This is a genomic window from Mesorhizobium sp. M8A.F.Ca.ET.165.01.1.1, from assembly GCF_004792065.1.
Lineage (GTDB): Bacteria > Pseudomonadota > Alphaproteobacteria > Rhizobiales > Rhizobiaceae > Mesorhizobium.
Genome location: NZ_SRTH01000002.1, coordinates 57672 through 114486 on the forward strand (window position 1 = coordinate 57672; position 56815 = coordinate 114486).

The 56815-nt window shown below is 63.2% G+C and carries 52 protein-coding genes and 1 pseudogene (2 of these 53 only partly in view); 33 read left to right on the forward strand and 20 right to left on the reverse strand.

Annotation, left to right across the window (positions count from 1 at the left end; all coding sequences use genetic code 11):
* The 4 genes from EN808_RS04795 to EN808_RS04810 form a co-directional block, all read left to right on the forward strand.
* Positions 1-868, forward strand: partial view of a branched-chain amino acid aminotransferase gene (locus EN808_RS04795; RefSeq protein WP_135915285.1) — the 3' portion only. It extends 11 nt beyond the left edge of the window; 868 of the gene's 879 nt are visible here — the last part of the coding sequence; the start codon falls outside the window, past its left edge; its stop codon occupies positions 866-868.
* Positions 869-1045: 177 nt separating this feature from the next.
* Positions 1046-1642, forward strand: coding sequence for a superoxide dismutase (locus EN808_RS04800; protein ID WP_056563640.1), 597 nt, complete (start codon positions 1046-1048; stop codon positions 1640-1642).
* 160 nt (positions 1643-1802) lie between these two features.
* Entirely contained in the window at positions 1803-2240 is a 438-nt protein-coding gene (locus EN808_RS04805; RefSeq protein ID WP_135915286.1) for a cytochrome c, read from the forward strand.
* A 9-nt stretch (positions 2241-2249) separates the two neighbouring features.
* Positions 2250-3200 (forward strand): cytochrome c, encoded by a 951-nt coding sequence (locus EN808_RS04810; protein WP_135915603.1) that lies wholly within the window; start codon positions 2250-2252, stop codon positions 3198-3200.
* Here the strand turns inward: EN808_RS04810 and EN808_RS04815 are convergent.
* The 3 genes from EN808_RS04815 to EN808_RS04825 form a co-directional block, all read right to left on the reverse strand.
* Positions 3197-3598: an SET domain-containing protein-lysine N-methyltransferase gene (locus tag EN808_RS04815; protein ID WP_127277815.1), complete on the reverse strand. Its 402-nt coding sequence runs from the start codon at positions 3596-3598 to the stop codon at positions 3197-3199. The genes EN808_RS04810 and EN808_RS04815 overlap by 4 nt on opposite strands.
* Positions 3599-3749: 151 nt before the next feature.
* Complete coding sequence (locus EN808_RS04820; RefSeq protein ID WP_135915287.1) at positions 3750-4376, reverse strand: LysE family translocator; 627 nt, start codon at positions 4374-4376, stop codon at positions 3750-3752.
* A 19-nt stretch (positions 4377-4395) separates the two neighbouring features.
* Positions 4396-6495 carry a S9 family peptidase gene (locus EN808_RS04825; protein ID WP_135915288.1) on the reverse strand — a complete coding sequence of 700 codons (2100 nt, stop codon included), beginning with the start codon at positions 6493-6495 and terminating at the stop codon, positions 4396-4398.
* A 114-nt stretch (positions 6496-6609) separates the two neighbouring features.
* Here EN808_RS04825 and EN808_RS04830 point away from each other — a divergent pair, with 114 nt between their 5' ends.
* Together EN808_RS04830 and EN808_RS04835 are read left to right on the forward strand one after the other, a co-directional pair.
* Positions 6610-6978 carry an SH3 domain-containing protein gene (locus EN808_RS04830; protein ID WP_135915289.1) on the forward strand — a complete coding sequence of 123 codons (369 nt, stop codon included), beginning with the start codon at positions 6610-6612 and terminating at the stop codon, positions 6976-6978.
* A 410-nt stretch (positions 6979-7388) separates the two neighbouring features.
* On the forward strand, positions 7389-7814 hold the full coding sequence (locus EN808_RS04835; RefSeq protein ID WP_027143963.1) for a MucR family transcriptional regulator: 426 nt from the start codon (positions 7389-7391) through the stop codon (positions 7812-7814).
* A 98-nt stretch (positions 7815-7912) separates the two neighbouring features.
* Here EN808_RS04835 and EN808_RS04840 read toward each other — a convergent pair whose 3' ends face one another.
* Together EN808_RS04840 and EN808_RS04845 are read right to left on the reverse strand one after the other, a co-directional pair.
* Positions 7913-8341, reverse strand: a complete 429-nt coding sequence (locus EN808_RS04840; protein ID WP_127277819.1) for a SufE family protein — start codon at positions 8339-8341, stop codon at positions 7913-7915.
* A 100-nt stretch (positions 8342-8441) separates the two neighbouring features.
* Entirely contained in the window at positions 8442-8792 is a 351-nt protein-coding gene (locus tag EN808_RS04845; RefSeq protein ID WP_127277820.1) for a DUF5330 domain-containing protein, read from the reverse strand.
* Positions 8793-9326: 534 nt separating this feature from the next.
* Here EN808_RS04845 and EN808_RS04850 point away from each other — a divergent pair.
* The 3 genes from EN808_RS04850 to EN808_RS04860 all read left to right on the forward strand — a co-directional run bounded on the left by EN808_RS04850 (position 9327) and on the right by EN808_RS04860 (position 12289).
* Positions 9327-11078: a HAMP domain-containing sensor histidine kinase gene (locus tag EN808_RS04850; RefSeq protein WP_135915290.1), complete on the forward strand. Its 1752-nt coding sequence runs from the start codon at positions 9327-9329 to the stop codon at positions 11076-11078.
* A complete protein-coding gene (locus EN808_RS04855; protein ID WP_135915291.1) occupies positions 11053-11871 on the forward strand; it encodes a peptidoglycan-binding protein in 819 nt (272 codons plus the stop codon). The genes EN808_RS04850 and EN808_RS04855 overlap by 26 nt, the downstream gene beginning before the upstream one ends.
* 70 nt (positions 11872-11941) lie before the next feature.
* The gene (locus EN808_RS04860) at positions 11942-12289 is read left to right on the forward strand and encodes a DUF1491 family protein (RefSeq protein ID WP_127871331.1); all 348 of its coding nucleotides are present in this window, start codon (positions 11942-11944) and stop codon (positions 12287-12289) included.
* On the opposite strand, the gene EN808_RS04865 is transcribed toward EN808_RS04860, so the two are convergent.
* The 6 genes from EN808_RS04865 to EN808_RS04895 all read right to left on the reverse strand — a co-directional run bounded on the left by EN808_RS04865 (position 12267) and on the right by EN808_RS04895 (position 19931).
* Positions 12267-13286, reverse strand: a complete 1020-nt coding sequence (locus EN808_RS04865) for a hypothetical protein (protein WP_189524059.1) — start codon at positions 13284-13286, stop codon at positions 12267-12269. The two genes, EN808_RS04860 and EN808_RS04865, sit on opposite strands and share 23 nt — an antisense overlap.
* A gap of 454 nt (positions 13287-13740) precedes the next feature.
* Positions 13741-14310 (reverse strand): DUF1254 domain-containing protein, encoded by a 570-nt coding sequence (locus EN808_RS04875; protein WP_127277827.1) that lies wholly within the window; start codon positions 14308-14310, stop codon positions 13741-13743.
* Positions 14303-14887 carry a DUF1214 domain-containing protein gene (locus tag EN808_RS04880; RefSeq protein WP_127871333.1) on the reverse strand — a complete coding sequence of 195 codons (585 nt, stop codon included), beginning with the start codon at positions 14885-14887 and terminating at the stop codon, positions 14303-14305. Before EN808_RS04880 ends, EN808_RS04875 begins: the two co-directional genes overlap by 8 nt.
* A gap of 108 nt (positions 14888-14995) precedes the next feature.
* A complete protein-coding gene (locus tag EN808_RS04885) occupies positions 14996-17149 on the reverse strand; it encodes a penicillin-binding protein 1A (RefSeq protein ID WP_135915294.1) in 2154 nt (717 codons plus the stop codon).
* A gap of 224 nt (positions 17150-17373) precedes the next feature.
* Positions 17374-18306: a dimethylarginine dimethylaminohydrolase family protein gene (locus EN808_RS04890; RefSeq protein WP_135915295.1), complete on the reverse strand. Its 933-nt coding sequence runs from the start codon at positions 18304-18306 to the stop codon at positions 17374-17376.
* A 23-nt stretch (positions 18307-18329) separates the two neighbouring features.
* Positions 18330-19931 carry an amidohydrolase gene (locus EN808_RS04895; RefSeq protein WP_189524060.1) on the reverse strand — a complete coding sequence of 534 codons (1602 nt, stop codon included), beginning with the start codon at positions 19929-19931 and terminating at the stop codon, positions 18330-18332.
* A 76-nt stretch (positions 19932-20007) separates the two neighbouring features.
* Here EN808_RS04895 and EN808_RS04900 point away from each other — a divergent pair, with 76 nt between their 5' ends.
* The 5 genes from EN808_RS04900 to EN808_RS04920 all read left to right on the forward strand — a co-directional run bounded on the left by EN808_RS04900 (position 20008) and on the right by EN808_RS04920 (position 25014).
* Complete coding sequence (locus EN808_RS04900; RefSeq protein ID WP_127280983.1) at positions 20008-20895, forward strand: LysR substrate-binding domain-containing protein; 888 nt, start codon at positions 20008-20010, stop codon at positions 20893-20895.
* Between the two features lie 166 nt (positions 20896-21061).
* Entirely contained in the window at positions 21062-22156 is a 1095-nt protein-coding gene (locus tag EN808_RS04905) for an ABC transporter ATP-binding protein (protein ID WP_135863684.1), read from the forward strand.
* A gap of 69 nt (positions 22157-22225) precedes the next feature.
* On the forward strand, positions 22226-23338 hold the full coding sequence (locus EN808_RS04910; RefSeq protein ID WP_127280994.1) for an ABC transporter substrate-binding protein: 1113 nt from the start codon (positions 22226-22228) through the stop codon (positions 23336-23338).
* Positions 23339-23360: 22 nt separating this feature from the next.
* Entirely contained in the window at positions 23361-24194 is an 834-nt protein-coding gene (locus tag EN808_RS04915; protein ID WP_127871339.1) for an ABC transporter permease, read from the forward strand.
* Between the two features lie 4 nt (positions 24195-24198).
* Positions 24199-25014 carry an ABC transporter permease gene (locus EN808_RS04920; protein WP_127871340.1) on the forward strand — a complete coding sequence of 272 codons (816 nt, stop codon included), beginning with the start codon at positions 24199-24201 and terminating at the stop codon, positions 25012-25014.
* Here the strand turns inward: EN808_RS04920 and EN808_RS04925 are convergent.
* Complete coding sequence (locus EN808_RS04925; RefSeq protein WP_127871506.1) at positions 25011-25799, reverse strand: fumarylacetoacetate hydrolase family protein; 789 nt, start codon at positions 25797-25799, stop codon at positions 25011-25013. The genes EN808_RS04920 and EN808_RS04925 overlap by 4 nt on opposite strands.
* A gap of 259 nt (positions 25800-26058) precedes the next feature.
* Here EN808_RS04925 and EN808_RS04930 point away from each other — a divergent pair, with 259 nt between their 5' ends.
* From EN808_RS04930 to EN808_RS04995, 14 genes are all read left to right on the forward strand, one after another.
* Positions 26059-26466 carry a DUF3168 domain-containing protein gene (locus EN808_RS04930; RefSeq protein WP_127871341.1) on the forward strand — a complete coding sequence of 136 codons (408 nt, stop codon included), beginning with the start codon at positions 26059-26061 and terminating at the stop codon, positions 26464-26466.
* A gap of 170 nt (positions 26467-26636) precedes the next feature.
* Positions 26637-26936 carry a hypothetical protein gene (locus EN808_RS04935; protein WP_127871342.1) on the forward strand — a complete coding sequence of 100 codons (300 nt, stop codon included), beginning with the start codon at positions 26637-26639 and terminating at the stop codon, positions 26934-26936.
* Between the two features lie 90 nt (positions 26937-27026).
* Positions 27027-27692, forward strand: coding sequence for a response regulator transcription factor (locus tag EN808_RS04940; protein ID WP_015318627.1), 666 nt, complete (start codon positions 27027-27029; stop codon positions 27690-27692).
* A 28-nt stretch (positions 27693-27720) separates the two neighbouring features.
* Positions 27721-29109, forward strand: a complete 1389-nt coding sequence (locus tag EN808_RS04945; RefSeq protein WP_245511631.1) for an ATP-binding protein — start codon at positions 27721-27723, stop codon at positions 29107-29109.
* 182 nt (positions 29110-29291) lie between these two features.
* Positions 29292-29732, forward strand: a complete 441-nt coding sequence (locus EN808_RS04950) for a hypothetical protein (RefSeq protein ID WP_135863691.1) — start codon at positions 29292-29294, stop codon at positions 29730-29732.
* Between the two features lie 124 nt (positions 29733-29856).
* The gene (gene ccmI / locus EN808_RS04955; protein ID WP_135863693.1) at positions 29857-30993 is read left to right on the forward strand and encodes a c-type cytochrome biogenesis protein CcmI; all 1137 of its coding nucleotides are present in this window, start codon (positions 29857-29859) and stop codon (positions 30991-30993) included.
* Between the two features lie 8 nt (positions 30994-31001).
* Positions 31002-31445 (forward strand): cytochrome c maturation protein CcmE, encoded by a 444-nt coding sequence (gene ccmE / locus EN808_RS04960; protein ID WP_127871346.1) that lies wholly within the window; start codon positions 31002-31004, stop codon positions 31443-31445.
* 23 nt (positions 31446-31468) lie between these two features.
* Positions 31469-33454, forward strand: a complete 1986-nt coding sequence (locus tag EN808_RS04965; protein ID WP_135915297.1) for a heme lyase CcmF/NrfE family subunit — start codon at positions 31469-31471, stop codon at positions 33452-33454.
* Positions 33451-33918, forward strand: coding sequence for a cytochrome c-type biogenesis protein (locus EN808_RS04970; RefSeq protein WP_127871348.1), 468 nt, complete (start codon positions 33451-33453; stop codon positions 33916-33918). The genes EN808_RS04965 and EN808_RS04970 overlap by 4 nt, the downstream gene beginning before the upstream one ends.
* A gap of 122 nt (positions 33919-34040) precedes the next feature.
* A complete protein-coding gene (locus tag EN808_RS04975; RefSeq protein ID WP_135915298.1) occupies positions 34041-35591 on the forward strand; it encodes a Do family serine endopeptidase in 1551 nt (516 codons plus the stop codon).
* A 359-nt stretch (positions 35592-35950) separates the two neighbouring features.
* Positions 35951-36625 (forward strand): response regulator transcription factor, encoded by a 675-nt coding sequence (locus tag EN808_RS04980; RefSeq protein WP_023771592.1) that lies wholly within the window; start codon positions 35951-35953, stop codon positions 36623-36625.
* An 8-nt stretch (positions 36626-36633) separates the two neighbouring features.
* The gene (locus EN808_RS04985; RefSeq protein ID WP_135915299.1) at positions 36634-38112 is read left to right on the forward strand and encodes a HAMP domain-containing sensor histidine kinase; all 1479 of its coding nucleotides are present in this window, start codon (positions 36634-36636) and stop codon (positions 38110-38112) included.
* The gene (locus tag EN808_RS04990) at positions 38112-41072 is read left to right on the forward strand and encodes a bifunctional [glutamine synthetase] adenylyltransferase/[glutamine synthetase]-adenylyl-L-tyrosine phosphorylase (RefSeq protein ID WP_135915300.1); all 2961 of its coding nucleotides are present in this window, start codon (positions 38112-38114) and stop codon (positions 41070-41072) included. The genes EN808_RS04985 and EN808_RS04990 overlap by 1 nt, the downstream gene beginning before the upstream one ends.
* Positions 41073-41122: 50 nt before the next feature.
* The gene (locus EN808_RS04995; protein ID WP_127871352.1) at positions 41123-41602 is read left to right on the forward strand and encodes a hypothetical protein; all 480 of its coding nucleotides are present in this window, start codon (positions 41123-41125) and stop codon (positions 41600-41602) included.
* Positions 41603-41647: 45 nt separating this feature from the next.
* On the opposite strand, the gene EN808_RS05000 is transcribed toward EN808_RS04995, so the two are convergent.
* Positions 41648-43969, reverse strand: a complete 2322-nt coding sequence (locus tag EN808_RS05000) for a PAS domain-containing sensor histidine kinase (protein WP_135915301.1) — start codon at positions 43967-43969, stop codon at positions 41648-41650.
* Between the two features lie 281 nt (positions 43970-44250).
* Here EN808_RS05000 and EN808_RS05005 point away from each other — a divergent pair.
* Both EN808_RS05005 and EN808_RS05010 read left to right on the forward strand, forming a co-directional pair.
* Positions 44251-44546 (forward strand): annotated as a pseudogene (locus tag EN808_RS05005) (type II toxin-antitoxin system RelE/ParE family toxin).
* A gap of 1 nt (position 44547) precedes the next feature.
* Positions 44548-44847 (forward strand): addiction module antidote protein, encoded by a 300-nt coding sequence (locus EN808_RS05010; protein ID WP_135915302.1) that lies wholly within the window; start codon positions 44548-44550, stop codon positions 44845-44847.
* 48 nt (positions 44848-44895) lie between these two features.
* Here EN808_RS05010 and pepN read toward each other — a convergent pair whose 3' ends face one another.
* On the reverse strand, positions 44896-47541 hold the full coding sequence (gene pepN / locus EN808_RS05015) for an aminopeptidase N (protein ID WP_135915303.1): 2646 nt from the start codon (positions 47539-47541) through the stop codon (positions 44896-44898).
* Positions 47542-47813: 272 nt separating this feature from the next.
* On the opposite strand from pepN, the gene EN808_RS05020 reads away from it, so the two are divergent.
* Entirely contained in the window at positions 47814-48779 is a 966-nt protein-coding gene (locus EN808_RS05020; RefSeq protein ID WP_127871356.1) for a DMT family transporter, read from the forward strand.
* Here EN808_RS05020 and EN808_RS05025 read toward each other — a convergent pair whose 3' ends face one another.
* From EN808_RS05025 to EN808_RS05035, 3 genes are read right to left on the reverse strand one after another with little or no spacing between them, the layout of a single operon-like run.
* Complete coding sequence (locus EN808_RS05025) at positions 48780-49592, reverse strand: helix-turn-helix transcriptional regulator (protein WP_135915304.1); 813 nt, start codon at positions 49590-49592, stop codon at positions 48780-48782.
* 54 nt (positions 49593-49646) lie between these two features.
* Positions 49647-50516: a uracil-DNA glycosylase gene (locus EN808_RS05030; protein WP_127871358.1), complete on the reverse strand. Its 870-nt coding sequence runs from the start codon at positions 50514-50516 to the stop codon at positions 49647-49649.
* 50 nt (positions 50517-50566) lie between these two features.
* Complete coding sequence (locus EN808_RS05035; RefSeq protein WP_127871359.1) at positions 50567-51211, reverse strand: hypothetical protein; 645 nt, start codon at positions 51209-51211, stop codon at positions 50567-50569.
* Positions 51212-51430: 219 nt separating this feature from the next.
* Between EN808_RS05035 and EN808_RS05040 the strand changes: the two genes are divergently transcribed.
* Entirely contained in the window at positions 51431-53110 is a 1680-nt protein-coding gene (locus tag EN808_RS05040; protein ID WP_127871360.1) for an electron transfer flavoprotein-ubiquinone oxidoreductase, read from the forward strand.
* Positions 53111-53252: 142 nt separating this feature from the next.
* Positions 53253-53849 carry a DUF922 domain-containing protein gene (locus EN808_RS05045; RefSeq protein WP_127278150.1) on the forward strand — a complete coding sequence of 199 codons (597 nt, stop codon included), beginning with the start codon at positions 53253-53255 and terminating at the stop codon, positions 53847-53849.
* Between the two features lie 53 nt (positions 53850-53902).
* On the opposite strand, the gene EN808_RS05050 is transcribed toward EN808_RS05045, so the two are convergent.
* The 3 genes from EN808_RS05050 to EN808_RS05060 all read right to left on the reverse strand — a co-directional run.
* Entirely contained in the window at positions 53903-54913 is a 1011-nt protein-coding gene (locus EN808_RS05050; RefSeq protein WP_245511634.1) for an endonuclease/exonuclease/phosphatase family protein, read from the reverse strand.
* Between the two features lie 135 nt (positions 54914-55048).
* A complete protein-coding gene (locus EN808_RS05055) occupies positions 55049-56509 on the reverse strand; it encodes an AMP nucleosidase (protein ID WP_245520716.1) in 1461 nt (486 codons plus the stop codon).
* A gap of 116 nt (positions 56510-56625) precedes the next feature.
* A protein-coding gene (locus tag EN808_RS05060; RefSeq protein ID WP_127871363.1) for a hypothetical protein crosses the window boundary here: on the reverse strand, positions 56626-56815 show its 3' portion. 5 nt of this gene lie beyond the right edge of the window; 190 of the gene's 195 nt are visible here — the last part of the coding sequence; its start codon lies off the right edge, out of view; its stop codon occupies positions 56626-56628.

Below are 56815 nucleotides of genomic sequence, written 5' to 3' on the forward strand. Positions count from 1 at the left end.
GGCGGCGGCGCAATCCGCGACATGGACTTTCGTCGATGGCGATTGGTACGAAGGCAATGTCGCCATTCTGGGGCCGCGCAGCCACGCCATGTGGCTCGGCACCAGCGTCTTCGACGGCGCGCGCTGGTTCGAGGGCGTGGCGCCCGATCTCGACCTTCATGCCGCACGCGTCAATGCCTCGGCGACCGCTCTTGGTCTTGCGCCGAACATGACGCCCGAGCAGATCGTCGCGCTGACCTGGAACGGATTGAAGAAGTTCGACGGCAAGACGGCGGTCTATATCAGGCCGATGTACTGGGCCGAGCATGGCGGCTACATGGGCGTGCCTGCCGATCCCGCCTCGACCCGTTTCTGCCTGTGCCTCTATGAATCGCCGATGATCTCGCCGACCGGCTTTTCCGTGACCGTGTCGCCGTTCCGGCGCCCGACCATCGAAACCATGCCGACCAACGCCAAGGCCGGCTGTCTCTATCCCAACAACGGCCGCGCCATCCTCGAGGCCAAGGCGCGGGGCTTCGACAATGCGCTTGTGCTCGACATGCTGGGCAATGTCGCGGAGACCGGAAGCTCGAACATCTTCCTCGTCAAGGACGGCCACGTGCTGACGCCGGCGCCCAACGGAACTTTTCTGTCCGGCATCACCCGCTCGCGCACCATGACGCTGCTCGGCGATTATGGGTTCAGGACGACCGAAAGGACGCTGTCGGTGCGGGATTTCCTCGAAGCCGACGAAATCTTCTCGACCGGCAACCACTCCAAGGTGGTGCCGGTAACCCGCATCGAGAGCCGCGACCTGCAGCCCGGCCCGGTAGCCAAGAAGGCACGCGAACTCTATTGGGATTGGGCGCATTCGACCTCGGCTGGCTGAGATGCCGGTTTGAGCTTTTTGCCGCTGCGCGGTTGGCCGCGGGAAAAGCGTGTGACAGTTCCCGGGAACCCGCTTAGAAAGGGAACCGGCGCTTCACTTCCGGAGTTGTTCCAGCTCAATCCCGACCTATCTTACTCCGGTATCCACACCGGATTTTTCCACGAGGGAGTACTACCCATGGCTTTCGAATTGCCCGCTCTGCCCTACGACTATGAGGCCTTGCAGCCCTATATGTCGAAAGAGACGCTGGAGTATCACCACGACAAGCATCACAAGGCCTATGTCGACAACGGCAACAAGCTCGCCGCCGAAGCCGGCCTTGGCGATCTTTCCGTAGAAGAGGTGGTCAAGCAGTCGTTCGGCAAGAATGCCGGTCTCTTCAACAATGCCGCCCAGCACTACAACCACATTCATTTCTGGAAGTGGATGAAGAAGGGCGGCGGCGGCAACAAGCTGCCGGGTGCCCTGCAGAAGGCTTTCGACAGCGACCTCGGCGGCTATGACAAGTTCAAGGCCGATTTCATCGCCGCCGGCACGACGCAGTTCGGTTCGGGCTGGGCCTGGGTTTCGGTCAAGGACGGCAAGCTGGCGATCTCGAAGACGCCGAACGGCGAAAATCCGCTGGTTCACGGCGCATCGCCGATCCTCGGCGTCGACGTCTGGGAGCACTCCTACTACATCGACTATCGCAACGCCCGGCCGAAATATCTCGAGGCCTTCGTCGACAGCCTGATCAACTGGGATCACGTTCTCGAACTCTACGAAAAAGCCTGACAGGCCTCCAGAAAAGCCCCGCAAATCGGGGCTTTTCTTTTTGTACCGAGGCGCCGCACAAGCAAAGGTCATACAAAATTCATTCCGGGAGAAGGGAATATTCCTCCCGCCACGTCCGTTAACGTCCTGTCCTGAATGCCTTCATCACGGAGCCAAATGAATGAGAAAGCTTGTCATCGCCATCTCCATGCTCGCAGTCGCCGCGTCGGCGGCCTTTGCCGATCCGATCCTCGACCGGCAGGCTCTGATGAAGGAACGCGGAAAGATCGTCGGCGGCCTGGCGAAAGTGGTCAAGGGCGAGGAACCTTTTGATGCCGCCGCGGTGCTGACGCAGCTGCAGGCAGTGCAGGCAAATGCCGAGAAATTCGACGTAGTGGCCTTGTTCCCGAAGGGCAGCGATGCCGGCGACACCACGGCGGCACCAAAGATTTGGGAAGACATGGCCGGCTTCAAGGCGGCCGAGGACAAGTATCTCTCCGACGTCAAGGCCGCGGTCGCGGCAGCTCCTGGCGATGTCGATGCGCTCAAAGCGCAAGTCGGCGTTCTTGGGTCGAATTGCGGCGCCTGCCATCAGAGCTACAGGGTCAAGAAGGGCTGATTGCCTGATATGGCATGGCTGAAGAAGCTCGTCGGCGCGGCCCTCGTTCTGGGCGTCGCTGGCGCGGCAGCCGGTTGGCTGCTGTCGGCGCCGGTCAAGCTTGATGCGGCGGCGCTGGCGCAACTCGGCCCCGGCGATGCTGTTCGGGGCAAGCGGATTTTTTATGCAGGCGGCTGCACCTCCTGCCATGCGAAACCTGGGTCGCAGGGCGATGCACGGCTTCAGCTCGTGGGCGGCCTTGAACTCAAGACGCCGTTCGGCACCTTCGTTCCGCCCAATATTTCGCAAGACCCCAAGGACGGCATCGGCGCATGGTCGGCCGAGGATCTCGCCAACGCCATGTTGAAAGGCGTATCGCCCTCGGGTCATCATTTGTATCCGGCGTTTCCCTACGCGTCCTACGCGCGCATGAAACCTTCCGACATTGCCGATCTTTATGCCTTCCTGAAGACGCTTCCCGCCGTCGCCGGCAAGACGCCGGGCAATTCGCTGGCGTTCCCGTTCAACATCCGGCGCGGCATTGGCCTATGGAAGCGCCTCTATCTCAGCGACCAGCCTGTCATTCCGCTGCCTGGCGGCACCCCGGAACCCGTGATGGCAGGCCGCTATCTGGTCGAAGGGCCAGGTCATTGCGGCGAATGCCATACGCCCCGCGACTTGGCTGGCGGCACCAGGAAAAGTGAATGGCTGGCCGGTGCCGTGGCAGCCGAGGGCTCGGGCGTCGTGCCGAACATCACTTCGGGTGGGAGTGGCATGACCAACTGGTCGGAAGCCGACATTGCCAACTACCTCGAAACCGGGTTCACGCCGGATTTCGATTCCGCTGGCGGCGCGATGGTCGATGTGCAGCGCAACATGGCCGAGCTGACGGCGGACGACCGTGCGGCGATTGCCGCCTATCTCAAGGCGATACCGCCGCATCCCAACGGCTATCCGCCGCGCAAGAAAAGCACGAACTAGTCTTCGGACTGCAGGTGTCGATCGCCGAGAAAATCGAAGCCCGTTTCGAAGAAATGGTTGTAGTTGCAGGTCATCTCCTCGCCGGGCGCGATGTCGCGCAAGGCGTAGGTTTCCTCGGGCGACGAGACATCGCAATTCGGCTCGTCGTCATGGTTCATGTAGCGGGCGTCGTCGGCTTCAAAGACGATATAGGCCGGATCGCGCCGGTCGGGGTAGGAATAGCGGTCGAGATAGTTCTTCACCGGCCCGGTCTCGCCCTCATAGGTCTCGACGTCGATGATCCGGTCGAACCGGGGGTCGAGCTTCCAGACCAGCGTGCCCTTGGCAATGTGGTGCTTGGCAAACACACCGATGCCCTGGATCGGCGATTTGTCGAGATAGACGTCGACGAGCAGCATGATGGACCCTTGTGCGAGTGTGGGCTTCGTGGCCCGGAAAAGTCGTGCTTTGGGTAACGCGCGAGCGTCGCAATTGCGAGCGGAAATGAGCCGCGCGGAATTCAAAAGTCATGATCATCATGCCTGCCGGCAGACGCGTGGCTGCCTGACCTCAGCGCTGTTGCAAGGCCAGGCGGACACCGAGCGCGCAATAGATGCCGCCGACAACCTTGCCCTGCCATTTCAGCACTGTCGGATTTCGGCGCAGGAAACTGCCGAGCCGCCCCGCGCTCACCGCGAACACAACCGTGCTGAATAGACCCAGCACGACGAAGATGATCCCCAATACGGCCAACTGAACCATCGCCGATCCGTTTTCGGGCCGCACGAACTGAGGCAGGAAAGCGAGGAAGAAAAGCGCGGTCTTGGGGTTGAGCACCTCGGCCAGGACAGCCTGTCGAAACGCCTTGCCGGCGGAGATTGCAAGCGCGCCGGCGGTCGGATCGGTCGGCGCTTTCTCGATGATGGCGCGAATGCCGAGGTAAACGAGGTAGGCCGCGCCGATATACTTCACGAGGCTGAACAGCGTCGCCGATGTGGCGATGATCGCCGAGATGCCGATCATCGCCATGACGGTATGAAACACATCGCCGGCCGCGATCCCGGCGCCGGTGGCGATCCCGACCCTCGTTCCCGAACTCGTCGCGCGGGCGATCGTCAACAATGTGGCCGGACCCGGAATGAAGACGAAGCCGAACACAACTGCGATATAGGCTATCAATGTGGACAGATCGATCACCGCGGCGTTCCTCCGTAAGCTATGCCTTGTCCGTCACCTTCAGCGTGAAGGCATAGATATAGGCGATCTCCTCCAGGCGCGAAAACCGGCCGGAGGCACCGGCATGGCCGGAATCCATGTTGATTTTGAACAGCACCGGATTATCGCCGCTCTTGCGGTCACGCAGCCGCGCCACCCACTTGGCCGGCTCCCAATAGGTGACGCGCGGATCGGTAAGACCGGCGAGCGCCAGGATCGGCGGGTAGCCGAGCGCGGCGACATTGTCGTAGGGCGAATAGGCGGCGATCGTCCGGTAGTCGTCGGCCGATGCAATCGGATTGCCCCATTCCGGCCATTCCGGCGGGGTCAGCGGCAGCGTCGCGTCGAGCATGGTGGTAAGCACGTCGACGAACGGAACCTCGGCCACGATGCCGCCGAAGCAATCCGGCGCCATGTTGGCGATGGCGCCCATCAGCATGCCGCCGGCCGAGCCGCCCTGCGCGACGATGCGGTCATGCGCGGTATAGCGCTCGGCAACGAGGTGACGGGCGCAGGCGATGAAATCGGTGAAGGTGTTCATCTTCTGTGCCCGCTTGCCGTCATCGTACCAGCCATAACCCTTGTCCTTGCCGCCGCGGACATGGGCAATGGCAAAGACTAGGCCGCGGTCGACGAGTGAGAACCAGTTGGTATTGAAGGCGGCCGGCACGGCAATGCCATAGGAGCCATAACCGTAGAGCAGGCAGGGCGCGGAGCCGTCCAGCGGCGTGTCGCGGTGGTGCAGAAGCGAGATCGGCACCAGTTCGCCATCGGCCGCGGGCGCCATCAGCCGCCTCGTGACGTATTGATGCGGGTCGTGGCCGGACGGCACTTCCTGGGTCTTGAGCAGCACACGCTCACGGGTGCGCATGTTATAGTCGAACATCTGCGACGGCGTCGTCATCGACGAGTAGGAAAAGCGCATCATCTCGGTGTCGTATTCCAGGGACCCCGAAAGGCCGAGCGAGAAGGCTTCCTCATCGAAGAAGATCAGATGCTCTTCGCCGCTGGCGCGGTCACGCACGACGATACGCGGCAGGCCTTCCTTGCGCTCGAGCCGGACCATGTGGTCCTTGAAGCCGATCACCGACAGGATCAGCCGGCCTGGTTCATGCGGCACCAGTTCCTGCCAGTTGGCGCGGACAGGATCGCTCGCCGGCGCGGTCATGACCTTGAAGTCCTTGGCACCGTCCGCATTGGTCAGGATGAAGAATATGTCGCCGCCTTCCTCCAGCTCATACTGAAGGCCGGTCTCGCGCGCCGACACCAGCTTCGGCTCGGCAAACGGATCGCTGGCGCTCAACAGGCGATATTCCGAAGTCTCGTGATCGTTGATGCCGATCATGATCCATTGATTGTTGCGGGTCCCGTCGACGTTCATGAAGAAGCCGGGGTTGGTTTCCTCATAGATCAGGCGGTCGTTTTCAGGATTTTGGCCCAGGGCGTGGAACAGCACTTTCGACGGCCTGTGGTTTGGATCGAGACGCGTATAGAAGAACCCGTCATTGCCCGCGTCCCAGACGCCCGAACCACCGGTGGCGGGAATCTGGTCCGCCAATTCCGTGCCATCGGCAAGGTCGCGCACACGCAGCGTGTAGAATTCGGACCCCTTGTCGTCGAAGGCCCACAGGAGCTTGCGATGATCGGCCGAATGATCGACGCCGCCAAGCCGGAAATAGGCCTTGCCCTCGGCCTCGGCGTCGCCGTCGAGCAGGATCTGCTCGGGTCCGCCGTCGCGCGGCATGCGGAAATAGCGCGGCTGCTCGCCGCCAAGCTTGAAGGAAGACCCATAGGCGTAAGGCCCGTCCTGCATGGGAACGGAAGAATCGTCTTCCTTGATGCGGCCTTTCATTTCCTTGAAAAGCTGTTTTTGCAGATCCGACGTGTCGGCCATCAGCGCCGACTGGTAGGCATTCTCGGCTTCGAGTTCGGCGCGGATCCCAGGATCGAGCAAGGAAGGGTCCCTGAACATCTCCTGCCAGTTATCCGCCCGCAGCCAGGCATAGTCATCGGTTCGCGTGATGCCGTGATGCGTATCCGAGACCGGCCTTTTTTCGGGCGCAGGCGGGTTGACGGTCGGAAATCGGGAAGTCCTGGTCATTGCGTCTCGCTCTGGAAATATCTTGAACGATGTATGAACGCGCAGATCAGCGCGGGTTCAAGAGCTGTTGCGTAGAGGTGGTGTCGGGCCCTGAGATGGTCGGGAGGAGAGAAGATGACTATTCGGTCTCGTATTGCCGCGGTCTTCGCCGTCTCTTCGTTGACTCTGATCTTTGCCGGCCAGTCTCATGCGACCGTATTCGCAGCTTGGCAAGTGGCCAATGTGTCGTTCGGCGATACGCTCAATGTGCGCAAATATCCGTCGGGCATCTCCCAGAAGCAGGCCGCATACCCGAACGGGACCGTCCTGCAGATGACCGGACGATGCACTGGCGGCATGGATCTGCTCGATATTGCCGGCCAGGCGGCATGGAAACAGCAGCAGACGGTTCGCTATCGCTGGTGCGAAGTCTGGCATGACCCCGCCAAGAACGGCGTCTTCGTCACCGGCTGGGCCTATGGCGGATACATCGTGCCGTTTTGATCCGGGAGTGGCCTGCTTGACCGGGGAATGGTTTGGCAACCTGTGGTTTTGTGGACAGGTGTGAACAACCAAGCTTGCCGGTGTGCTCGTCAAGCAAACCGGAGCATTGAAGCTTGTTTTGTGAGTTATCGCGAATGTAACGATTAGCTGACCCAACGTCAGCCTTTGTCCGTTTGGCGACCGAAATATCGAAAAATTACATGGTGCACGAAAGATTGAAGCTGATCCCGGAATAGTTGATCAACATTCCTAAATATAATGCAAAGAGCGAATTGACTTACTTGACGTGTGGTCGCATTGATGTCCCCGTGACACGAATCGCGGATGCTCTATCTGCAAAAAATTCGTGCAATGCCCTGCTTGTAAAAAAGGGCGCAGACCGACGTAACTCTTGTTGGGGCCTGAAGACCATGGATATTGTCGAAACACCTTCCAGAAACAATGATGCGCTGATCGAGCTCACCGCCGATGTGGTGGCTGCCTATGTCAGCAACAATCCCGTGCCGGTCGGCGAACTGCCGAACCTGATATCCGATGTCCACGCCGCTCTTGGGCGTGTGGGCGGTACCGTCGAACAGCCGCCTGCGGACAAGCAGAAGCCGGCTGTCAACCCGAAGCGCTCGGTTCACGACGACTACATTGTCTGTCTTGAAGACGGCAAGAAGTTCAAGTCGCTCAAGCGTCACCTGATGACCCACTACGATCTGACGCCCGATCAGTATCGCGAAAAGTGGAACCTGGACCCAAGCTATCCGATGGTTGCCCCGAACTACGCGGCGGCCCGCTCGCAGCTTGCCAAGAAGATGGGCCTCGGCCGCAAGCGCAAGGCGCGGTAGCCGATACTGCCGGATTGGACCTGAAATCGGACGGCGCCTTCGGGCGCCGTTTGATTTTGAGGGCCAGAGCAATTCCAGGAAAGGTGTGAAGAAGCCTGTCAGGCAGTCTGCGCGAGCGCCATCTCGGCGTCGCGCTTGATGCGCTTGACCATCGAGCGAAGGCCGTTGGCGCGCTGGGGGGACAGGTGCTCGTCGAGGCCGAGTGCCTTCAGCGTTGCTTCAGCGTCGGTTTTCTGGATTTCGCTGGCTGTCTTTCCGGAAAACAGCGCCAACATGATCGCGACCAGTCCGCGCACGATATGGGCGTCCGAATCGCCCGTGAAGGTGATGACGGGATCGGCACCCGAACCCCGTTCGGTGGTCAGCCAGACCTGGCTGACGCAACCCGGCACCTTGTTGGCGGCGTTGCGCTCCGCATCGGGGAAGGGAGGCAGCGCTTCGCCGAGCTCGATGACGTAACGATAGCGGTCCTCCCATTCCTCGAGGAACGAGAAGTCGTCGCGGATCGTCTGGATCGTGGTCGTCATGACCCGGATATAGTCACGCGGCGGCGCCGCGTCACGGAAAAAACAAGGACACCGCGGGCGTCGAGAGGGCAAACGATCCGCGGTGCGCCGTCGAGACGGCTTAATTCTTTATCGGCAGGTTGACCGTCTGGGGCAGGACGATTTCGTCCGGCACGCTGCCCGTCATTGTCGAGGTGTCGGGGCCGGCGGACTTGTCGTCCAGCATGGCGGCCGCGATCTTGGCGGTCTCCTTGGCGCGTGCGGTGATGGTGTGCATCGCCGACTTGCCGGTTTCGCAGACATCGGGCTTGCGTTCGCAGATTCCGGCGATGTCGCCGACGGCGTCGCGCGCCGCGAACAGGGCCTGGATCGGCCCGACGCTTTCCTGGCCCGTTTCATCGGACCCGACGCCCAGCGGCAGCGCCAGCAGCACAAGTGAAAACCAGAAAGCCATTCTTATCAGGAAGAACATGCCTTGCCTCTCGTCGTGACCGGATCATGCATCATATGGCATGACCTCTTTTATGGGCAGGATATTGGCACACAGGGACGAAAGACGGCTTGCACGATCGCCGAGAATTTTCCTCAAATTTTAGGCAAATTCGAAACGAAGCGTTTTTGCTGTCGATTTGTTTCATATCGGGACGATTCTCGTTACCATCCGATAACCATCTATCTATTTGTTTATATGACATTTTTCGAAAATCAAGGCGATCCCGTTCCTGCCGCTCGGCCGGTGATGGCGGGTGTTCGCGAATAACCCTCCGTTTACTATGGCTGCATTTGCCCGGGTTTTCGGCGGCCGTCATCCCGATATTTCCCGCAGGGCCGGCCTTGGTCGGCCCTGCCTTATCCATTCCTTAAACGCTGGATGCGAGTTTCAAAGCCAATCAAGACAATCTGCAAAAGCAGAGCTGTTCCCGACGAGTGCGAGTGCGTTGAGTTGATGCCGATCGAGGCCAGATACGCTGAATTGCCTGGCGCAATGGCGGCCGGTTGTGAACGCATGGTTCATCCCAGCGTTCTCGGGCGCAGCGACCGCGAGCGCCAGCGCCGTTTCATAGGCGTGATGCTGGCCGCGCCGTTCTTTGCAGCGGGTGCCGCGGTCACGCTGGTTACATCGGGCATGGGGGCCGCCGTGACCATGGCCGCCATTTTCGCCGCCTTCGGTCTGTGCTGGTTCGTCGCCCTGCTGGTGGCCGCGACCGGCAAGATGGCCGCCGCGGGACCGATCGCGCTGGCGATGGCGGCGATTGCCCTTGGCGGTCTCATCGGTGCCGCAGGCGGATTGAGTTCACCTGTCGCCATGCTTGCCCTGGCGCTGCCATTCGAAGCCTGGTGGATCGGCGCGTCGCGGCGTGCGGCATTGTGGGGGGGCGCCTCGGCCGCCATCGCCATCGCCTTTCAGTCTCTGTCGGCCGCCTTCCTTCCCTTCGCGGACGCGCACATCGCCGCCTGGCACTGGCTGATGCCATTGGCCTGGGCGCTGACCCTTATCCCGCGCATATCGGCTTTTCGCGGTACCGCCGGCGCGGCCGATACGGTCGATGCAGGGGACCGATTGGAAGACATCATCGACGCGGTGGTCTTGCGGATCGCCCGCCACGGCGAAGTCGTGGATGCGTCCGCCAAGGCGCGTACGCTTCTGAAATTGCCGCCTGAGCTGTTGTCCGGAACGGGCCTCTTCGACCGCGTCCACCTGTCTGACCGTGTCGCCTATCTCAGCGCCCTGGCCGACATGCGTGACGGCGCACTGTCGCGCCGCCTCGAATTGCGCATCAGGCTGCCCCAGAGCGGCAACGGCACCCAGAACGGAAATGGTTTTGTCGCCGACAACTATCAGCCATTCGCGCTGGAACTGGTGCGCGGCGAGGAACAAAGCGACGTCTTCACGCTTGTGCTGCGCGAGAATGACGAGACAGCGCGGCTGCGCGAAGAACTGGCGCAAGCCAATGAGACGGCGGCGGCCGCCGAAGTGGCCAAGGGCAGGTTCCTGGCAGTGGTGAGCCATGAACTGCGCACGCCGTTGAACGCCATCATCGGCTTCTCCGATATGCTGCTGCACGAGATGTTCGGCGCCTTCAAGGACCCGCGCCAGAAGGAGTATGTCGGCCTCGTGCGGGATTCGGGCCAGCATTTGCTGGCAGTCGTGACATCCATACTCGACGTATCGAGGATCGAATCGGGCGTCTACGCCACCGAACCGGAGCCGTTCCGGTTCGTGGAAGCCGTGGACATGTGCCAGTCTATGATGCGGCTGCAGGCACAGGCCAAGAATATCGACCTGCGGACGCAGATCGCCCCTGACGCAGGCGATATCAACGCCGATCGCCGCGCCGTACAGCAGATGCTCATCAACCTCGTTTCCAACGCGATCAAGTTCACGCCCGACGGCGGCGACGTCGTCGTCGGCGCCAAGCGGATCGGCTCACGTCTGCATTTCTGGGTCAGGGACACCGGCATCGGCATCGCCGAGGAGGATTTCGCCAATCTCGGCAAGCCCTTCATGCAGATCCAGAACGATTATACCCGCCGTTTCGAGGGGACGGGTCTTGGCCTTTCCCTGGTGAAGGGGCTGGTCGCCTTGCATGAAGGGACCATGTCGATCGAAAGCATGCCGGGCGAGGGCACCACGGTGACCATCAGCCTGCCGGTCAGCGGGCCGAAGGGACGCCCCGCCAACCAAACCGGAGTGCTGACGATGCCGGTGACGAGGGCGAAAGGGGACGGAAATGGCTCGCTCCGCAAAACAGCCTAAGGCGGTCAAACGCCGCAGCAACGCCTTTCAGGACGGCGCCATCGCCGTCGGCGGCATGATTTCGCGCAATCCCGTCCTGGTGGGAGGATCGACCGCATTCCTGGTGACGCTGTTCTACGTCTCGGCGAATGCACTGTGGTATCAGCCTTTCCCGCACGCCGGGGCATTTTTCGCCACACGCAATTTCCAGGGCTTCCCGCACGCAGCCGACGAGCCGGAGACGACGATCAACATCGTGCGGCCCAACGCTGCGCCCGCCCCGATCAAGGGCGATCCGGTGGTCGAGCAGGTGCAGGGCATATTGAAGGATCTCGATTTCTATTCTGGCACCGTCGACGGCATTTCCGGCCCCAACACGCGCAAGGCCATACAGGCCTATCAGCAGAAGGTCGGGCTGAACGCCTCGGGCGAGATCGACGCGCTGCTGCTGGACCAGTTGGGGGCAACGCCGAAGACCGCCGCCGTGCCCAAGCCGCAGCCTCGTCCCGCCATGCCGTCGGACGCCGTTCCCGTGTCGTTGCAGACGAATTCTGGGCAGACGAATTCTGGGCAGACGAATTCCGGGCAGGCGAGTTCCGCCTCGGCCTCCACCGAAGGACCCGATCCCCGCATCGTCAAGATCCAGGCCGGGCTCAAGGCCTTCGGCAATGACGACATGCAACTGGATGGCGTCGTCGGTGCGCGCACCAAGGCGGCGATCAAGGAATTCCAGTCGCTGTTCGGACTACCGCAGACCGGCGAGCCCGACGAGATCGTCTACGTCAAGATGCGCGAGATCGGCCTGACCAACTGACGGCCGAAACGACGGCTCGCCCTGCATGGGAAATTTCGATAGAGAGCCCGCATGTCGTCGGGAGTCTTCCATGCGTGTAACCGCTGATCTGTGGGTGTCGGCCCTGTTGCGCCGGGTTTTTGGCGCCGGCGGATTTGCCGCTGTGGTCAATCGCGGTGCGACCGAGGCCGGGGCTGTGTTCATCCTGGCGCGGGGCAGGATGGGTGAAACGGCTCTCTACGGGCCGGCACCGCAGACAAGCTACGATTCGGCCAAGCCCGAGGACCGTTTTTTCAGCCTTCTCGCCACCGGCGATGATGCCGCCGTGCTGGATGCGAGACTTGAGCGCGAGAAAAAATTCGATCCCGACATCTGGGTGGTCGAGATCGAGGCCGGGAGCGTTCCCGTCGAGGAGCTTATTTCCGTGAAGACGCCCTGAGGCCGGGGGCTTCGTCGCCGTTGGAGGCCTTGCGGCTGTCGCCGTTCGTCGGCGAAACGTTGCGAGCCGCCTTCGACAGGGTTTCGGCTTTCCATCCCCGCACCGTCTCCAGGGCCGCATCGCGATGCAGCAGGCGGTAACGGTCGAGATAGGTCCGGATGGCCTGCGGATGCGGGAACAGGCTGGGATAGACGGCAACCGTGACCAGGAATGCCCGGTCCTCGCTGAAGTCGAGCGAACGCAGCGCCGCAAGCAGTGGCGCATAGTTCTGGTTGGCGATCAGCGATCGCGCGATCGAGAAATCAATGTCGAGGGCGTCCGCTAGCGCGGTCTGGAAGAAGGCGGCGTTTCCCGTCAGTGCCGTCTCGCGCAGTTTGACATAGGTATCCGCACCTGGGAACGCATCGACCTTCGCGGCCAAGGCTTCGTCGCCGGTGTGCATCATGGAGCGCAGCCTGCGCCGCGCGTTCTCGGCGGCAACGCCGGGCGTCTGCTGGGTTTCCGCACGGTCCGCCGTCGCTTGCGTCTTTACGGCAAGGCCTTGCGCCGGGGCTGCTTCCGGATCCCGCACCCGCACCAAGGTCGGTCTTTCAAGCGCCCTGATCAGATCGGCGATGGTCGGGTTCAGCTCCTTGCGGCGCGCGATGGCGCGCGCATGCGGCAGCCCGTGCCGGCCGATCAGCGCGATCAGGTCGATGTCGCTGACGGCACGTGAGCGGATCAGCAGCGGCGCGGCAATGTCGACCGGTTCCTCGCACAGTCGCCGCACAAGTGCCGCGGGAGCATATTCACATTCGGACAGGGCGGCTGCCACGTAGCGCCGCGATTCGACGGACACATCGTCGAACAGCGGCAGCGTCAGGTCTTCGAGCTGGCCGATCTCGCGGCGCGACGGGCGGGTAAGCGAGCAGAACGCCGACACCGCGGCGCGGAACAGCCTTTCGGCCTTGCCCGATTCGGTCCGTATCGCGATTTGCCTGAAGTCCGAAGATGACACGAAGGATACCCGATAACAGATACACAGCCTTGATCACGCTCAACCGGGGCTATGTCGGTTTCGCGATTGCCCCGGCCGGAACGTCCAGACCTCAAGACAAAGATCAAGTTAGCGGTGATCCGTTAGCGGTCCGTTAACCCTCTGCCGGCCTTAATGATATTTGGAGGCGTTGCGTTGTGCTCCGGGGAAACCGAGAGGAATGCGCGAACCATGGGCATGGTACTGTCTTTCGTGCCGCGTGCGGCACCGACCAATCGAGCCAAGCAAACCACCGAGATACCGGCGGCCGTGATCATATTTCCCGGCATCCGTTATGAGCGGCCCAGCACCGGCGAAGCGCGGCCCGCAGGCCCGGACAAGCCGGGATCGCCACGGACGCCAGTGCCGCATCACTAAGCCTTAAGGCTGTGGCCTGGTCCGCCAGCCCTTCAGCTCTGGACCTCTGGTCGGCGGCCTAGAAATCCTGCAGCTCGCAGGAACTTTGATCGAGAAAGCGCGACACGATCGGCTTCCAGCTCTCGTCGGGCACGAAGCTGCGGATGACGAAGATGCCTTCGTCGATGGGCGCCTCGACAAAAATCGCTCCCTGCAGGTCTTCGGGCAGGTCCTTGCGCACGTCGATCATCTGCGCCGGCGTCAGCACGACTGCATCCAGCTTGCCGCCCGTCGCCGTATGGTCGTTGAAGGAATAGACATTGTGACCGCTGCGGTCATAGACCGACACCGACCAGAAGGGGACGTTTCCTGGTGCCTTGATCCGCACCATTCCCTCCTCGAGGTCGAAGCGGCAGGCCGTGGCATAAAACAGCGGGTCGACCGACTTCACCACCGGCGCACCGCCCGCTTCGGCGTCGAGCCGATTCATCCTGTAGAGATCCGACGCCAGGGAGAGACGCGACCAGGCGTCACGTTCCGAAAATTCCGGCACCAGAAGCAGGACGATAATGTGGACGATGCCGGCGCCGACGAGGCCGAGCAGGATGGCATGCAGAAGCCTGCGCAATGCGGCACGCAAACTACGCATCGCAGCCTGCCTTGACGATCCTGGGCAGCGAAACGTCCGACAGGCCGGTGCTGCTGGCGATTGGCGTGTCATAGAAGGTCAGGACGAAGTACATCCTTCCCGAACCGTCGGTCAGAAGCCAGTTGCCCGGCATCGGGTGATGGCCGACGGAAATGATCACCGAATTGTCCGGTTGGCGCAGCACCTCGTAGGACTGAAGTGCCGCAAGCCGCGATTTGCCGGTCTCGACGACGCCGAGCGATTGATCGGCGGCATAAAGCGTCCAGAACCGGGCCGTTGGAAATCCACCCTCGATCCTGTAGGTGCATTCCCGCTTGAGCTGGTCGCCGGCGGCATCATTTTCCGCCACGAAGGACAGGCCTTCGGCGCGGCCGAGCGCCAGCACGCCCTCGCGCGCCACGCGCGCCTTGGAATAGGGATCCGCGGCCGGTGTGCCGATGTCGGGGAAGGCGGTCCACTGGCCGATCCTGATCGCGCCGACGCCGTCCTGGATCTTCAGCGCATACCAGACGCTGGCACCGCCCCCGCCAACGGCTATGGCAAGCGAGATCAGCATCAGGAAAGCATTCTTGAGCATTAAGGGCCGGGTGCGCGAGGATTGCCGTTCGGGGATATCGCGGCGCAGGGCCCTGTGGCAAGCCGGCGTGATGGTTTTGCCTGTCGGTCTTGTCTCACCGGGCGGATGTCACAGGGCCGAAAGCGTCTCGGGTGGAGTGGGGGCCTCGAGTTTGGGCGCCATCTGGAACAGTTGGCTCATGTCCCGCAGCGTCTGCGTGGTTCGGCTGGACAGCACCGGCGGCCGCTCGGCGGCGGCGTCGGCCGCTGCCTGCTCCTCGCTCTTCTTCTGCGCCTCGGCGGCCTTGGCCGCGACCTCCTCGTCGACGAAGGGTTTGTCGATACCGGGGATCGGCTTCAGGTCGATGTTCTGATGCGCATAGACCATCAGCCGCTGCCACACCATAGCCGGCAGCGAGCCGCCGGTCATGTTCTTGGTCGGGGTGAAATCGTCATTGCCCAGCCACACGGCCGCCGTGTAGTTGCCGGTGAAACCCACGAACCAGGCATCGCGGTAGGATTGTGTCGTGCCGGTCTTGCCGGCGACGACGATGTTGGGAATTTGTGCCCGCCGCGCCGTGCCCATCACTGGCACGGCCGCCAGCATGGTGTTCATGGATTTCAGCGCCTGCTCGGAGAGCACGCGATGCGGTGGCGGCGCGTCCTTGGTCCAGTCATAGACCACGTCGCCGGTGCGGGTGACGAGCTGGGTGATGCCGTGCCTGGAGCCGACGAAGCCGTTCTGGGCAAAGACGCTGTAGCCAGTCGCCTGGTCCATCACGGTCATGCCCGAGGTGCCGAGCACCATCGTCTTGTGCCCTTCGAGCGGCGACTCCACGCCAAACGATTCCGCCAATGCCTTGATCGGCGCGATTCCGAGATGGTCCTTGGCCAGTCGCACCGGCACGGTGTTGATCGACTTGGCCATCGCCATGATCAGCGTGATGTTGCCCGCCGACTCGCCGCTGTAATTGTGCGGTGACCAGTTGCCCCAGCTGATCGGCCCGCCCGAAATGATCGAGTTCGGCGTGAAGCCGTGTTCCATCGCCGTGGCGTAGACATAGGGCTTGAACGACGAGCCGGTCTGCCGCAGTGCCTTGGTGGCACGGTTGAACTGGCTGGCGCCGTAATCGCGGCCGCCGACGATCGCCCGCACCGCGCCATTGGTCTCGATGACCACCACCGCGCCTTCGGTGACGTTGTACTCCTTGCCGAACTGGCGCAGGTGGAACTCGACGGACTCTTCCGCCGCCTTCTGGATGTTGGCGTCGAAGGTGGTATGGGCGACCAGCGAGTGCTGGCCGGGCTTGGCGATCTTCTTCACCTCGTCGAAGGCCCAGTCGAGATAGTAGTCGGGACTCTTCTGTTCGCCGCGGTCGACGACGTCGGCCGGATGCAGCCTGGCCTGCAGCACCTGGCCTTCGGTCATGAAGCCGGAATCGACGAGGTTGGACAGCACCACATTGGCGCGCGCGCGCGCCGCCGGCAGGTTGATGTGCGGCGCGTATTTGGTCGGGGCCTTGAACAGGCCGGCGAGCATCGCCGCTTCGGCAAGGTTCAGGTCCTTGACGCTCTTGCCGAAATAGAAATCCGCCGCCGCCTCGATGCCGAACGTGCCGCCGCCCATATAGGCGCGGTCGAGATAGAGCTGCAGGATTTCCTTCTTCGACAGATTGGCCTCCAGCCACAGCGACAGGAAGGCTTCCTTGATCTTGCGCTCGAACGTGCGCTCATTGGTCAGGAACAGGTTCTTGGCCAGCTGCTGGGTGATGCTGGAGCCGCCCTGGACGACCGAGTTTGCCCGCACATTCTCGAAGATCGCCCTGGAAAGGCCGAGCACGTCGATGCCGTAATGGTCGAAAAAGCGTCGATCCTCGGTGGCGAGCACCGCCTTGATGACGTGGTCGGGCATCTCGTCGACCGGTACTGAATCGCGCTGGATGATGCCGCGCTGGCCGATCTCGTTGCCGTAGCGGTCCAGGAAGGTGACCGCGAAGTCGCCTTGGGCACGCCAGTCCCCCGTGGTGTCCTGGAAAGCGGGTATCGCCAGCGCCAACATCACCACCATGCCGCCGGCGCCGAGTGTAAAACCTTCGCTCAACAGTTCGATGAAGCCACGGCGCCAGCCCTTGAGACGGAAGCGCCGCGAGAAGATCGTCGCGGCCTCCCAGAACTCGCGCGCCTTGAACCCGATCTCATAGAGCGAGGAATCGAGCCACGCGTCCAGCGCCAGAAGGCGGGAGGCGATCGGACCTCTTCTCTTGCGCGGTTCAGGGTTGACCATTCTAAAACCCGGCTCGGCTCTGGCGCGACCTGAAAACCGCAAGCGGGCAATTTCAGGGCGGTGCCCTGTTCCGACTATTCATCCATTTTGCCGACACTCACAAGGGCGGCGAGGACACAGCTGCAAGGTTTGTCGATGGAAGAGCCGGCTAGCCGGCGGCCCGGCTCCTCGCCAGCCAGCTTCCCGATTTGGCGAGCGAGGGGGAATTTGCCTCTTCAGGGCTATCAGGCCGCCTCGCGCTTCAGTGCCTGCGCCATGCAATGGATGCCGCCGCCGGTCTTGGAGATTTCGCTCATGTCGACGGCCGCGACCTCGAAGCCGCGCGCCTTGAGCTGGCCGATCAGCGTCTGGCTGGAGGTCGGCGCGATCACCCGGTCCTTGCCGAGCGACATGAAGTTGCAGCCGAGCGCCATCGTGTCCTGGAAGGGCACGTCGATGATCTCGTGACCCTTGCCCTTCAGCCAGTCGACGATGCCGGCTTCGGTGCAGGCGAGGCAGACGGCGGTGAGCTTTTCGGCGATCGGCACAACCATCAGGTCGATGTGGACGTAATATTCATCGATGAAGGCGATGCGCGTCTCCCAACCTTCCTTCTCGAACCAGGCCTGCACCTGGCGGGCGCCTTCCTCCTGCGTGCGGGCGCCGCCGCAGCCGATCAGCACCACGCCGTCCTCGATGACGTTGAAGTCGCCGCCCTCGAAAGTGCCAGCCGTCACCATGTCGTAGATCGGGATGCCGAGCTTTTCATAGGTGCGGATGGCGGCATAGTTCTCGCCGCGCCGCCACCAATTGGCCATGGCGGTGATAATAGCGCCATAAGGCGTCATGACGCTGGAATCACGGGAATAGACCTGCATCGGCAGCTCCGGCGTCGGCTCGTGCCAATGGATATTGACGCCGAAATGCTCGTAGGCCGCGACCAGATCCTTGTGCTGGGCCTGCGCGATCTGGACATTGCAGGGCGCCTCGCGCAGATGTTTTCGCGAGAGCGAGCTGGTCGAGAGGTGACGCAGGAAGTTCGGCGATCCGAGCAGCACGTCGGTCAAGACGTCGGTCTCGTTGGCGAAGCCCCATGATGTCAGTGGCTTGGTGCCGCCGACCGGGTTGCGGCGTTGCAGCGAAAACGGTTCGGCGACGATGCGGTCATGAACGGTCATGCGGTTCTCCTCGTGGATTGTTCTCAAGAATTGGTCGGTCGCGCATTGTTTGGTATCCACCAGTCGCGCCCGCGCGGCGTGGTGACATATTCCGGCCAGCGGAAGTTGATCGGCGGCTCGTAGTCGCAGAGCGGCGCGATCCAGTTGGAGCCGCCGATGCCGCCGCCGGTGCGGGTGGTGAACTCATTCATCGCCTCGTCGCGGGCGGTCTTGTCCTCGAGCAGGTGCAGCGCCGCCAGCGCGACCGTTTTGGCCGCGCAGATGACCATCGGATCGATCGTCGCGGGAATGCCGCCCAGAGCATTCATCACCCATGCCGGAAAAGCGTGGCCGTTTGCCGAGCGCAGCGCTGGGCGGGCGACATAGAAGCGCGCGGTCGGCGCGTGCCAGCTCATGTCGGTGTAGTCGTCGGAGGTCGAATTCACCTGGGAAGGCGGCAGGTCGCGGCGCAAGATCGCCTCGGCTTCTTGTGGCGAAATCAGCCGCTCCAGTTCGTCGATAAAGGGGTTTTCGGTCGCGGTGCCGCCGGCATTGACCTGGATTTCCCGCGCGACTGTTCTGGCGGCCTCGTCCCAGCGTGGCGGCCCGACGGTCGACAGGGCTTCGTAGGTAATCCCGGCCATGGCGTGGTTGGCCAGCCCCGGCCGCGACTTCGACACCCAGTGCCGCTCGTAGCGGCAGCCGCTGATCGCGGCCGCGGCCGCGGCGTTGCGGTCGAGCACCGCCGTCACCTGCTCGGCCATGCCGATGGTCGGCACACGGATCATGTACTGGATCTCGGCCAGGCCCGCCGGCAGATTGTCGGCCGTGGCCTGGCCAGCCGTCAGGATCGCCTCGCTGATCGACCAGCCGCCCTGGTGCGGCAGCATGGAATCGCGCAACGCCTTGGAGGCCATGTACATGGTCATCAGCGCATCGTTCGCGCCCGGTGCCCTGACCGCCGAATGCGCCTGCGGGATCGGCGCGCCGTCGCCTGCGCGAATCCAGTTTTCGGGTTCGTCGCAGACGAAACGATAGATCATCGCATAGGCCGCGCCGCAATGCGTATCCCAGCGAGCGGTGTTGCAGAGCGGCAGCATGTAAAATGGATGGAAGGAAATCATGCCGGCAAGGCCGTCATAATAGCCTTTTGCCGCATGGATCGGCTTCGAACCGCGCACCTTTTCGGCCGGCTCGCCGGTAAAGCGCAGCGTGCCTTGAATGTCGTGGCGCTGCATCGCGGCCTTGGTCGCGAGCAGCCCGCCGAGGCTTGCTATGCCGAGCCCCGAATGCGGGTCGGTATGGCCGCCGGCCTCGGCGCCAAGGCCAGGTCGCGGCTGCCTCACCGTCACGGCGTCCTGGCAATTGCCGGGCACGGCATCATATTCGGCATACATGCCGATTGTCGGTCCGGCGCCGTTTGTCCAGTGGGCGCAGAAGGCGGTCGGCATGCCGCCCGAGCCTTCCTCGACAGAAAATCCCTCGCGTTTGAGCCGATCGACATACCAGGCGGCCGATTGGTACTCGCGCCATGCGGTCTCGCCGAAATCGAAGATGGTGCGTGTCCAGGCCGACAGCAGGGGCTGGATGCCGTCGAGGCAGGCAAGCGCGGTCTCTTGCGCCGATGTCGTCACCGGTTTGTCCATGCTCTAGAAGAAAGCAGTGAAGCGGCTCGCCAAAAAGTGATATGTTTTCCCGGTTCGTGCAAATTCGGTTCACCTCTTGAGAATTCCTTCGACACAGGCGCTACGCGCCCTCGACAGTTTCGCCAGGCATGGCAGCGTCTGGCGTGCCGCCGACGAACTGCACCTTACCCGCAGCGCCGTCTCGCACCAACTGCGGTTGCTCGAGCGTGACCTTGGCTTCGATCTCCTGCAACGCATCGGCAAGGGCGTGGCGCTGACGCCGCGCGGCCAGCGCTATGCGGCCGATGTCAGGAAGGCGCTAACCGTGCTCGGCGACGCGGGAGCGCAAAACAGCGGTGCGGGCGTCGGCGGTTCGTTTGCCATTTCCTGCCCTCCGGGCTTCGCCTCGATGTTCCTTTGCTCCCATATCGGCGAGTTCCAGCAAATGTATCGGGACGTGGCACTCTCGATCTTGACGCCTCGTCGCCTCGATGACGTCAGCAATGCGGAGGCCGACGCTTTCATCGCCTTTGGCGTTGGCAACTGGCCGAACCGCGCGGTGGAACTGCTCTGCGAGGTCTCGTTCACGCCGCTCTGCAGCCCGACGCTGCTCAACAAGGTCGGTGGGTTTTCCAAGCCCGCCGACGTGCTGCGCGCCAATTTGCTCCATCTCGGCGACACCGAGGACTGGGCCCGCTGGCTGGCACTGTCGAAGGTGGAAAATCCCGACACCGAGGGCGGCATCTTCTTTTCCGACATGAACCTCGTCTTTTCGGCGGCAGTCGCCGGGCAGGGGATTGCCATGGGCGACGAACTGACAGGCCGCCGGGCGCTGAGCGAAGGCCGCCTGGTCAAGCCGTTCGAGGCGTCGGTCCCCTCGCCACGCTCATATTTCCTGGTCTTCGAGCATGCCAAGGCGGGACATCCGGTACTCAATGCCTTCAGCGATTGGTTGAGGGCAAAGCTATCGGAGAACAGGCTCTAGGCGAATTAAGACTAGCAGATCCCCCACGAGGGGGAGATTGGCGGTTCCAGCCACGCCATCTTCCATCCACCCGTGAATCAAATTTGCCGATCAGGCGAAAACTATTCGGTTGCGGTGAGCTTCGGCCCTGCCTACGATTTGGCTCAACGGTAAGGATAGAGGCAGGATGCAGCAACCCGGCCGGGCCGCAGAGATCAAGGCAATCGGGATCGGCAAGAGCTTCGGCTCGTTCCGTGCACTGGACAATCTGACGCTTGACATTGGGCGCGGCGAGTTCCTGACCCTGCTTGGCCCCTCCGGCTCCGGCAAGACCACCTTCCTGATGATCCTGGCCGGCTTCGTGCAGCCGAGCGAGGGCAGGCTTTTCAGCGACGGCGCCGACATCACCGACCGCCCGGCCGAGCAGCGTGCCGCCGGCATGGTGTTCCAGGGTTATGCGCTGTTTCCGCATATGAGCGTCGAAGCCAACATCGCTTTCCCGCTCAAGGTCCGCAAGAAATCGGCCGCCGAGATCAGGAAGCGCGTCGGCGAGATGATCGAGCGCGTCGGTCTGGTCGGCCACGAGAAGAAACTGCCGTCGCAGCTGTCCGGCGGCCAGCAGCAGCGCGTCGCCCTTGCCCGCGCGCTGGTGTTCGAGCCGGGCGTGCTCCTGCTCGACGAGCCGTTTTCGGCGTTGGACAAGAGCCTGCGCGGCCAGATGCAGGCCGAGATGAAGCGCCTGCATCAGGAGACCGGCACCACCTTCGTCTTCGTCACCCACGACCAGAGCGAGGCGCTGGCGCTGTCGTCGCGCGTCGCCATTTTCAACCACGGCAAACTGCTGCAGGTCGGGGCGCCGGACGAGGTCTACGACCGGCCGGACAATCGCTTCGTCGCCGAGTTCCTCGGCGAGATCAACATGCTGCCGCTGAAGGGGGTCAAGCCCGCCGACCACGGTTCGACCGGCCTTTGCGAGGACCGCGCGGTCAGCATGCACTGCAAGGCCGAGAAAGTCCGCGGTGACGCCATCCTGGCGATCCGGCCCGAACACATGTCGATCGCGCCCGAGGCGGCAGCTGGAGAGAACGGCATCGCCGCGACCGCGATCGCCTCGACCTATCTGGGGGCGGCGACCAAGCTCGACCTCACCACGCGCCATGGTGCCAAGGTAACCGTCTCGGTGCCCAACGAGGTCGCGGCGGCTGCTCTCAGCAAGGGCAATTCCGTCTGGCTGACATGGCCGGCGGAAAAGGGCTTCCTCCTTCCGGATGGAGGACAATGAGCGCCGGTGCGGCCTGATCCGCCGCACCGGTTTCCGGATTGAAATCAACGAAAACAAAGGGGAACTGACATGAACGACACCAAGAAACAGGCCATCGAAACGCTGTCCGAGAGGACGAGACGCGGCGAGATCTCGCGCCGCCAGTTCACGCAACTCGCGGCACTCGTGCTTGCAGGCTCGCCGATGCTGCTGCGCTCGACCGGAGCCTTCGCGGCGGCGAAGGAACTGGTGCTGGTGAATTGGGGCGGCGACGCGATCACGGCTTACGACGCCGCCTATGGCCAGGCTTTCACCAAGGACACCGGCATCACCGTCAAGATGGACGGCTCGGGCCCGACCGAAGGCGCGATCGCCGCGCAGTCCAAGAGCGGCGCCCCGACCTGGGACCTCGTCGACGTCGATCCGTTCTCGGCCATCACGCTCGGCGCGCAAGGCATGCTCGAGCCGATCGACTACAATATTGTCGACAAGAAGAAGATGCGTCCGGGTTTCGGCTGGGACTATGCCGCCTCGACCTATTTCTTCTCCTATGTCATCGCCTACGATTCCGAGAAATACGGCAAGGATGCGCCGACCGGCATGGCCGATTTCTTCGATGTGAAGAAATTCCCCGGCAAGCGCTCCCTCTACAAATGGGGCGTGTCGAGCTGGGAAGCTGCCCTTTTGGCCGACGGTATCGCGCCGGCGTCGCTCTACCCGCTCGACTTGAAGCGTGCGCATGACAAGATATCAGCCTTCAAGGAAAACGTCGTCGCCTATTGGGGCGGCGGCGCCGAGAGCCAGAGCGTGCTGCTCAATGGCGAAGCGTCGATGGCGATCGTGTGGTCGACACGGGCCTCGCTGATCGAGCAGGATTCCGGCGGCAAGATCAAGTTCATCTGGGACCAGGGTCTGATCTCGCCCGGTGCGCTGGCCGTGCTCAAGAACAACCCAGGCGGCAAGGATGCGGCGATGAAGTTTATCGCCAGCGCCCAGGATCCGGAAAAGCAGCTCGTCATGTTCGACAAGCTCGGCCAGGGTCCGGCCAATCCGGCGGCCGACGCGCTGATTCCCGCCGACAAGAAGCGCATCAACCCCGTCGATCCGGAGAACATGAAGAAGCAGATCCCGCTCGACATGGACTGGTACGCCAAGAACTACGGCGCGGCCCTCGACGAATACACCAAGATCATCTCCGCCTGATCACTGGCGTTGCTGAGCTGACATGAGAGGTGTTCTCTCCGACAGGATGGGCGCGGCGCTGTTGATGGCGCCGCTGCTCCTGTTCCTGGTCCTGGCCTATGCCTGGCCGTTTCTCGGCGTGGTGAAGTGGAGCTTCACCTTGCCGACGCCCGGGCTTGGCCAGTACCAGGCGTTGCTCACCGACGATCTGGTGCAGTCGGTGTTCATCCGCACGCTGCGCATCGCGGCCATCGTCACCATCGTGTCGGTCGCCGCCGCCTACGCCATCACGGTCGTCTGGGTGCGCGGCAGCCCAGCGCAGCGCCTCATCGCCGAATTCTGCATCCTGGTGCCGTTCTGGATCTCGGTGCTGACGCGCGCCTTCGGCTGGGTGGCGCTTTTGTCCAACCGCGGCCTCATCAACACCTGGCTGCAGTCCATCGGTTTCATCTCCGAACCGCTGACTTTGGTGCGCAACGAATTCGGCGTCATCGTCGGCATGACGCATTTCCTCATTCCTTTCGCCGTCTTTCCGTTGGCGTCAGCAATGCGCAGCCTGGACGAGCGCGTGCTGCTCGCCGCGCGCGGCCTGGGCTCCAGCCGCATGCGCACCTTCTGGACGGTGTTCGTGCCGATGACGCGCTCCGGCATCATCGGCTCGGCGATGATCGTCTTTGTCTTCTCGCTTGGCTTCTTCGTCACGCCGGCGATTCTCGGCGGCGGCCGCAGCGTGATGATCGCCGAATTGATCTATCTCCGGATATTCCAGAGCCCGGACTGGGGGCTCGGGGCCGCGATCAGCGTCGTGCTGGTGATCTTCGTCGGCGCCCTGATGGCGCTGCTCTTCCGATACGTCAAACCGAAGCAACTGGTGTAGCGCGATGCCGACCTATCGCCCCGGACCCGTCTCGCTGATCCTCGCCGTGCTGGTGGCGCTGTTCCTGCTGTTGCCGCTGCTGGCCGTCATTCCGGTCTCGCTGACGCCGAGCCGCATGCTGGCAATGCCGACGGGTGAATTGTCGCTGCGCCACTATCGCTCGTTGATCGAGGACCCGCGCTGGCTCCAGTCGATCCTGCTTTCGATCCGGATCGGCATCGTCAGCAGCGCTGTTTCAACCGTACTGGCGCTCAGTTTCAGCCTCGGCGTCTGGATGTTCCAGCCGCGCTTCACCGCCACCCTTGTCGGTTTCGTGCTGCTGCCGATGGTTGTGCCGCCGGTGGTCTCGGCGGTGACGCTCTACTTCCTGCTCACCTCGATCTCAGGCGTCAGTTCCTTCTTCGGCTACGACACCTGGCTCGGCGTTGCCATGGCGCATTCGGTGATGACGGTGCCATTCGCGACGGTGTTGATCCTGGTCTCGCTCAGCCAGCTCGATCGGCGCATCGACCTCGCCGCGCGCGGCCTTGGTGCAAGCGTGTGGGAACGCGCCACGCGCGTCATTATGCCCAACATCAAGTTTGGCATCGTCACCGCGGCACTGCTCTCATTCGTACTCTCCTGGGAAGAGATCGGCGTCACCCTGTTCATCACCTCGGTCAACGCCATCACGCTGCCGCGCCTGATGTGGATGGGCCTGCGCGACAACATCGACCCGGCGATCGCGGCGCTTTCCGTGATATTGATCATCATCACCGTGCTGGTTCTGGCGGTGAGGAGCTTCGTGGTCAGGCTGAACCGGGAGAGCAAGCCGGTCTAGACAAACCGTACCGAGACGCGGCCAAATTTGCCCAAATCGCCGATCACTTCATCACCAGCCTCGACGCGTATCGGCGTCACGCAAGTGCCCGTGATCACCGCCTGTCCCGGCTGGAGCGCTATGCCCAGGCCCGACAGTTCGTTGACGATCCATGTGAGCGCAATACGCGGGTCGCCTAACACCGCCGCGCCGGTTCCGTCGTGCCTCGACTTGCCCGAAACAAGACCGGTCACCGGGTGTTCCGCGAGGTTCACGTCACGCCATTCGTCTTGCGTGGGCTGGCCGATGACGAACAGATTGGCACAGGCATTGTCCGCTATCAGCTGTGGCGCACCGACGGCGCGGAAATCGTCGTAGCGCGAGTCCGGTATTTCTATCGCCGGATGCAAGGTCGCCACGGCATCTATCACCTCGGCGATTTCATAAGGCGCCGGGCGCGTCGGGATCTGGCGGCCAAAACGGAAAGCGAATTCGATCTCGGCGACCCGCATCTTGCTCGTCGCGAGCGAGACGGTCCCGCCAACCGCGACCGCTTTCTCTGCCAGCAGGCGCCCGGCCATCGGGCCGTCGACATTGATATGCCTTTGACCGGCAAGACTGGTTGCCGCGATCTTCCAGCCGAAAAGCGGGACCGCCGAACGATCCATGACATGGGCCTGGATGGCATAGCCTTCGGTCCGTGTCTTCGGGCGAAGCTCCTCAGGTATGGCGTCGAGATGGGTGCCATGATCCCAATGGCTTACCAGCAGACGCGACGCGGCTTTGGCCTTTTGTGGATCGAGCATGGTCAGCTCCCGAATCTGGGAAAATGGCCCGCTGCCGGGCGTTGATGGTGCTTGCGGTGCGCAACCGGTATCGCTATGCCGCGTCCGCTGAGGAGATTGTCGGCAAGTCGTATTTTCGAGATCATCGGCATTCATCATCGAGACGACGAATCGGCAAACCTGTCCGTGCGGCAAATGGTTATATATGGCAAAGCGTCTAGAACGCGGAAGAGCTTCTGGCAGGCAAGGGTCGGTGGCGCAACAGGCGAGGGGAAGAACGATGACCGCGCCCGGTGATTTGCAGCAGGCCCTGTTCCTCAGGTTGAAAAGCGATGCGTCGCTGTCGGCGCTGCTCGGCGGCGCCGGGCTGCTCGAGCGGGCAACCGACACCGCCGCCTTTCCCTATGTGACTTCAGGCCAGACCTCGGCTTTTGACTGGGATACCGGCGCCGAGAATAACGACGACCAGCTGATCACGCTGCATGTCTGGTCGAAGGCCCATGGTGAAGCCGAAACGCTTGCCATCATGGCCGCCATCAAGGCGCGCCTTGCCGACGCGGTGCTGGTGATCGGCCCGCGTGGACAGACGCGGCTGTCGCTGGAATTCACCGAGGCGCGTTATGATGAGGAATTGCTTGTCCATCATGGTCTGCTGCGATTCCGAGCGCTGACGCAGGAAAACGCCTGACGCGCTTTCAATATCATCGAAACGGAGTCTAGACTGGGCTTTCGCGGGGTTCACTGGTGGGGCGGTGAATCCAGATTGTCTATCTCGCGTTGCAGGGGTGTGGCGAGCATGGGTTCAGGGCCGTTCACTGTTCATTTCACGTTCAGCACCGATGCGTTACAACGCCGGTCATGAAAACGCTTCGCTCCCATTTCCGAACCGCGACCCTGGCGCTTAGTGCCGCCGGGATGTTTGCGTCGCAGGCAATGGCGATACCGGCGATCGCGCCCGATCAGCCCACCCCGATCGTCCTGGCCGCATCCGACTGCTATGCGATCGGTCAGCAGGTGGCCCAGCAGAATGGTGGAACACTCGCCAAGGCCTCGGCGTCGACGCGTGGCGGCCAGCCGGTCTGCGTTATCGTCGTCCTCGTGCCGGGCAAGGACGGGCAGCGTCCGCGCCGCTCCGAAATCGTCGTTCCGCAGAACTGACGCAGTCTTCTCGTCCTACAGGGCTCCGTTTCCCAGGCCGCCGGAATCGGCCTATATCTGAAACCTCAGTCAACAGGCATTGGTCCCCGCATGCGCGTACTCGTCGTCGAGGATGACAAGGATCTCAACCGGCAGATTTCCGATGCGCTGGTCGATGCCGGCTATGTCGTCGACCGTGCCTTCGATGGCGAGGAGGGTCATTTCCTCGGCGACACGGAGCCTTACGATGCCGTCGTGCTCGACATCGGCCTGCCGCAGATGGACGGCATCAGCGTGGTCGAGCGTTGGCGTCGCGGCGGCCGCAAGATGCCGGTGCTGATCCTGACCGCGCGTGACCGCTGGAGCGACAAGGTCTCGGGCATCGACGCCGGCGCCGACGACTACGTCACCAAGCCGTTCCACATCGAGGAGGTACTGGCACGGGTCAGGGCCCTGATCCGCCGCGCCGCCGGCCACGCCTCGTCGGAACTGACCTGTGGGCCGCTGCGTCTCGACACCAAGGCTTCGAAGGCCGATGTCAATGGCGTGCCGCTGAAATTGACCTCGCACGAATTCCGGCTGCTTGCCTATCTGATGCACCACATGGGCGAGGTCGTTTCGCGCACCGAACTGGTCGAGCATCTCTACGACCAGGATTTCGACCGCGATTCCAACACGATCGAGGTCTTTGTCGGGCGGCTGCGCAAGAAGATGGGCATCGACATGATCGAAACCGTGCGCGGCATGGGCTACCGCATGCGTGAGCCGGAGGCGTAAGGCGGAACCGCTTCCTACCAACCCAACCGTGGGCAGACGGCTTTCGCTACGCGCTTGGCCGCGCTCGCTGACGTTCCGCGTTATCGCCTTCTCCACGGTATGGGCGATCCTGACCCTGGTCGTCATCTTCACCCTGATCACCACGCTCTACCGCCAAGCCAGCGAGCGGGGCTTCGACAGTTTGCTGTCGGCGCATTTGTTCAACTTGATCGGCTCCATTGGCATTTCCGACAGCGGCGCGCTGACCGGCTCGCCCGATCTTGGCGACCTCCGTTTCTCGGAGCCGAATTCGGGCTGGTACTGGTCCGTCGAGCCCGCCTCGGAAGGCGTGCACGGCGATCTCCATTCGTCGTCCATGACCCGGACCATCCCGTCGCCCGATGTGGCGGATGTTCCTTTCAACGCCAATTTCCAGCGTAGCTATGCCGCGCAAGGCATCAACGGCGAGGAACTGGTCGTGTTCGAGAGCGAATTCGTTCTCGATGCCAAGAACCGCGCCGCGCGCTTCCGCGTCATGGGAAACAAGACCGAGCTGGAGCAGGAAATAGGGACCTTCCAGCGTCGCCTGCTGACCTATCTCAGCCTGTTCGGCATCGGAATGATCGCCATCAACGCCATCGCCATCCTGCTCGGGCTGCAGCCGCTGCGCAGGGTCAGGAACGCACTCGCCATGGTGCGCGAGGGCACCGCGCAGAAGCTCGACGGCCGCTTCCCGGCCGAGATCGAACCGTTGGCCAACGAAACCAACGCTTTGATCGAAAACAACAAACGCATTGTCGAGCGTTCGCGGACCCAGGTCGGCAACCTCGCCCATTCGCTGAAGACGCCGCTCGCCGTGCTGCTCAACGAGGGCCGGGCGCTTGGCGGCGCCAAGGGGCAGTTGATCGCCGAGCAGGCCGCCTCCATGCAAAAGCAGATCGATCACTATTTGCAGCGCGCCCGCGTCGCGGCGCAGCGCGACAGCGTCGTCTACCGCACGCCCGTGGCGCCGCTGGTACAGCGCATGGTGCGTGTTTTGCAGAAGCTCAACCCGCGGACCAGCCTGTCGCTGTCGCTGCCGGCCACCGAGATCGTCTTTGCCGGCGAACGCGAGGACCTCGAGGAACTGCTCGGCAATCTTCTCGAGAATGCGATGAAATGGGCAAGGAGTGCTGTCGCGGTCTCGGTCGTGCCCTTGGTCAGCAAGGATGAGAGCCTGTTCGAGATCAGCATCGAGGATGACGGCCCTGGCATTCCCGAGGACAAGGCGCGCGAAGCCATGAAGCGCGGACGGCGCCTGGACGAGACAAAGCCGGGAACGGGCCTGGGCCTCGCCATCGTCGCCGACCTCGTCAACGAGTATGGAGGCGGCCTGGATCTGGGGCGTTCCGGCATGGGTGGTCTGAAGGCAGCGGTGCGATTGCGGAGCCTTCAGTGACGTTTGCCCAGACCAATCGACACCAACGGGTGGCACATGCTATGGCGGCATATCGATTGACCTCATACTGGCCGGCGGCGGCCAAATTTCCGACAAATATCAATAGTATGGCCATGCCCACTTCTCAGATGATGCCACGCGCATCCATGGCAAGCTCCAACTCAGGAATACCGGTTGTTGGCATGAAGATTCGCGTCGCGCTTGTTTCCGCATTGCTGGCCGTGTCGGGCTGCACCACCTCGAGCGGCAAGGGCCCGACCGTGGCCGCGACCCCGGCCTCGACGCCCCCGGCCGGCGGCAAGGTCGTCACCAAGTCGATCATTTCCGCCATGGGCGGCGGCCTCATTGGCGGGTCTGTCGGCAATGGCCTGAGCGACACGGAAAAGCGCAGCGCGCTCGAGGCTGAATACAAGGCGCTTGAATACACGACGAGCGGGCAGAAGGTGGCGTGGAAGGGCGATCAGGCCTCGCGCCATGGCGAGGTCGTGCCAGCCCAACCTTACCGCGTTGGTTCGCAGGATTGCCGCCAGTATACGCAGACGGTGTTCACCGGCAGCGCCAGTGTCACGGCGCACGGAACAGCCTGCCGCAATGCCGACGGCGGCTGGACACCATTGACCTAGCACGCCGGGTCCGGTTGCGACCCGGCCAGTTGATGTCGATCAAGGACATTCGGTGCGCCTGCCGTCAAAGCGTCGCAGGATGCCTGTGTTGGCAGGGCAGGGCTCTGCCTTTATTGGAAGAACCATGCTGTTCTGGGTCATAGCCGCAATTCTCACGCTGGGCGCCAGTCTGGCGGTGCTTTTGCCGCTGGCTGGGGCTTCCAAGGGCGCGTCATCGAGCGGCGACCACGACCTGGAAGTCTATCGCGATCAATTAGCCGAACTCGACCGCGATGCCGCGCGCGGCATGATCCGGCCCGCTGAGGCAGCCGAGGCGCGCGCCGAGATCGCCCGCCGCATCCTTCGCCTGGGTAACGCTGACATAACCGGCAAGACGTCCGGCAGGGCGGCGTCGGTCACGGCACGGCTTGTCGCGACCGTGGCCGTGCTGGCGGTCCCGTTGGTCAGTTGGGGGTTCTACAGCCAGATCGGCTCGCCTGACCTGCCGTCGCAGCCGCTCAGCGAGCGGCTGGCCAAGAACCCGGCCGACAGTTCGGTCGATGAGCTGGTGGCGCGCGCCGAAGCCCACCTCGCGGCCAACCCTTCCGATGGGCGGGGCTGGGATGTGCTGGCGCCGGTTTATCTGCGCATGCAGCGCTTTGCCGACGCCGCGGCGGCCTACCGCAACGCCATACGCCTCGACGGCGACAGCGCCGTACGCCAGGCCGGACTCGGTGAGGCGATCGCCGGTGCCGCGGGCGGTATTGTTTCGGCCGATGCCCAGGATGCCTTCGAGGCGGCCTTGAGGCTTGACCCGGCCAATGCGAAAGCCAGCTTCTATCTGGCGATGGCATTGGCGCAGGAGGGCCGCGGCAAGGAAGCGGCCGCGGCCTGGCAGGTGATGCTCGGTAAACTGCCGCCGGATTCGCCATGGCGCGGCGCCGTCGAACAGGCACTGGCCAAATCCGGCTCCGAAGTCGCTTCCGGCGCGGCCCCGAAAGGCCCCGATGCCGGCGATGTCGACGCGGCATCCTCCATGTCGCCGCAGGACAGGGAAGCCATGATCAACACCATGGTCGCCGGCCTCGACGACAAACTTCGTCAAAATCCGCGCGACCCGGAAGGATGGATGCGGCTTGTTCGTTCCTATGTCGTGCTGGGCAAGACCGACCAGGCGCGCGATGCGCTGGGCCGCGCCATTGCGGTCTTTGGGGCCGACAGTGACGAAGCCAAGAAATTCACCGCCTTTGGCGCCTCGCTCGGCCTGACGGCGACGGAGTAGAATTGGATATGACGCGCAAGCAGAAACGATTGTCGGTGATTGTGGGCGGCTTGGCTTTCCTCGCAGCCGCCACCGGCCTGACGTTCTATGCGCTTGGCCAGAAAGCGTCCTATTTCTACATGCCGGCCGATCTGACCACTGCCAGTGTGCAGCCCGGCCAGCGCATCAGGCTCGGCGGTTTGGTCGAAAAAGGCACCATCCAGCGCGGCCAGGGCGCGACGGTTGCCTTTTCGGTCACCGACACCCACAAATCGGTCAAGGTTACCTATACCGGCATCCTGCCCGACCTTTTCCGCGAAGAGCAGGGCGTCATCACCGAGGGCACCTTTGGCCCCGACGGCGTCTTTGTCGCCGACAGCGTGCTGGCCAAGCACGACGAGCGTTACATGCCCAAGGAAGTTGCCGACGGCCTGAAGGCCAAGGGTGTCTGGCAGGAGAGCAAGAGTGAGTAATCCCGGCGGGAGAGCAAGCGGGAATGGTTGAGACCGGACATTTCGCCCTGGTTCTGGCGTTCGCGCTTTCGCTGGTGCAGACCATCGTGCCGCTGTTTGGCGCGCGGCTGAACAACCAGCGCCTGATGGCGGTCGGCGGTCCGGTCGCGGTGACTGGTTTTGCCTTGACGGCCCTGTCCTTCGCGGCACTTGCGAGCGCCTATGCAAGTTCCGATTTTTCGCTGGCGAACGTCTGGGAGAACTCGCATTCGCTGCAGCCGCTGATCTACAAGATCACCGGAACCTGGGGCAATCACGAAGGCTCGATGCTGCTCTGGGTGCTGATCCTGACCTTCTTCGGCGCGCTTGTCGCCGCTTTCGGCTCCAACCTGCCGGCGACGCTGCGCGCCAACGTGCTTGCCGTGCAGGGCGCCATTGGCGCAACCTTCTTCCTGTTCATCCTGGTGACGTCCAATCCCTTCGTCAGACTCAATCCGGCGCCGATCGAAGGCCGCGATCTCAACCCGATCCTGCAGGACCTTGGCCTCGCCATTCATCCGCCGCTGCTCTATCTCGGCTATGTCGGCTTCTCGATCTGCTTTTCCTTCTCGGTCGCGGCCCTTATCGAGGGCCGCATCGATGCTTCCTGGGCGCGCTGGGTGCGGCCATGGACGCTGGTCGCCTGGATGTTTCTGACCGGCGGCATCGCCATGGGATCGTATTGGGCCTATTACGAGCTCGGCTGGGGCGGTTTCTGGTTCTGGGATCCGGTCGAGAACGCTTCCTTCATGCCTTGGCTGGCGGGCACCGCGCTGCTGCATTCTGCCATCGTGATGGAAAAGCGCTCGGCGTTGAAGATCTGGACGCTGCTGCTCGCCATTTTGACCTTCTCGCTGTCGCTGCTCGGCACCTTCCTGGTGCGTTCGGGCGTCCTGACTTCCGTCCACGCCTTTGCCACCGATCCGACGCGCGGCGTCTTCATCCTGTGCATCCTGACGCTGTTCATCGGCGGCTCGCTGGCGCTGTTTGCGCTGCGCGCCTCGAGGCTGACGGCAGGCGGCCTGTTCCATCCGATTTCGCGCGAAGGCGCGCTCGTCCTCAACAATCTGTTCCTGACCACGGCGACCGCCACCGTGCTGGTCGGCACGCTCTATCCGCTGGCGGTCGAGGCTTTTTCGGCCGGCAAGATTTCGGTCGGCGCGCCGTTCTTCAACCTCACTTTCGCCCCGCTCGTGGTGCCGCTGCTGGTGATGGTTCCCTTTGGGCCGCTGCTGGCCTGGAAGCGCGGCGATGTCCTAGGCGTCGCGCAGCGTCTGATGCTCGCGTTTGCGGCCGCCCTTCTGGCGACGCTGGTCACTGCCTTGTTCATCGACGGCGCTTCGGTGCTTGCCGCGCTTGGCGTTGGCCTCGCGGTCTGGCTGATCCTTGGCGCGCTGACTGACCTCGCCGTCAAGGCAGGCTTAGGCAATGTCGCCGCGCCGGTCATGGTCAGGCGCCTGGTTGGTTTGCCACGCTCCGTCTTCGGGACCGCTTTGGCGCATCTCGGCCTTGGCCTGACGGTGCTCGGCATTGTCGGCACGCTCTGCTTCGGCACGGAGAAGATCCTGTCCATGCGTGCTGGTGAAACCGTCGAAATCTCCGGCCGCACGGTGCGTTTCGTCGGCCTCTATCCGGCCCAGGGGTCGAACTACAGCGAGGATCGCGGCCGTTTCGAGCTGATCGGCGCCAGCGGCAGCCCCGTCGGCGAAATCAGCTCGGCCAAGCGTTTCTATCCGGTGCGGCAGATGACGACGACGGAGTCCGGCATCAAGACCATCGGCCTCTCCCAGCTCTACATTTCGCTCGGCGACGAGGGCAAGGACGGCTCGGTCGTGGTGCGTTTGTGGTGGAAGCCGCTGGTGACGCTGATCTGGGGCGGCGGCCTGGTGATGATGGCGGGTGCCGCCATGTCGCTGATGGACAGGCGCCTGCGGGTCGGCGCGCCTTCGCGCCGCCGCAAGCAGGCGGTTGCGCCGGTGGTTCTGCCATGAGTGCAAGGTTTTCGCTGACCTCGATTGTCCTGTTACTTGCATTGCTCTTCGCCGGCACAGCAATGGCGGTGAAGCCTGACGAGATGCTGGCCGACCCCGCTCTGGAGGCACGGGCGCGGGCGCTGTCGGAAGGCTTGCGCTGCATGGTCTGCCAGAACCAGTCGATCGACGAATCCGACGCCGACCTTGCTCGCGACCTGCGTATCCTGGTGCGACAACGCCTTGTCGCCGGTGATACCGACCAGCAGGTGATGGACTATGTGGTGTCCCGCTACGGCGAGTTCGTTCTGCTGAAGCCGCGTTTCGACCTGCGCAACGCGTTGCTGTGGGGCACGCCCGTGCTGTTGCTGCTGGTGGGAGGCGGATTCATTGTGTTGACCGCGCGGTCGCGCCGGACGCTGGCGACGAAATCCCTGTCAGCCGATGAACAGGCGGCATTGGACACGATCCTGGACCGCGACTGACGGCCGCGCCAACATTACCAAAGTTTCATGTGCCGGAAATGGCGTCGTAATGTGCGCCGCTCTAATTCTCGTTCTTGAGGATGCCGATCAAGGCGCGTCCGTTGAAAGAGGATAAGAGAACCATGAATATTGCCCCCAATTCATATTCCCGCACCCGCAAGCGTCTTCTGGCTGCCGCCGCGTCCATCGCTGTCGCCGGCGCGATCGGCGTTGGCGCGCTGACCAGTGGAACCAGCCCCGTTCTGGCTGACGCCGTCCGTGTGGAGGCTCCCCAGGTTCCGAGCTTCGCCGATGTCGTCGAGCGCGTTTCGCCAGCCGTGGTCAGCGTCAAGGTCAAGGCCAAGCTGCAACCGACCGCCGATGACGGTTCCGACGATCAGGGCGGTTTCGACAATCTTCCCAACAATCCGCAGTTGCGCCGCTTCTTCAAGGAATTCCGCGGCTTTGGTGACCAGAATGGCCAGAACGATGAAGGTCAGCGCCGCTTCGGTCATCGCGATCGCAACAACGACCAGCCGCGTCCGGTGGCGCAGGGCTCAGGCTTCTTCATCTCCGAAGACGGTTATCTCGTCACCAATAACCATGTCGTCGAAGAAGGCACCGCCTTCACCGTGGTGACCAATGACGGCAAGGAACTCGACGCCAAGCTGGTCGGCACCGATCCGCGCACCGATCTCGCCGTGCTCAAGGTCGATGGTGGCGGCAAGTTCACCTATGTCGACTTCGCCGACGATTCCAAGGTTCGCGTCGGCGACTGGGTCGTGGCTGTCGGCAACCCGTTTGGCCTCGGCGGCACCGTCACCGCCGGCATCGTCTCGGCGCGCGGCCGCGATATCGGCGCCGGCCCCTATGACGATTTCCTCCAGATCGACGCCTCGGTCAACCGCGGCAATTCGGGTGGCCCGACCTTCAACCTCAACGGCCAGGTGGTCGGCATCAACACCGCCATCTTCTCGCCTTCGGGCGGCAGCGTCGGCATTGCCTTCGACATTCCGGCCTCGACCGCCAAGCAGGTCGTCGGAGATCTGATGAAGAACGGCGCGGTCCAGCGCGGCTGGCTCGGCGTCGAAATCCAGCCGGTCACCTCCGACATCGCCGAATCGCTCGGTCTGAAGTCCAACAACGGCGCCCTGGTTTCGAGCGCCCAGGACGACGGTCCCGGCAAGAAGGCCGGCATCACCGCGGGTGATGTCATCACCCAGGTTGATGGCAAGGACGTTGCCTCGCCGAAGGAACTCGCCCGCCTGATCGGCGCCTATTCGCCGGGCAAATCGGTTGACGTCACCGTGTGGCGTGACGGCAAGAGCCAGGCGGTCAAGGTCGATCTCGGCAAACTGCCCATCAGCGACAAGCAGGCATCGGGCGACCAGCAGCAGCAACCCGCCGCTCCGGCAAAGCCGGACACGCTCGCCGATCTCGGCCTGACTGTCACCAAGTCCGAAAACGGCAAGGGTCTGGTGGTGACCGACGTCGACCCCGACAGCGCTGCCGCCGATCGCGGCATCCAGCCGGGCGACGTCATCACCGCGGTCAACTCCGCGGAGGTCAACGGCACCGACGACGTCACCAAGGCCATGGCCGATGCGGTCAAATCCGGACGCAAGGCCGTGCTGATGCAGATCACCCGCGACGACAACAACCGCTTCGTCGCGCTGCCGGTGGCCAAGGGCTGAGACGACTTTTCCAATGCGGCGGTTTCAACACCCCCGAGTCGCCGCATGGGAAAGCAAGAAGGAGAGCCCGTTAGTCAGTCATCGCGCTCTTCTTCAGTGGCAGCGGGCTTCCCATCGCCCGCTGCCGCGCGCCGCATATGGGTGCCCACATCACGCTCTCGTGCCCGAAGCCGGTCGGTTCGGTAGTCGCGGGGGGAAACGACATGACCGGGAACTGGCATGTCCGGCGCAACGACGCCACGGAACAAGGATTTCATCGCGCACGCTCTCGATCATCTTGATCGCGATGCGCTTTGGCAAAGGCTAGAATGCAGATGCCGGCTACTCAATCTTCCAGCGAAATCGCGTATAACGGCCCTATGAAGATTCTCGTCATAGAAGACGATCGCGAGGCTGCGGATTATCTGCAGAAAGCCTTCACGGAAGCCGGTCATACGGCACATGTCGCCGGTGACGGCGAGACCGGCTTCGCGCTTGCCGATGCGGGTGATTACGACGTGATGGTCATCGACCGGATGATGCCGCGCCGCGATGGCCTGTCGGTCATTGCCGCTCTCCGCTCCAGGGGCAACACGACACCAGTGCTCATCCTGTCGGCGCTGGGCGAGGTCGATGACCGGGTCACCGGCCTGCGTGCCGGCGGCGACGACTATCTGACCAAGCCCTATGCCTTTTCCGAACTTCTGGCGCGTGTCGAGGTGCTGAACCGACGCGCCAGCGCCAAGGAGGCCGAGACCGTCTACCGGGTTGGCGACCTTGAACTCGACAGGCTGTCGCATTCTGTCCGCCGGGCCGCGCGTGAGATCACGCTGCAGCCGCGCGAATTCCGCCTGCTCGAATATCTCATGCGCCATGCCGGCCAGGTGGTGACGCGCACCATGCTGCTCGAAAATGTCTGGGATTATCATTTCGATCCGCAGACCAATGTCATCGATGTCCACGTCTCGCGGCTGCGCGGCAAGATCGAAAAGGGCTTCGACAAGCCGATCCTGCACACGGTTCGAGGCGCCGGCTACATGCTGAAGGGCGGCTAGGCGACAGCATGGCTCTTTCCGTGCCCGCCATCATGAAGACGACGGCAGCGCGGCTTTCGGCGCTTTATTTCCTGCTTTTCGCGCTGTGCGCCGTGCTGCTGGTCTTCTACATGACGTCGCTGTCAGCGAGCATGCTGACCGGGCAGACGCAGGACACAATCAATGATGAGATAATAGGCTTGGCCAGCGCCTACAAAAAGGGCGGCTTGCCATTGCTGGTGCGTGTGGTCGAAAACCGCTCCCGCCAGCCTGGCGCCAACCTCTATCTGATCGCCGACACCAATGGCCAGATCCTGACCGGCAATGTGCAGGCCCTGGAGCCGGGTGTGATCGATACCGAGGGCTGGACGACCGAGCCGTTCTCCTACAAGCGCTTCGGCGAAGGTGAGCTTGATCGTTTGCGCAGCGGAGCGTCCGACCAGACGACGTCTCCTTCAACTGGCGACAACGCGGTGCAGGCTGAAGGCGAGAAGGGCCACAATGCCATCGCGCTGGTGCTGCGGCTGCCCAATCAGATGATCCTGCTGGTTGGCCGCGATCTCGGCGAACCGGAGCGTTTTCGCGCCGTTATCCGCCGCTCGCTGATGCTGGCGCTCGGCATGATGGGGCTCGGCGGACTGCTAATCTGGTTCTTTGTCGGCCGCGCCGCGCTGAAGCGCATCGACAGCGTGTCGGAGGCCAGCCGTCGCATCATGGGCGGCGATCTCAGTGGCCGATTGCCGGTTACGGGCACCGGCGACGAATTCGATCGGTTGTCCGAAAACCTCAATTCCATGCTGGCCAGGATCGCCACGCTCAATGAAGGCTTGAAACAGGTTTCCGACAACATCGCGCATGATTTGAAGACGCCGCTGACGCGGCTGCGCAACCGGGCCGAGGCGACGCTTTCCGGCAAGCAGAAGACGTCGGACTATCGGCAGGCGCTGGAGGGTACCATCGCCGAGTCCGACCAGCTGATAAAGACCTTCAACGCCATCCTGATGATCTCCCGGCTGGAGGCTGGGTATTCTTCCGAGCACACCAACCGCGTCGATCTGGCGGCTGCCGTGCGCGATGTGGTCGAGCTCTACGAGCCGGTGGCCGAGGAGGCTGGCGTTTCGCTGGACGCCGAGGTGAACGGTGCTTTTGCCGTTGACGGCAACCGCGAACTGATCGGCCAGGCGCTCTCCAACATCGTCGACAATGCGATCAAGTACTCGACCGATGCCACGTCCAAGCCGGCGGTCCGCGTGGCGCTCGAACGCACGCATGGCGAGATCAGGCTTTCCGTCGCCGACAACGGCCAGGGCATTCCCGACGATGCCGATCGCGCCCGGGCGACGGAGCGCTTCGTGCGGCTGGAGAAAAGCCGTTCGCAGCCTGGTTCCGGCCTTGGCCTCAGTCTCGCCAAGGCGGTCATGACATTCCACTACGGCCGGCTTGACCTGTTGCCCGGCAATCCGGGACTATCCGTGGTCATGAGTTTCCCCACACGCGAGGGCCACTGATGGCGGCCGTTGCCAAGCGGAGCAAGACAGACTGGTTGCTGAGCCTGGAAACCCCGCTTGTCCCGCTCGACGAGGGGCGGGCGCGGCAGGAACTGGCCGAAATCGCGGACGCAGCGCGCGAAGAAGGGCTGACACGGGCGGCCAAATTCCTGGCCGGCAAGGGGACGGCGCAGGATTTCCTGGCCGCCGTCTTCGACCTTTCGCCGTTCCTGCGCGATACGGCGCGCCGCCGGCCGCAAATCCTCGACGGCCTCTTCGACCTGCCGATCGAGGCCCGCCTGAAAGCGATCACCGCCGCGATCGACCAGGCGCCGCTGGCCGAAACGGTCTCGGAATCCGGCCTGATGATGGAGCTGCGTCAGCATAAGGCCGAGGCGCATTTCCTGATCGCGCTAGCCGATCTCTCGGGCGAGGCCGAGACGTCGCTGACAGTAAGGCGCTTGAGCGATCTCGCCGACGCCTGCACCCGCGCGGCCGTCGATTTCCTGCTGCGTGACGCGCATGGCCAGGGCAAGCTCAGACTGCCAGACCTCGACAGCCCGTCGCATCAATCGGGCTGGATCCTGCTTGGAATGGGCAAGCTCGGCGCGCATGAGCTGAATTTCTCGTCCGATATCGACCTCGTCATGTTCTTCGATCCGGAAGCGCCCGCCGTGGTCGATCCCCTCGACGCCACCGATTTGTTCTCGCGCCTGACGCGCCGGCTGGTGCGCATCCTGCAGGATCGCACCGAGCACGGCTATGTCTTCCGCACCGATCTGAGATTGCGTCCCGATCCCGGCTCGACCCCGCTGGCGATTCCGGTTGAAGCCGCGCTGCGCTACTACGAGGCGCGCGGCCAGAACTGGGAGCGTGCCGCGATGATCAAGGCGCGCCCGGTGGCAGGCGATCTGGCGGCCGGCGATGCCTTTCTCAAGGAACTCCAGCCCTATATCTGGCGCAAATACATGGACTACGCCGCGATTGCCGACGTCCATTCGATCAAACGCCAGATTCATGCCCATAAGGGTCACGGCGAGATCGCCGTGAAGGGGCACAACGTCAAGCTTGGGCGCGGCGGCATCCGCGAGATCGAGTTCTTCGTCCAGACCCAGCAGCTCATCGCCGGCGGCCGCTTCCCGGAGCTGCGCGGCCGCGAAACCGTGCCCATGCTCGGTCAGCTCGCGGCTCGGGGCTGGATCACATCGGATGCGCGTGACGCGCTCGCCCGCCAGTACTGGTTCCTGCGCCGGGTCGAACACGCCATCCAGATGGTGGCCGACGAGCAGACGCACACGCTGCCGGAAGACGATGAAGGGCTGGAGCGCATCGCCCGCATGCTGGGCTTTGCCGACGCGGCCGCTTTTGCCGGGGCGTTCCGTGCCTCGCTGCAGCAGGTCGAGCGCCATTATGCGGCGCTGTTCGAAACGGCGCCCGAGCTTTCGGCCGGCATCGGCAATCTTGTCTTCACCGGTGACGTCGACGACCCGAACACACTGCAGACCCTGCACGGTCTCGGCTTTCAGCGGCCAAGCGACATTTGCCGGGTCATCCGCGGCTGGCATTTCGGGCGCTATCGCGTCACCCAGTCGGCGGAGGCGCGCGAGCGGCTGACGGAACTGACGCCGGCACTGCTCAAGGCCTTCGGCCAGACACGCCGGGCCGACGAGGCGCTGGTCCGTTTCGACGAATTCCTTGCCGGCTTGCCGGCCGGCATCCAGCTGTTCTCGCTGTTGCAGTCGAACCCCGCACTGCTCAAGCTGATGGCGACGATCATGGGCGCGGCGCCCCGGCTGGCGGCGATCATCACCCGCCGGCCGCATGTCTTCGACGGCTTGCTCGACCCGGCATTGCTGACCGAGCTCCCCGACCGTGCCTATCTCTCGGCGCGGCTTTCCGCCTTCCTCGAAGGCGACAGGGCTTATGAGGACGTGCTCGACCGGCTGCGCATATTTGCTTCCGAGCAGAAATTCCTGATCGGTGTGCGGCTGCTCGCGGGCTCCATCGATCCGGCCCGCGCCGGCCGCGCTTTCTCCGATCTGGCGGACCTGACAATCGCGGCGGCATTGGAAGCGGTGACCGCCGAATTCGCGGTGCGCCACGGCACGATCGCCGGCGGTGTGGTCTCGCTGCTCGGCATGGGCAAGCTTGGCAGCCGCGAGTTGACCGCCGGGTCGGATGTCGATCTCATCCTGCTCTACGATCACGATGCGGACGCCGAGGATTCCGATGGCGACAAACCGCTGGCGCCGTCGCATTACTACTCCCGCATGACGCAGCGGCTGATATCGGCGGTATCGGCGCCGACGGCGGAAGGGGTGCTTTACGAACTCGACCTGCGTTTGCGGCCGTCCGGCAACAAGGGACCGGTCGCCACCCATATCGATGCCTTCAAAAAATACCAGCGCCAGGAAGCCTGGACCTGGGAACACATGGCCCTGTCGCGGGCGCGTGCCATCGCCGGTGATGATGGCTTGTGCGGTGAGGTCGAGGCGGAAGTTGCGGCGGTGCTTGGCCAGTCGCGCGATGCGGCAAAGGTGAGGGCCGAGGCCTCGGAAATGCGTGCCATGATCGAGCAGGAAAAGCCGCCCCGCGACCCGTGGGACATCAAGCTGATCCCGGGCGGTCTGATCGATCTCGAATTCATCGCCCAGGTGGCTGTCATCAGCGGGCAGGTCGAGGCCGGACCGCGCGCCACCGGTACGGCCGAGATCCTGTCTCGCCTGACGCCCCGTTTCGCCAATGCCGCGATCAGGCAGGACCTTGGCGATGCTTACGCCCTTTATCTGGCGCTGACCCAGATGACGCGGCTGTGCCTTACCGGACCCTTCGAACGTGACGACGTTCCGCCGGGGCTTTCGGATCTGCTTCTGGCGGTCACCGACCTGCCGGATTTCGGTGTGCTGGAGGCACATCTCAAGGAGACGTCGCAAAAGGTCAGGAAGGATTTCGACCTTTTGCTTCGTGCCGGGGGTTCGTGACCAACGACCGTCCGGCCGCATCGGGGGTGACGATGCAACAGGAGAAAATCATGAGAAAGACGACCAAGCTCGCACTTGCCTTCATCGCCCTGGCCGGAGCCGTCGGCGGCGCCGCCTATGCCGAGAATGTCGGCAGCGCAAATATGCGTCAGCGCACCATGATGCGGCTCGACAAGGCGATGAAGGACAATGACGGCACCATCACCTTCGATCAGTTCTCCAATGTCATGGACGCGCGGCTGAAGAAGCTTGTCGCCGACAATGGCGGCAAACTGACTGTCGCTCAACTCGCCGACGCGCTGGAGAAGGCACGCTTCGAACGCATGGCCAGGCGCATCATCGCCCGTTACGACAGCAAGGGCGACGGCACGCTGACCGCTGATGACATCAGCGGCCGCGAGAGGAAGCTTTTCGCCGTGCTCGACAAGAACAATGACGGCAAGATCGAGAAGGGCGAACTGCCGAAGCGCGGCCGCTTTGGCCATGACCGCCAATGGGATCACGAAGGCAACGACGGCGGCCTGCAGTAGGATTGGTTGATGCGGGCTCCGACATCGTCGGCCGCAGCCTGTCGCTCAGGCCGCGGCCTTGACCGCCGTTGGCGCCTTCTTCACGGGAATGCGCACCGACACGATCGTGCCGACACTCTCGGTGGAACGGATCTTCAGTGCACCGCCCTGCAACTCGGCCAGTGAGCGTGAAATCGCGAGGCCAAGACCGGAGCCGGCATGGTTCTTGGAAAACTGGTTCTGGACCTGCTCGAACGGGCGCCCGAGCTTGCCGAGCGCTTCCTTCGGGATACCGCAGCCATTGTCCTCGATCGTCAGCACCAGCGCGCCTGACGTGTTGCGGGCCCTGACCGATATGTGGCCGCCCTGGCCGGTGAACTTCACCGCATTGGACAGGAGGTTGATGACGATCTGCTTGATCGCCCGGCGATCGGCGAACAACGTCAGCGCGTCGGCGATACGCGTTTCCACGGTGATCGCCTTCTGCGCCGCCTGTAGCGACACGACACGCACCGTCTCGCTGATCAGCGGACCGAGATCGATCTGCTCCTGGTCCAGCGAGAACTGGCCCGCCTCGATCTTGGACATGTCGAGAATGTCGTTGATGACGCCAAGCAGGTATTTGCCGCTGCTGTTGATATCGGTGGCGTACTCTTCGTAACGCTCCGAGCCCAGCGGGCCGAACAGCCCCTGTTCCATCAGTTCGGAGAAGCCGATGATGGCATTGAGCGGTGTGCGCAGTTCATGCGACATGTTGGCCAGGAATTCGGATTTGGCCCGGTTCGCCGCTTCGGCGCGCTCGGTTTCCTTCATGTATTTGCGGTTGAGGTCGACCAACTCGCGCGCCCGTTCCTCTTCTGCCCGGCGGGCGAGGCTGAGATCATGGATGGTCGCCATCAGCCGGCGCTCGCTGTCGACCAGCTTTTCCTGGTGCAGCTTGATCTGGGTGATGTCGGACCCGACCGAGACGATGCCGCCGTCCCTGGTCCGGAGTTCGTTGACCTGAAGCCAGCGGCCGTCGGACAGCTGCCGCTCGAACGTGGCGCCGCCCTGCGGACCATTGGTATTGGCAAGCCGGCGTTCCGAAGCAAAGGCCAGCATCCGCTCTTCCAGGGACGCGCGCGTCACACCTGGCATTACGTCGCGATCCGAGAGCCCGTTGTCCTGCTGGTATTTGGAATTGCACATGATCAGGTGCTGAGCCGAATCCCAAAGCACGAAGGATTCATTGATGTTCTCGATCGCGGTCCTGAGGCGAAGATCGGCCGCTTCGGAGCGCAGCGCCAGATGCCGTTGCTCGGTGACGTCGACCGCGATGCCGATCAGTTGGATCTCCGGCGCTTCCGGATCCATGACCTGTGCCCGGGCGCGCATCCACACCCATTGGCCATCGGCATGCCGCATCCGGAACACCTGGTCGATGTGATCGATCTCGCGCGCGACGATCCTGTTGGCGAGTTCGAACAGGTCGCCGTCCTCGGGATGGATGATCTCGTCAACCTCGCCGAAGGACAGCATCGTCTCGCAGGGCTCGTAGCCGAGCATGTCGTACATCGAGCGTGACCAGTACATCTTGCCACGCACCATGTCCCAGTCCCAAAGGCCGCAGCGGCCGCGCACCAGCGCCATGTCGATACGCTGATGTGCCTCGAGATAGATGCGGTCGGCTGCCTGCGCGCGCGCCGCCTGTCCGAAATAGGCATAGAGGATGATGATCAGCACGCCGGCCGTCAGCACGAACAGGGTGACGTTGAGCGAGACTGTCTTGCGCCAAGTGTCGAAGACCGCCTCTTGCGGCACAAGCGCCGCGGCGGCTCCCTTCCTGTCCTTGGACAGGCTGACCGCCGCGTACCAGTCCTGACCGCCGATGTTGACCTCTATGACACCGGCGCGATCGCCGAACATGAACAAAGGCTGGCCGCCCTGGACGAGGCCGTCGAGCGAATGGCCTTGCCAGGGCACCGAACGCGGCGTCACCGCGGTGATCCTGAAGGCACTGTCGGTGACGACCAACACGTGGCTGCGGCCCATCGCGCCCTGGCGGCTGGTGGTCTCCAGCAGGTCCTGGGTGGCGCCCGGCAGCGTGTCCGACGTGGTGGCGAGCGAACTGGCGAGCTGCGCGGCGGCCAGCGTCAGGATCGCCTTGGCATCGCGCTCGACATCGTCGCGCTCGTTCATCAGCGAGAGCACACGCAGCGCCGCGATGACGAGCAGGAAGATGACGATGAGGGCCGGTATCGACCGGCGCAGCAGCGGTTCAGCTGCAAGAAGCCGCTTGTAGGCCGGTTCGGCGATGAGCCGCGTATTCCCGGCAAGGCCGTCGCTGCGCGTCTCGCGACGCGCAAAAGCCATCCCACCGGGCGCGCCCCACGCGTCCGCCTTCGCCATAAATGGCACTCCCCGATTTCCAGTATGCCGCATTTCTATGTGCTGGTGACCCGGCAACACCGCACTTCCGAATCGCCATTAAAGAATCAAAGGTGATTCGCCTTGTCCAGTGGTCCGGCGAAAAAAGATTAAAAATCGACTTAAATAATGCTGAATCGACCCAATGCCCTTTTGAGCGCGACCCTATGGCGAGGGCTATGTGACAGAAGGCGAGTCGGATAAGAGCGGACCGATCCTTGAGCTTTCCTTGACGGGATGTAGTTTATAAACTACAAATCCCTATGATCGATCTAAAGCAGACCGAAACGTTCCAAAATGGTGGATGCGGCTAAAGGATGAGCGCGCTCGTGGCGCGATCTTTGCCCGGCTTGACCGTCTTGCTTATGGGCATCCGGGAGACGTTGAGCCTGTGGGAGAGGGGATAAGCGAGTTGCGTATCCACCATGGCCCCGGCTACCGCGTCTATTTTCAGAAGCGGGGCAACACGATCATCGTCCTCCTGTGCGGCGGTGACAAAGGCACCCAGAAGAAGGACATCAAGACGGCGAAACGTCTGGCACAAGAATGGAGCGAATGAGATGGCTGAGAAACTGACGACCTTTGATCCGGCTGAAGGCCTGACCTCCGATGAGGCGATTGCGGCATTCATGGCGGAAGCGTTTGCTTCCGAAGATTCTGGCTATATCGCGCATGCGCTGGGTGTCGTTGCGCGCGCTAAGGGCATGGCCCAAATAGCGAGCCAGACGGGACTTTCGCGTGAACAGCTTTATCGCTCGTTCAGTGAGAACGGCAATCCGACACTAAAAACCACGATTGCAGTGATGAAGGCCCTTGGAATCGAGTTGACCGCAAAGGCACAGCCCCATCAGTCGGTTTGATAGGCGCCGGGCACAGGAGAACTCCCCCATAGGCAGCGGAGTCTGCATTCACGCCAACGTGCGCTCGACGATATCGCGCAGATCCGCCGAGAGGTTTTCGGCATTGGCGATCGAAACCAGCGCTTCCCTGGCCTTTGCCTGCCGGCCCGGTTCGAGCGAACGCCAGGACCTGAGCGCCGTCGCCAGCCTTGCCGCCACTTGCGGGTTGCGTTTTTCGACCTCGAGCACCGTCTGCGTGAAGAAACGGTAGCCTTCCCCGTCGGCGCGGTGAAAGCCGGTCTGGTTGGCGCTGGAGAATGTGCCGATCAGCGAGCGCACCCGGTTCGGATTGCCCATCGAGAAGCCCGGATGAGCGGTCAGGGAGCGGACCGTGTCGACAGCCTGCGGCCCCGGCACGCCGGCCTGGATCTGGAACCATTTGTCCATGACCAGCGGGTCGGACGCATATGTCTTTTCGAAAGCCGCCAGCGCTATTTTCGCATCCGGCGATCCGTGGTGACGATGCGCGAGCACTGCCAATGCGGCCGCGCGGTCGGTCATGTTGGTCGCGGACTGGAAATGCCCGGCCGCCAATGCCGATCCACCGGGCAGCAGCGAGAGATAATCCAGCAGAATGTTGCGCAAGGCGCGTCGTCCCGCGCTCGCCGCGTCGGGGCTGAAAGCGGTCTTGTCGGCAAGGCTGTCATAGAGGCCGGAAAATATCTCGCCGTTAGCCGTGGCGATCGCCAGCGCTAGCGCCTGGCGAGCTGAATGGATGGCGTCCGGATCGATGTTCTTGCCGATGTCACGCGCGATGTCGGCGTCGCCAGGCAGCGCCAGGGCCAGGGCCCGATAGGCTGGCTCCAGCGTCTCGTCGCTGGCGATGTTGCCGGCAAGCTCGGTCAGCTGTGAGGCGAAATCCGGCTGTTTGCCGCCGAGGGTCTGGCGGAAGGCCGCGATCAGTGCATCGGTGAGCAGGGTGTTGAAGGCCTGCCAGCGCGAGAAGGCGTCGTCGTCATGGCGAGCGAGGAAGAACTGGTCAGCCGCCTTCTGCTCGACCGACAGCGTCACTGGTGCCGAAAAGCCGCGGTTGAGTGACACCGCCGGTCGTTCGGCAACGCCGGAAAAGCGCACCATGTGACGGCGCTTGCGGACATGGATGACACCGTCCTCGACGCTCGCGCCCTCGACGCCGCTATAACAGACAGGTTTGCCGCCGGCGCCGATCAGCCCAAAGGCGAGTGGTATATGCATCAGCCGCTTGCGGCTTTCCGACGGTGTCGGCGGCACCGACTGCTCGATCTCGAGCGTGAATTCCCGCGCGGCAGGATTGTGCGTCGAACTCACGGTCAGGTTGGGCGTGCCCGCCTGGTGATACCAGAGCGCAAATTGTGAAAGATCGCGGCCGGACGCCTCCTCGAACACCTTGATGAAGTCCTCGATGGTCGCGGCTTCACCGTCGTGGCGTTCGAAATAGAGGTCCATTCCCGCGCGAAAGGCCTCGGCCCCGAGAATGGTGCGGATCATGCGCACCACTTCGGACCCCTTTTCGTAGACCGTCGCCGTATAGAAATTGTTGATCTCGCGGTAGCGGCGCGGCCGCACCGGATGCGCCAGCGGTCCCTGGTCCTCGGGAAACTGGTGGGCGCGCAGCGTGCGCACTTCGGCGATGCGCTTGACCGCGCGCGAGCGCTGGTCGGCGGAGAACTCATGATCGCGGAAGACCGTCAGCCCTTCCTTCAGGCAAAGCTGGAACCAGTCGCGGCAAGTGATTCTGTTGCCTGTCCAATTGTGGAAGTACTCATGCGCGATGATCGCCTCGATATTGGCGAAATCGGCGTCCGTCGCCGTCTCCTGGTCGGCCAGGACGTATTTGTCGTTGAAGATGTTGAGGCCCTTGTTCTCCATCGCGCCCATGTTGAAGTCCGACACGGCGACGATGTTGAAGACGTCGAGGTCGTACTCGCGGCCAAACGCCTCCTCGTCCCATTGCATCGACCGCTTCAGCGCGTCCATCGCGTAGCCGGCGAGCGCCTCCTTGCCGGGCTCGACATAGATGCCGAGCTCGACCTTGCGGCCGGACAAGGTCACGAAACTGTCGGCGACCTGGCCGAGATTGCCGGCCACCAGCGCGAACAGGTAGGACGGCTTGGGGAAGGGGTCGTGCCAGCTGGCATAGTGCCGGCCATCGGCGAGATCGCCGCTCTCGACCGGATTGCCGTTGGACAGGAGCAGCGGCGCCTCGTCGCGCCGCGCCTCGATCCGCACCGTGTAGACGGACAGGATATCGGGGCGGTCGAGGAAGTAGGTGATGCGGCGAAAACCCTCCGCCTCGCACTGCGTGCAGTAAACGTTGTTCGAACGGTAAAGGCCCATAAGAGCTTCATTGCCGGCAGGCGCCAGTTCGGTTTCGATCAGCAGCTGGAAACGACGTGCGGCCGGCGGCTTGAGCAGCGTCAGCTGGTCGGGGCTCGCCAGCAGATCCGCCGCTTTCACCGTCTTGCCGTCGATCTCGACGCGCTTCAGCGTCAATCCATCGCCGTCGAGCACCAGCGGAGCCGATTCCGATATGCCCTCGCGGCGCTCGACGGTCAGTATCGCGGTGACGACCGTGGCCTGCGGCGAAAGACGGAAGTCAAGGTTGGTTTCCGGAATGAGGTAGTCGCTGGGGCGATAGTCCTCGAGTTTGAAGACCTGGCCTGTGTCAGTGCGCATTCCCTGGCTTTTCCTGTCTTTTCCGGGGACCGGACATGGTTTGACTGGTCCAAAAAAATTCAAAGTCCGCGCTCTTTACACGAAACATACCCTCGACAAAACTGCGCCAGAGCCTAATTCAGGCCTTCCTTTCGTCGTCGCGAGGCAGTCATGACCGCCGTCACACCGAAATTCGGGATGGGCGCTTTCGTTCGGTGCGCCGACAATGTCCCGTTCTGCCATTTCGAGACCCGCAACGTGCCCTCGACGGCGGGCAGAGACGCATTGCCAAAGTGACATCAGAAGCGAGGCCGCAACCAGAGACGACGGGTGGCCACGGCACGCTGAGAGGCATCGTGCTGAAGATCGTCTCCGTGACGGTCTTTGTCGGCATGCAAACCTGTATCAAGGCGGCAGGCGACGTGCCAGCGGGGCAGATCGTCTTCTTCCGTTCCTTCTTCGCCATCTTCCCGATCATCGCCTTCCTGGCATTGAAAGGACATCTGGCCACCGCTTTCGCCACGAAGCGTCCCTTCAACCACATCACGCGTGGCGTCGTCGGCGTCGGTGCCATGGGGCTCGGCTTTTTCGCGCTTACCAGGCTGCCGTTGCCTGAGGCGATCACCCTGAACTATGCACAACCGCTGCTGGTCGTGGTGTTCTCCTCGGTCTTCCTTGGCGAGACGATCCGCGTCTATCGCTGGAGCGCCGTCGCCATCGGCCTCATTGGCGTGCTCATCATTTCCTGGCCGGAGCTGACGTTGCTCAATTCGGATGAAGGGCTCGACGACCAGGAGGTCCTGGGCGTCATGGCCGCGCTGATGGCCGCGGCAATCTCGGCTGTCGCCATGCTGCTCGTGCGCAATCTCGTGCAGACGGAGAAGACGGCCACCATCGTGCTGTGGTTCTCGTCGACGGCGAGCGTGCTCTCGCTGCTGACGCTGCCCTTCGGCTGGCAATCGCTGACGCCAACGCAAGCCGCGCTGCTCATCATGGCCGGCTGTTGTGGCGGCCTCGGCCAGATCTTGATGACCGCGGCCTATCGCCATGCCGAAGCCTCGGTCGTGGCGCCTTTCGAATACACCTCGATGATCCTTGGGATCGTGGTTGGCTATCTCGTTTTCGGTGACGTGACCTCGTCCGGCACGCTGGTCGGTGGTGCGATCGTGGTGGCCGCCGGCATCTTCATCATCTGGCGCGAACGGCAACTGGGTCTGGAACGCACCCGCACCCGCAAGGCGGCCCTGCCGCAGGGGTGATCAGGACCGTTCCGACCGCTCCTTTGCCAGGCGTACCAGCGCCGCCCGTGTCTGCTCATCGGCCGGGAAAAAGGATTCGATCGCCAGTTCCGACAAGGTCACATCCAGCGGTGTGCCGAAGACCGTGATGGTGCTGATGAACGACAGCACCTGATCGCCATGGGCAAGCCTCAGCGGATGGACGATCGCATTCGGCTCGACCGGCGCCGGCCGGCTGCCCTTGACGCCTGAAGGATAGCCGCGCAGTTCGCGCTCCAGTTCGACCAGCACCGGATCGCCGGTGGCATCGTTCTGGCGCTTGAGACGCTCGATCAGGTGCGTGCGCCATTCCTGCAGGTTGACGATGCGTGGCGCGATGCCGCCGGGGTGCAGGCTGAGGCGAAGCACGTTGACCGGTGGTGTCAGCAGCGAAGCCTCGCCGACATCGGCAAGGAAAGGGGCGATCGCGGCATTCGCCGAAACCAGGTTCCAGTGCCGGTCCACCGCCAGCGCCGGAAATGGGCCATGCCCCTTGAGTACGGTCTCGACCGCCGCCATCGCCGGCGCCAGCGTCGTATCGGTGAGCGGCCGTTCGCCGAAGCTGGGCGCAAAGCCCGCGGCCAGCAGCAACTGATTGCGCTGCCGCAGCGGGATCGCCAGCTGCTCGGCCAGATGCAGCACCATGTCGCGCGAGGGTGCGGCGCGTCCGCTTTCGACGAAGGAGAGATGCCGCTGCGAAATTTCGGCCTCCACGGCGAGGTCGAGCTGGCTCATGCGGCGGCGCGTGCGCCATTCGCGGATGAGACTGCCGGCGGAGGTCTGCGAGCTTGTCATGGCCGCATGACTAGGCCGACGCTGAAGGCATTTCAATTACCTGCGAGGTCATCGCTAGCCGAGCGCCCGCAGCTTCGCCTTCACCTCGAGAAAGTCCCGCCATGCCAGCTTCTTGTGCGCGGGCGTCCGCAAGAGATAGGCCGGATGCAATGTCGGCATGGCCGGAATGGCAATGCCGGACGCCGTGGTGTGGACGCGCCAGTTGCCGCGCAGCCGCAGGATTCCTTCCGAAGTGTTGAGCAAGGTCTTGGCCGACGGACCGCCGAGATTGATCAGCACCTTGGGATTGACCAGCTCGATCTGACGCTCGATGAACGGCCGGCAGATTTCCGTCTCGTGCGGCGTCGGCGTGCGGTTGCCGGGTGGCCGCCAGGGAATGACATTGGCGATGTAGGCCGAGTTGCGGTCAAGACCGATCGCGGCCAGCATGCGGTCGAGCAGGCGGCCCGAGCGGCCGACGAAGGGCAGGCCTTCAATGTCCTCGTCACGGCCGGGGGCCTCACCGACCAGCATGACAGCGGCTTGCGGGTTGCCGTCGGCGAATACGAGGTTCTTGGCGGTGGCCTTGAGATTGCAGCCCTCGAAAGCGGCCATGTGCTGGCGCAGCTCGTCCAGGGACACTGCCGCGGTCGCCAATTGGCGCGCCAACGCAGCCTGCGCCTCGTCGGGCACGGCCGAGGTCGGCGGGCGCGGGGCCGGAGCATCCGGCACGGCGCGCGCATCGAATCGCGGCGGAGCAGCGGGCGGCTCCGGTGCGCCGCTTTCGCGTGGCGTCGTCGTCGGCATCCGCTCCGCCGGCTTCGGCGCGGCCTCCGCGAACCGGTTTACCGGCGCATCCTCCAGAGCCTCGTCCACACCCACGCTGGCATAGAAGGCGAGCAGATCGGCAAGATCGACCGGATTGTTGGGAGAGGCGGCAGTCATGGCCGCACCATCGTCCGGGCGGCGTCAATTTGCAACCTCGGCGAGGCGTCCTAGCCAGTGGGTATGCGCGGATCCTGCACGAGATAGAAAGTCCACCGCGGCGTGTAGTCCGTCATCAGGAATTCGAAGCTGGCGGTTTTCAGCGGATCGACCTTGCCGTTTTTGAACAGCAGCCGGTCATAGGGTTCGAAGTCGCGGTCGAAATCGGCGAAATTGCTCGACCAGATATTGTCCGGCGTCTTGTTGCGCTGGTCGAACGAAAGCCCATCGCCGAACACGCTCGGCTGGTCCAGTATTTCCTGCAGCTCGAACTGGAACTCGATCCATGCCTGGCCGCTGTTGTTGAGCACGTCGATGCGCATATACATGATGCCGTTGGCGAACTCGCCCGCCTTGCCGAAGGTCTGGATCGGCTTTGTGGTGCGGATGGTCAGCGTCACCGGGGTCGCCGAATTCAGCTCTTCGGTGATGACCAGCGGATCGTCCTTGGTTCCGATTCCGGACGCTCCGGTGATGCGGAAGCCGCCAAGCTCGTCCGAGAACGAGTACGCGCCTGTCGCCCACACTTTCACTTCATCCGCGACGGCATGACCCGGCGCCAACGCCAGAAGGGCAAAAATAACCGCCCGGCAGGCCCGGCCGGGCGTTGATGGAAAGCGCGTCGAAGATAAGCCGCCTGGCCCGGGAATGCGCATGGCGGGAAGTATGGCCGATAAGCAAGCCGTCGAACAATCAAAAACGCGAGCGAGGCGTGTTTCCAGGCGCAAACGGCTTATCCTGCGGCAAGGTGCGCGACTTTTTGGCCAAATCCGCATTGTCACGTATGCGCCGGTTTCCTGTCGCCAATTGATGCGCTATGCAGCGCAGGAGCCAGCAAGATGCGCCAATGGCGGCAAGCCAGTGCGGAGGGGTTGATGAGCGATATCGAACGCGAGAGCATGGAATTCGACGTGGTCATCGTCGGCGCCGGCCCTGCCGGCCTTGCCGCGGCCATCCGCCTCAAGCAGGTCAATCCCGAGCTTTCCGTCGTCGTGCTGGAAAAGGGCGGCGAAGTCGGCGCCCATATCCTGTCGGGCGCCGTCGTCGATCCGATCGGCGTCGACCGGCTGCTGCCCGGCTGGCGCGAGGAGGATGGTCATCCCTTCAAGACGCCGGTCACGGCGGACCATTTCCTGGTGCTCGGCCCCGCCGGCTCGTTCCGCCTGCCCAACATCCTGATGCCGCCGCTGATGAACAACCACGGCAACTACATCGTCTCGCTGGGCAACGTCTGCCGCTGGCTGGCTGGCAAGGCCGAGGCGCTTGGCGTCGAGATCTATCCAGGCTTTGCCGCCGCCGGCCTGCTCTACAATGAAGAAGGCGCCGTCACCGGCGTCGTTACCGGCGACATGGGCGTCGAGAAGGACGGCACGCACGGTCCGGGCTTCGCGCCGGGCATGGCGCTGATGGGCAAGTATGTGCTGATCGGCGAGGGCGCGCGCGGTTCGCTCGCCAAGCAGCTGATCGCCAAATACAACCTCTCCGATGGCCACGAGCCGGGCAAATACGGCATTGGCCTCAAGGAACTCTGGCAGGTCAAGCCGGAGAACCATCGGCCGGGTCTGGTGCAGCATTCCTTCGGCTGGCCGCTCGACATGAAGACCGGCGGCGGTTCGTTCCTCTATCATCTGGAGGACAACCAGGTGGCTGTCGGCTTCGTCCTCCACCTCAATTACAAGAACCCCTATCTGTCGCCCTTCGAGGAATTCCAGCGCTTCAAGACCCATCCGGCGATCGCAGGCACGTTCGAGGGCGCCAAGCGCCTGGGCTACGGCGCGCGCGCCATAACCGAGGGCGGCTGGCAGTCGGTGCCGAAATTGTCGTTCCCGGGCGGCGCGCTGATGGGGTGCGCGGCGGGCTTCGTCAACGTGCCGCGCATCAAGGGCTCCCACAATGCGGTGCTGTCTGGGATGCTGGCGGCCGATCATGTCGCCGAGGCGATCGGCGCCGGCCGTGCCAATGACGAGCTTTCCGCCTACGAGGAAGCCTGGCGGGCGACCGACATCGGCAAGGACCTGAAGAAGGTGCGCAACGTCAAGCCGCTCTGGTCGCGTTTCGGCACCATCATCGGCGTCGGCCTCGGCGGCCTCGACATGTGGCTGAACACGCTGTTCGGCGTCTCGCCCTTCGGCACACTAAAGCATGGCAAGGCCGACTATGCGACGCTCGAGCCTGCCGCCCAGCACAAGAAGATCGCCTATCCGAAGCCGGATGGCGTGCTCACCTTCGACCGTCTCTCCTCGGTGTTTCTGTCCAACACCAATCACGAGGAAAACGAGCCGGTGCATCTCGTCGTCGGGGACATGGCGCTGCAGCAGCGGTCGGAGCACGATGTGTTCGCCGGACCTTCCACGCGCTATTGCCCGGCGGGCGTCTATGAGTGGGTGGACAAGGACGGCAACGCCGCCGCCGATCCGCAGGCCAAGGACGTGCGCTTCGTCATCAACGCGCAGAACTGCGTCCACTGCAAGACCTGCGACATCAAGGACCCGAACCAGAACATCAACTGGGTGCCGCCGCAAGGCGGTGAAGGACCGGTCTACCAGGGCATGTGACCCCTGAGCCGCCGGGCTGTCCAGGGCGCGGCGGCAGAAAAAACGCCGCGGAGTGCTGGCTGCGCGGGGCATGCAGCACAGCAGAACCGTTGAAACGATCACCGGCTTGTGGTTCCCTTCTCCAGGGACAAGGAGAAGGCCGATGCGCCGGACAGTTCTGACATGCCTCATCGTCATCGGAACACTGTGTGCGCCGGAGGCCTGGGCTGGCACCAGGGCAATCGTCCAGACTCGGACCTACGACATCAAGGGAAGCTCGGGTACGGCCTTCATCGAGGCGATGGACAGCAAGGGTCCCAAGCATGGCTTCATGACGCATGCCATCGCCACAACTGCCTATACCGTCGACTGGGATCTCGGCGGGGGGCAGGACAACGGCTTCTGCCGGCTGCGGCGGGTCAACGGCACGCTCAATCTGTTCTACACCTTCCCTCGCGTTGGTTCGCCCATGACGCCGGCGCTGAAAAGGCGGTGGAACAGATTTTTCGCCGGTGTTCGCGCCCATGAGGAAACGCATGGGCGCATCGCCAGGAAGATGATGCGCGCTACGGAACGGTCGATAGCCGGCCTGCGGGTTGCCAACGACCCATCATGCGACAAGACGCGCCGCGAGGCTCGGCTTCGCATCAAGACCGTCTATGCGGAATATGAGGCCAGGCAAAACGCTTTCGACCGGCGCGAGCATAGCGATGGCGGCCATGTCGAACATCTGATCGCTGCCTTGATCGGGAAACCTTGAACGCGCAATCCATTCGCCATCTCGACGCTTCTGCGCTGCGCGGCGCGTGTAAGTCAGCCCTGCGACTTGGCTGACAAGCCGCTCGCCGCGAGCGCCGTGGCGTGCCCATCCTCGGGCTGCTTCTGATCCGATCGAACCGTAAATTCGACCAGCACCGGCAGATGGTCGGAGCCGGTATCCTCCAGCCGCGTCGATGACAGGATCTTCAGCCCGCCCTTGCTGAACACCTGGTCGATCGGCAGGCCCGCATAGCGGCGCAGGAAGTCGGGCAGTGTCCGGTGGATCCAGGTCGGGCCGGCTGAAGGCATCAGTGTCAGCCCGCCGAGCGCCGCGACCCGCCGCACCGCCGCACTCCAGGGCACGGCGTTGCAGTCGCCGGCCAGGATCGCGGTCTCGCCGAGCGCGGCCAGTGGCTGCGCCAGTTCGCCGATCTGCCAGTATTGCTCCTTCGGCCAGGGCCAGCTCAAATGGATCGCGGCGACATCGACATCGCTCCCGCCAAAGTCGATGGTGGCGGTCGCCATCGCGCCGCGCGGCTCGCAACGCGGCGCGGTGTCGGCGGCAAACGGCCGGCGCGACAGCAGCGCCACGCCGAACATGCCGTTCGGGTAGGGGCAGAGGATACGGTAGGGGTAGGCGCTGGCGATGTAGCCAAGCTCGGTCGTCCACATCGCCGACACTTCGTCGAGGGTGATCACATCAGGATTGGTGCGGCCGATCAGTGAGAGCACTTTCTTCGGCGTCGGGTTGTTGAAGCGCAGGTTCATCTGCAGCAGGCTGTAGACGATCTGGTCGGCGGGCTTGGCAACTGCTGGCTGCGGCCACAACCTGGGCAGTGCGTTTGCCGTCGTGGCCAGGCAGGCGATGGCGAAGAGCAGTGCCGCGGCCGCCTGCAGCCGGTAGGAACTCGCAAGCAGCGGCAGCGCCAGAAGCGCCAGCAGCACACTGAAGTGAATGCGGAAATGCGAGAAGGAATCGAAAGCGGGGTGCAGCGCGCCGAAAAACCCGGCCAACAAAGCGGCCGACAATACCGTTATCGCCAGGAATACCAGCCCAGCCGTCATGTTCAAGCGCGCGCCTGTTGTCATTGAGGTCGTGTCTGCCGAATGCCGCCTGCCGATCCGTTCGATTTTGCTTGTCCGCCAAATTACGGCCTGAGCAAGACGACCAATTGCCTCGCCGAGGCTTCGCGCGACCGCCTACTGGAACGCTGTCTCCGAAAAGCTCCTGAGCTTGCGCGAATGCAGCCGCTCCATCGGCATCTCGGCCAGCTTCTCCATCGCCCTGATGCCGATGGTCAGGTGCTGCGCCACCTGGCGTTTGTAGAACTCGGTCGCCATCCCAGGCAATTTCAACTCGCCATGCAGCGGCTTGTCGGAAACGCACAGCAGCGTGCCATAGGGCACCCGGAAGCGGAAACCATTGGCGGCGATCGTGGCCGATTCCATATCGAGCGCGATCGCGCGCGACTGTGACAGGCGCTGCACCGGTCCGCGCTGGTCGCGCAGTTCCCAGTTGCGGTTGTCGATGGTGGCGACGGTGCCCGTGCGCATGATGCGCTTCAGGTCATAGCCAGACAGGCCAGTGACCTCGGCGACTGCTTCCTGCAGCGCAACCTGGATCTCGGCCAATGGCGGGATCGGCACCCAGACCGGCAGATCGTCGTCCAGAACGTGATCCTCGCGCACATAGGCATGCGCCAGCACATAATCACCCAGTGCCTGAGTGTTGCGCAGCCCGGCGCAGTGACCAAGCATCACCCAGGCATGTGGCCGAAGCACCGCGATATGGTCGGTGATGGTCTTGGCGTTGGAAGGACCCACGCCGATATTGACCATGGTGATGCCGCCATGGTTCGGCTTCTTCAGATGGTAGGCCGGCATCTGCGGCAGGCGCTGTGGCGCTACGCCTTCGCTGGGCGCACTCTGCCCGGCCCGGGTGATGACGTTGCCGGGTTCGACAAATTCTGTGTAGCCGTCGCCCCCCTTTTCCATCAGGTCGCGGGCGCGGGCGACGAACTCGTCGATGTAGAACTGATAGTTGGTGAACAGCACGAAGTTCTGGAAATGCTGCGGGCTGGTTGCGGTGTAGTGCGTCATGCGGTGCAGTGAATAGTCGATGCGCTGCGCCGTGAAGGGCGCCAGCGGCCTGGGCTCGCCGAAGGCGACCTCGAACGTGCCGTTGGCGATCTGATCGTCGGTACCGTCGAGATCCGGCACGTCGAACAGGTCGCGGATCGGCCGCTTGATGCGCTCGGCAGCGGCGCCGTCGACATAGGTGCCTTCCAGGAAAGCGAAATGCAGGGGAATCGGCGTGGTCGATTCCGAGACGGTCACCGACACGCCGTGATTGCGCATGATCAGCCGAAGCTGCTCGATGAGGTAGGTCTCGAACAGGTCCGGCTGGGTCACCGTGGTGGCGAAATGGCCGGGCGTCGGCATGTGGCCATAGGCCTGGCGCGAGTCGACCTGGGTGAACGAACTCGTGGTGACGCCGATCTCGGGGTAGAAGGCCCGGCAGCGCTTGCTGCTGTCGCCGCCGGCGGCAAGGGCTGCGAAGGAATCGCGAAGGAACTTGGTGTTGCGGTTGTAAAGCACCTTCAGCGCGGTAACGGCCTTTTCGGCATTGTCGAAGCTTTGCCGGCCAAAAGGCTCGGGCATGACGACTGATTCGATGGCTTGGGGGTAGATTCGCTTTTCCATGACTCAATATAGAGACTTGGGGAGGCGGTTGGGAGGGGGCTCGCCGCCGAAGGCGCTCAAAGCGCCATTTTTCTTCAACCCCGCTGCAGGCTGACCAGCAGCACGAACCCGACGCCGGACTTTCTGAGCGCCGGCGCCTCGATCGTCGAGCCGGCATCGGCGCGCATCATCGGCACCGCCAGGACCGGAGCGGCCAGGAGCACCAGGATAAGCGCCGCCCTCGGCAGGAGCCGGAGGGTCTTGGCGAGGTTGGCGGCGATGCGG

Coding starts and splice junctions, on each gene's coding strand:
- EN808_RS04855 (WP_135915291.1), top strand. CDS start 11,053: ATGGCTCGCTCCGCAAAACAGCCTAAGGCGGTCAAACGCCGCAGCAAC.
- EN808_RS04885 (WP_135915294.1), bottom strand. CDS start 17,149: ATGGTCAACCCTGAACCGCGCAAGAGAAGAGGTCCGATCGCCTCCCGC.
- EN808_RS05040 (WP_127871360.1), top strand. CDS start 51,431: ATGAGCGATATCGAACGCGAGAGCATGGAATTCGACGTGGTCATCGTC.
- EN808_RS04995 (WP_127871352.1), top strand. CDS start 41,123: ATGAGAAAGACGACCAAGCTCGCACTTGCCTTCATCGCCCTGGCCGGA.
- EN808_RS04985 (WP_135915299.1), top strand. CDS start 36,634: ATGGCTCTTTCCGTGCCCGCCATCATGAAGACGACGGCAGCGCGGCTT.
- EN808_RS04925 (WP_127871506.1), bottom strand. CDS start 25,799: ATGCTCGATCCACAAAAGGCCAAAGCCGCGTCGCGTCTGCTGGTAAGC.
- EN808_RS04895 (WP_189524060.1), bottom strand. CDS start 19,931: ATGGACAAACCGGTGACGACATCGGCGCAAGAGACCGCGCTTGCCTGC.
- EN808_RS04920 (WP_127871340.1), top strand. CDS start 24,199: ATGCCGACCTATCGCCCCGGACCCGTCTCGCTGATCCTCGCCGTGCTG.
- EN808_RS04970 (WP_127871348.1), top strand. CDS start 33,451: ATGAGTGCAAGGTTTTCGCTGACCTCGATTGTCCTGTTACTTGCATTG.
- EN808_RS04975 (WP_135915298.1), top strand. CDS start 34,041: ATGAATATTGCCCCCAATTCATATTCCCGCACCCGCAAGCGTCTTCTG.
- EN808_RS04935 (WP_127871342.1), top strand. CDS start 26,637: ATGAAAACGCTTCGCTCCCATTTCCGAACCGCGACCCTGGCGCTTAGT.
- EN808_RS05000 (WP_135915301.1), bottom strand. CDS start 43,969: ATGGCGAAGGCGGACGCGTGGGGCGCGCCCGGTGGGATGGCTTTTGCG.
- EN808_RS04815 (WP_127277815.1), bottom strand. CDS start 3,598: ATGCTGCTCGTCGACGTCTATCTCGACAAATCGCCGATCCAGGGCATC.
- pepN (WP_135915303.1), bottom strand. CDS start 47,541: ATGCGCACTGACACAGGCCAGGTCTTCAAACTCGAGGACTATCGCCCC.
- EN808_RS05050 (WP_245511634.1), bottom strand. CDS start 54,913: ATGACGGCTGGGCTGGTATTCCTGGCGATAACGGTATTGTCGGCCGCT.
- EN808_RS04835 (WP_027143963.1), top strand. CDS start 7,389: ATGGATATTGTCGAAACACCTTCCAGAAACAATGATGCGCTGATCGAG.
- EN808_RS05030 (WP_127871358.1), bottom strand. CDS start 50,516: ATGACTGCCGCCTCTCCCAACAATCCGGTCGATCTTGCCGATCTGCTC.
- EN808_RS04940 (WP_015318627.1), top strand. CDS start 27,027: ATGCGCGTACTCGTCGTCGAGGATGACAAGGATCTCAACCGGCAGATT.
- EN808_RS04990 (WP_135915300.1), top strand. CDS start 38,112: ATGGCGGCCGTTGCCAAGCGGAGCAAGACAGACTGGTTGCTGAGCCTG.
- EN808_RS04980 (WP_023771592.1), top strand. CDS start 35,951: ATGAAGATTCTCGTCATAGAAGACGATCGCGAGGCTGCGGATTATCTG.
- EN808_RS04845 (WP_127277820.1), bottom strand. CDS start 8,792: ATGTTCTTCCTGATAAGAATGGCTTTCTGGTTTTCACTTGTGCTGCTG.
- EN808_RS04950 (WP_135863691.1), top strand. CDS start 29,292: ATGAAGATTCGCGTCGCGCTTGTTTCCGCATTGCTGGCCGTGTCGGGC.
- EN808_RS04930 (WP_127871341.1), top strand. CDS start 26,059: ATGACCGCGCCCGGTGATTTGCAGCAGGCCCTGTTCCTCAGGTTGAAA.
- EN808_RS04805 (WP_135915286.1), top strand. CDS start 1,803: ATGAGAAAGCTTGTCATCGCCATCTCCATGCTCGCAGTCGCCGCGTCG.
- ccmI (WP_135863693.1), top strand. CDS start 29,857: ATGCTGTTCTGGGTCATAGCCGCAATTCTCACGCTGGGCGCCAGTCTG.
- EN808_RS05045 (WP_127278150.1), top strand. CDS start 53,253: ATGCGCCGGACAGTTCTGACATGCCTCATCGTCATCGGAACACTGTGT.
- EN808_RS04840 (WP_127277819.1), bottom strand. CDS start 8,341: ATGACGACCACGATCCAGACGATCCGCGACGACTTCTCGTTCCTCGAG.
- EN808_RS05055 (WP_245520716.1), bottom strand. CDS start 56,509: ATGCCCGAGCCTTTTGGCCGGCAAAGCTTCGACAATGCCGAAAAGGCC.
- EN808_RS04910 (WP_127280994.1), top strand. CDS start 22,226: ATGAACGACACCAAGAAACAGGCCATCGAAACGCTGTCCGAGAGGACG.
- EN808_RS04810 (WP_135915603.1), top strand. CDS start 2,250: ATGGCATGGCTGAAGAAGCTCGTCGGCGCGGCCCTCGTTCTGGGCGTC.
- EN808_RS04860 (WP_127871331.1), top strand. CDS start 11,942: ATGCGTGTAACCGCTGATCTGTGGGTGTCGGCCCTGTTGCGCCGGGTT.
- EN808_RS04800 (WP_056563640.1), top strand. CDS start 1,046: ATGGCTTTCGAATTGCCCGCTCTGCCCTACGACTATGAGGCCTTGCAG.
- EN808_RS04830 (WP_135915289.1), top strand. CDS start 6,610: ATGACTATTCGGTCTCGTATTGCCGCGGTCTTCGCCGTCTCTTCGTTG.
- EN808_RS04905 (WP_135863684.1), top strand. CDS start 21,062: ATGCAGCAACCCGGCCGGGCCGCAGAGATCAAGGCAATCGGGATCGGC.
- EN808_RS04965 (WP_135915297.1), top strand. CDS start 31,469: ATGGTTGAGACCGGACATTTCGCCCTGGTTCTGGCGTTCGCGCTTTCG.
- EN808_RS04850 (WP_135915290.1), top strand. CDS start 9,327: ATGGTTCATCCCAGCGTTCTCGGGCGCAGCGACCGCGAGCGCCAGCGC.
- EN808_RS04890 (WP_135915295.1), bottom strand. CDS start 18,306: ATGACCGTTCATGACCGCATCGTCGCCGAACCGTTTTCGCTGCAACGC.
- EN808_RS04875 (WP_127277827.1), bottom strand. CDS start 14,310: ATGCGTAGTTTGCGTGCCGCATTGCGCAGGCTTCTGCATGCCATCCTG.
- EN808_RS04825 (WP_135915288.1), bottom strand. CDS start 6,495: ATGACCAGGACTTCCCGATTTCCGACCGTCAACCCGCCTGCGCCCGAA.
- EN808_RS04880 (WP_127871333.1), bottom strand. CDS start 14,887: ATGCTCAAGAATGCTTTCCTGATGCTGATCTCGCTTGCCATAGCCGTT.
- EN808_RS05025 (WP_135915304.1), bottom strand. CDS start 49,592: ATGACAAGCTCGCAGACCTCCGCCGGCAGTCTCATCCGCGAATGGCGC.
- EN808_RS05035 (WP_127871359.1), bottom strand. CDS start 51,211: ATGCGCATTCCCGGGCCAGGCGGCTTATCTTCGACGCGCTTTCCATCA.
- ccmE (WP_127871346.1), top strand. CDS start 31,002: ATGACGCGCAAGCAGAAACGATTGTCGGTGATTGTGGGCGGCTTGGCT.
- EN808_RS05010 (WP_135915302.1), top strand. CDS start 44,548: ATGGCTGAGAAACTGACGACCTTTGATCCGGCTGAAGGCCTGACCTCC.
- EN808_RS04915 (WP_127871339.1), top strand. CDS start 23,361: ATGAGAGGTGTTCTCTCCGACAGGATGGGCGCGGCGCTGTTGATGGCG.